We start from the raw sequence: 56183 nt of genomic DNA, 5'->3' as shown, positions 1-56183 counted from the left end.
CATTATTCGCTATAGTTATATCCTCTATATCGTAGCTGTTTTCATAAGATTCACTTGAGTCAGAATAGTATTTTGAAGGAAAAACAGTTTTAGAGATTTTATCTAGTCTATAGATGTTATTATTATCCTTTAATAAGATAATAACATCTCGATTACCGTTAAAGTTTACTTTTCTTTTTACAACTATCGCAATATCATTTATTTTATCGCCATTTAAATCTCCTTCTGTCTTATATTCTACTTCATAATCTGAAGAGATGAGATTTAAGAAGTCTTTACCAATTATTTCAAACTCTTTTCTATTTGCTAAAAAACCACCAAAAACATATTTAACATTTGATTGATTTTTTGTTAGTACGCCTAACCATTCTCCTTTTATCTGTTTATTTTCATCAGTAATACTTTCGAATATATTAGTTTTTTTTACTACTTCTACTTTTTCTCCAAATTCAAATTTTCCAATGATTTTACCTTTAGGTTTTTTTCTGAAATTAAGTCCTGACTTAGCTATAACATATTTAATGTTATTATTTAATTCCTTTATTTCAGTAGATTTTTCATAAGTTGTTGAATCCTCATTTTTTTTTAAATCTACATCGGTTTTACAACTTAATAGTTGAATTAAGATTATAAAATAAAGTGTGTTTTTCATAATTTTAGCTAACGTTTAATATATGTGTCCTAGCTGCTCAAATTGTTACCTAACCGCAGACGTTTTCTGCGTATTGATTAGTGTTTTTTATTTAATAATCATTGCGCCTTTGCAAATATATACGAACCTTTGGATTGATTAAGAATCTACTATTATCGCATATATATTATTATCATACGTTTTAATTTTTTATAATCGGTGGCGGTGGAGGAGGTAGAGGAATATTTTTGAACTCAGAATCTTTTTCGGATTCAGATTTGATTTTTTCCAATCCAGTTTTATCCACTAATCGTATTTCATCTATCAAAACATTATCTCTATTCTTGAAAAGCAGGAATAATTGTCCAAATTCCTCTTTAGTTTCTTTATTAAAAAAATGAAATGTGTACACCGGGCGTTCTTCATTTATAAGAACTAAGTAATAAGTAACTTTAAGAGGAGAGGCATTTATATCAGACTCTAGTTTAGAAATTTTGGAGATTGTTTCTTGTAGTTTTTCACCTTCGTACCATTCAGTGACATCAGAGATACTATTTTTATCAACTATAGTTCGTCCAATTTTTTCACATTGGATGGTGAAAGAAGCAAATTCGGGTTGAAATATTGTTTTTTTTTCCTGAGAAAAGGCACTTACGATAGTCAATATAGCTATTAATGAAATATATCTTTTCATATTTTTGGCAATGTTTAGTGTATGTATCATCTCGCGGTAAAATGTTACCTTACTTTTTCATTTTTATATCTATTGATCAGTTAATTGCAATTTTAAATATTTTATTTTTTTGTAGCAATTAGGACGCATGTTGGATGTAAGTTTTAAGTAATATACATCCTTTATTACATAAGATTCTGCTGTTACCAGATCTTCTATACCTATAGTGTATTGTTTGTTTATTTTTAGATCAGTTATCGTAATTTCTTCCTCGCTATAATAGTTTGAATAAGAAATGGCTGTTTTTCCTTTCGAACTTAATGGTTTGCCTAAGGTATAAAGGGTCTCTTCATTCTCTAAGTCAACCGAAAGATACCCCCAGTGCTCATAACCAGATACTTCTATCAGTACATGATTAAAATAAATACCCTTAAACTGGTAGCCTAATGATTCTTTGGGGACACTACCGTTTATATTACATGCTTTTAGTATTCTTCTGTAATTGGTAGTACTATAAGTAAACTTTTTATTAAAGGTGTAACAAGAATCGTTGAGTTTAAATGTTTTGGGATAGGTGGTTATTATTTTCTGTTCATTGGCAGGAGTGAAATCTATGAACTTTTCTGCAATTTTTTTATGTTTTTCGTAAGCTGCGCTGTCAATAAACTCATACCTACCTTGTAGTTCATCTTCTATTATTCGAGTTTTATACTCACAGTGTTGAGACCACGATAGTCGAAACATAAAAAATAAAAGTATTATGAATAGTCTATGGCTCATTTTTTATTGGTTGATGTTAACTATTTTATTTTTTCTCATTTTCGGTCCATTTTTAAAAAATTTCTCCAAATTCAAAATTAAATACTTTTTATAGCTCTTTTGCTGTATAAAATGTAAAACCATGTCAAAGAAGTGTAAATTTTTAATGTAGTAGCTGGGCTTTTGGTTATTATGGAGGGTGGCTCTCGGCTATGGTTAGTACGGCAATTAAAACTGCTGAATTTCTACCTTTGACTAGATTATCAACAGTACCATACAGCTGTTTTTATTGTTTATTTCGATTTAATATGCATTACTTGTCTGCTCAAATAGACGATTCTTTCATGGTCGTAATTAAATTGTGTTGTGGAATTTTCTTTACGACTTCTTTTCTAATTTTAACACCATCAAGAATTACAGATCTATTCATATTTGATACTCGCATAAGCGACCCAGTGTTTTTGAGTTGCGATAGCTGTAGTTCCCATTCCTAAGTCTTCTACTGTTATAAGCTCATGATCTATACTCGATTGATAATCTAAAAAAGTTCCTTGTAACGGTTTATTATGTAATGCCTGATTTAATTTATTTGCAAAACTCACTCCAAAAGGTACAGAATAACGACCACACCAAACCCATTTGTATTCTTTATAATCATTAGTTTGCACGGTGTATTCTGTAAACGTTTTTATTTTTTCATTACTAATTTCGTTTACTAAACACTTCTCGATAATCTCCATATCTATAGCTCTAGCTTTTTTAGTGCCTTTATCATCAACTCCAAAAGGGGCTAAATCTCTACCCCATTCTTCATTACCATAATGAACGGCATCGTTAGAAATGACAACTGCTACATCTTTTCCATAGGCAAGATTCTTTTCTTTTAAAATTTTTGACACCACAATAGAAAGGTCATTACCTATGACATCAATCAATGAATAATTTATATAGGGTACAAGTATTGGGATAATTTCTAGATTTTTATTTTTCCGATGTAAAAAGGGTACAATTGCTTCTAAAGAATGTTCTAGTTCTTGCATATCGTTATGAACCAGGTATGAATATTTTGGAAGTTGCTCAATAATTTCAGAGTTTATATCAGACACTTTTAAATCACCATAAGGAGATTCCCAATGTGTAAAATCTCCAAAAATGATTTTGTCTTGAAGATTAAAGTTTCGAGCGCGATGAGCAACACCAACGAGAATAATAGTGTTAGCATTAATTCCTTTAAGTGATTCGTAATACAAACGTCCAGCGTATTTGTAATCGTCATGTGGACTTACCGCTGCTTTCCATTGCATACTATTTTTAGAATCCTTAATGCCTAAACGGTTATAAATAGAGTCTAATTGCCAATTATATTTTGTGAAACCAATTGTATCATGCACAGGTCTAACTCTTTTTTCTAATGCTTGGTCTTGTACTTCGTTTTTTACTATTGTTTGGTTTTTACAACTGAAACAACAGATACACACTATAATAACAATGATTAGTCGCATATAAAGTTTTATTTTAAATAACGTATACTAAAAAATAATTTTTTATAGAGTTCACGATTTTTGGATATGTTGTCGATTTTTCGATTACTGCTAACGTCTCGGCTATGTTTAGTACGGGAATTAAAAGTAATTAACTTTCGATTAAGCACTTAGCCAAAACTTTTTATTTTGTTTTATTTTTTCATTTTTAAAGCCAAATCAAAAGATTTGGCGGACTTGGTTAAAAGCTCTAAACTTTGGATTAAGTACCAAAACCCGTATTAACTATAGCCATTGTTGGCAAATCGTATTTTTTTATTCAAAAAGTTTATTTTCGTTTTCGATTTCTCTTTTTCCATCCTCAGTGAAATACATTGTTTTACAAGAAGGACAAAATAGATAGTATTCAAAATAATATGATTGATTTGCTTTAACTTTTTTCTTTTTCGGTGATTTCTTAATTACAGGTTCTCCACATTTTCGACATTCATCTCCTACGTTTTCTATTTTTACCTTGCTTTTTTGGGTAAATGTTGTATTGGCAGATGAACTTTGGTCAGTATCGACTTCATTAGGTTCATATCCAACGTCCTCGATAAGTTCGTTTGAATTTATTCCATTATTTGCGAGCGTATCACATCGTTCATTTTCTGTGTGTCCTGAATGACCTTTAACCCAATTAAATTCAACATTATGTTTGGATATTGCATTTAATAATCTGTCCCATAAATCACTATTTATTGCAGGAACATTCTTTTTTCTTTTCCACCCGTTTTTTTTCCACTTTTCAGCCCAACCTTTTGTTATTCCATTAATCACATATTTGGAATCTGTAAAAACTTGAACATTAGATTTGGTCTTTAATTGTTCAAGTCCGAAAATCACTCCCATTAATTCCATTCGGTTATTGGTAGTTAATTCATAACCTTTAAAAAATTCTTTTTGTTTTCCTTTATATGATAATATTACTCCAAAACCACCTTTTCCTGGGTTTGGTTCAGCACCTCCATCAGAAAAGAGTTCAATATCTGGAATTTCAGTCCATTCTTTCATCGGTTTTGGTATATGTTTGCCAACATGCGAGTATAGTTATTACGTATAGTACTGTTTGTAATTAATTACACGCATTTGTAATTATTTGTTTTTCGTTTCTAAAATAAAGTAAAAATTCCCCAAATTCAAAATTCTAATTCAGATAATTTTATAGATATTTTGCTGTATAAAATGTAAAGCTATGTCAAAGAAGTTTAATTTTAAATATAGTAGCTCGTCTTTTGATTATAATGAAGACTAAAGGGTTTGTGTATTGTTATTCTCTAACTTGTGTATCCAGTTTTTCGTTTTATTAGTTATTGGTGTTTTATCTGATTTATTGATCATCTCCAACATCAGTTTTTTGAATCCTTCAGTCCATTCAATTCCTTCTTGTTTACTAAACAATTCAACTTGATATGACCACCCTATTGCTCGTCCTTCAATTTTATATTCGATTAAGATAAATTCATTTAGTAATTTGGTCCAATGTGGTTCGCTACATTTTCCGAAATCGGCTCCGTGCATAAAGGAAACGATATTGTCTCTAGACACATTACTGACATACATGGACATCCGATAGAGAAAGTGGATCATCCTTTCGGTTTCAAGTGGTTTCATTTTTTTTAGGATAAGTTAGCGCCAAATTTATGAATCGGAGCAAGGTAAACATACCCGGGCCAATTGATCTATCTGCGCATTTTTATTTCTTATTCAATTTATAAAAATCTAGCGCCATTGCAAAAAAGAAATGACCTTTAGATCTAGCACTAAACTTTGCTATGATTTCATATATAATGTTAGTAGCTGACTTTTTTATAATCGGTTTTAATTGACTTATGATTTTTATTTAAGTCTTTATTTAAGATATACATAGACTTGAACATTTTATATGTTTTATGATCCACTCGCACTAATTTTCTCTTTTTTTTAATTAGAGTATCTCCTTTAATTTTAAATTCAACGGAAGCTTTGTAAGGTCTAACGGGAGGTCCTCCCAAAGCCCAAAAAGGAGTATTTCGAACTGATCCTTCATATCTCTTAATTGTCACCCTAGATTTATTAGCTATATAATAAAACTCAGCTTTACTATCTAGCCAATCAGTTAAGTTATCATTAGTGATTTTTTCACTAGATTCATAATTACTATGACTTCTTGATAGTTGAACTGTATTGTTTTTATTAAACTTTATAAGATCAGTTGTGATTTCGTCCTTGTAATTTTCGTCAATTGATATGAGAGTATCTTTTGATACATATGTTCCAATAATATTTATAGAACTGTTTCTATTTGAGATTCTGGAATATTCACTATTACTTAATTCATAAGCACTTTTTTTCGATCTACAAGAAGTTAAACTTATAGAGATATAAACTATTATCATTAAAGTAATGATTTGGCGAATAAAAAGCATTCTGCAAGTTTTGTTTGCACCTAACGTTTAATATATGGCAAGTTGGGCAGGAAACAAGCGATTAATTTCGGTTAAGCCACAAGCCAAATCTTTTGCGTTTTGTTTTAATTTTTCTCTTTTAATACCAAATCAAAAGATTTGGCGACTTTGCAAACAGACAAAACCTTTCGGTTAAACACTAATCTCCCAATTTGCTATATATAATGTTAGCTGCTGGTTATTTTATCCAAGTTCCGAAGTTTTCATATCCTTTGTCTTTATTCCATTTATACGTTTTTCGTACATCTGATAACTGGACAAATTCATTTTTTTTCGATGGTTTGGCTTTAGTTAATTTAAATTTCGATTTATTTTCCACTGCGCTATATTCAACCCATTTTCCGTTTAAGTATTCAAAAAAGGTAATGTGTGTTCCTGAATCATTGTATCTATATCCTAAATATTTAAATGGGTTTTTACCAAGATTTTTAGTCTCCTTATTTTTATCTTTTATTCCATTTATATGAACACCAAATATATGATTGCCTCGAACAAATGATTTGAATATCTCGTACCTGACCCAAGGTCTTTTATAAGTTTCTGTTCCAATTAATACGCAAGTATTCGAAGTATTTTTCAAAGCAGAATTAATCATACGTTTTAAGGCTGCAAAACCTTCTTTCTTTGCTTTTTCCCAAATTGAAGCATCAAAAAATCCAGCAACTTCTCTATTTGGCTTTGTAACCCAATGTTGTCTAACTACATTGGCTCTAAATGATTTTACATCATCGTGGTGGAAACTGAAAAATACTCTTTTAGCCATATTAGTTGATTACATACATTATTATTAAGGTTATGGCTGTCAAACCACCATAGAAAAACAATTGAGTTACAGAAAAAATTGATGATAGCCAAGAGTCTTTTCCTTTATCGAACGGTTTTGCGTTCATATCAAAATCTATGTCCTTTTCCTCTTTATTTTTCACAGAGTTGTAAAGTCCTCTGTATTGTCTTTCAAGGCTTAAATAATATGCGTCCAATAACCAAAATATTGGTGTAGATATATAGGTGATTATTACATAACTTATATCTGAATCCTTGGCTGCAAAAGCAAATAAAGCGGCAACTAATGTAACCGACCAACCTTTAAGTAAGAATGAATTTACATTCATTCTTGTTATTACTAATTGTATAAATTCTAAATGTTTTCTTTTATTCTCCATTGTTTATTCTTTTAGCCAATCGCTTAACCATTTCTGTGAACCGTCTGGGTATTTAATTCTAAAAATGTTGTCATAAATACCATCATTTCCTTGAGTTACTGATTCGATACGTGGATAAATTTGAAGATATTCATTACCATACCAAGAACCACTATTTTCTGCAAGAGGTAATATAGCTAGATTATCTTTTGAAAATTTAAAAGTGTCTCCTATTCCTAATTCCCAATTACACCATTTTGAAATTACGGCATCATTTGTTGCAAGTAAAATGAATTTATCATTCGAAATAATTTTGGATTTAATTTTTACTGCAGTAACACCGCTTGTTTTTTCAGGCATACTTTCGTCCATCCAATCAACATATACAGATACATTTATTGCTTTAAAAAAAGCGATTGCCTCCTTAATAAGGCTTTTGTCTTTATGTGAATGAGATAAAAAAACACCAATTTTAGATGATGTTTTTAATTCAACTCTGGCTTCATTCAAAACGGTATAAAGATTCTTACCTCGAGAAGTCGTTCGTCTTTCTGTCAGTGATGAAAAAGCTTGTTTTGTAAATATTGGCATAGTGTTGTTTTAACTTGCAGCTAACATGCGAGTATAGTTATTACGTATAGTACCGTTTGTAATTAATTACACGCATTTGTAATTATTTGTTTTCCGCTTCTAAAATAAAGTAAAAATTCCCCAAATTCAAAATTCTAATTCAGATAGTTCGTATAGCTGTTTTGCTGTGCCAAATTAAGAGATGCTATTAACGGTTCTAGTTCTTACCATAAACTACCTTTCTAAAACCTGATAAATGTCATTTTTTAAGAAAACATGCACCCATACTTTTGGAGCCTAATAAGAATCTTATGGGTGTTATTTATGTTTTATTAACCATTAGTATTGTCGTTGCCATCGTGTTTTTTGTGGCTTTTATTCTCTCTGTAAAAAAAGGACAATACGATGATACCTATACACCTGCGATCAGAATGCTTTTTGATGATGAGGTGATTACAGAATCCAAAGAAAAATCTTCAGTAACAACTAATAACAATCACGTATAATATGAACATAGAACAATTCTATTACGATAATAAAATCGTAAAAAAATTCTTATACGCCACCATGCTTTGGGGTATTGTAGGGATGTCGGTCGGATTGCTGCTGGCATTTCTGTTTTTATTTCCTAACCTTACCGATGGGATTCCTTGGTTAAGCTTTGGGCGTTTACGACCACTACATACCAATGCAGTGATTTTTGCCTTTGTGGGTAATGCCATCTTTGCCGGAGTGTATTATTCTACCCAGCGATTGCTAAAAACCAGAATGTTTAATGATACGCTTAGTAACATTAATTTTTGGTGTTGGCAATTGATCATCGTTGGCGCTGCAATTACATTACCGTTAGGATATACAACTTCTAAGGAATATGCAGAATTAGAATGGCCTTTTGATATCGCTATCGCTATTGTTTGGGTAGTTTTTGGTTGGAATTTGATTGGTACCATTCTAAAACGGAGACAACGACACTTATATGTAGCCATATGGTTTTATCTAGCCACCGTAGTTACTGTGGCAGTACTTCATATTTTCAATAGTTTAGAATTACCCGTAAGTGCATTAAAAAGTTATTCGGTCTATGCAGGTGTACAGGATGCGCTGGTACAATGGTGGTATGGACATAATGCGGTAGCCTTCTTTCTTACCACTCCTTTTTTAGGATTGATGTATTATTTTGTGCCAAAAGCGGCGAATAGGCCGGTATATTCCTATCGATTATCGATTGTGCACTTTTGGTCATTGATATTTATTTATATCTGGGCAGGACCACACCATTTATTATACTCTTCATTACCGGATTGGGCGCAGAATTTAGGTGTTGCTTTTTCTATAATGCTAATCGCGCCATCTTGGGGTGGTATGATTAATGGCTTATTAACCTTGCGTGGTGCCTGGGATAAAGTACGTACAGATCCAGTATTAAAATTTATGGTGGTCGCGATCACAGGATATGGGATGGCAACGTTCGAGGGACCTATGCTTTCTTTAAAAAATGTAAACGCGATAGCACATTTTAGTGATTGGGTGATTGCCCACGTACACGTAGGTGCATTAGCGTGGAATGGTTTCTTCACCTTTGGGATGGCATATTGGTTAATTCCTAAAATATTTAAAACCAAATTGTGGTCTACTGCATTGGCCAATGCACATTTCTGGATTGGTACTTTGGGTATTATTATGTATGCATTGCCGATGTATGTGGCAGGGTTTGTTCAGGCTTCTATGTGGAAACAGTTTAATCCAGACGGTAGTTTGGTATACGGTAACTTTTTAGAAACCGTAAACGAAATTATACCGATGTATTGGATGCGAGCAATTGGTGGTAGTATGTTCATCTTAGGGATGTTTATCATGCTGTATAATGTGATTAAAACAATAAAAGCTGGTAATACAGTTACAGATGAATTGGCAGAAGCTGCTCCATTAACGAAAGTAACTAACAAAAGAACTGCAAAAGAAGGATACCATACTTGGTTAGAAAGAAGACCGGTAAAGCTTACGATTTTTGCTACAATTGCGATACTTATTGGAGGAGCCGTACAGATTGTACCCACCCTAATGATCGATTCTAATATTCCTACCATCACGAGTGTAAAACCGTATACACCGCTAGAGTTAGAAGGTAGAGATCTATATATAAGAGAGAGTTGTGTATCGTGTCATTCGCAGATGATTCGTCCTTTCCGTAGTGAGGTAGAACGATATGGAGAATATTCTAAGGCTGGCGAGTATGTCTATGATCACCCATTTCTTTGGGGGAGTAAGCGAACCGGACCTGATCTAATGCGTATCGGAGGCAAATACTCGGATAATTGGCACCTTAATCATTTCTATGATCCGCAGAGTACATCGTCGGGTTCTATTATGCCAAGTTATAAATGGTTGCTAAAAAATGAACTCGATCGATCGGATACAGAAACCAAAATGGAAGCCATGGTTACTCTTGGGGTTCCTTACACTCCAGAAGAGATTACTAAAGCCCAACAATGGATGGATGAACAGGCAACACAGATCGAGAAAAACCTGTATGATGATCCGGATTTTGCCAAAACTTATGAAGCGGATAAAAAATACGCCAAGGAGAATGGATTGGATTTTATCGAGATGCGGGATAGAGAAGTCATCGCCTTAATTGCCTACATACAGCGATTAGGAACCGATATCAAAGTTAAAAACGAAACTGCAAGTTCAAACTAAAGAAATAAACCATGTTTAAATTTATCAAAGGACATATGGAAAGTATCGAAGGCGTAGAGATATATCCTATCATATCACTACTGATATTTTTCATCTTTTTTACTGCCTTATTCTGGTGGGTAATTTCAGCAAAAAAGGAACATATAAAAGAAGTAAGCGAGATTCCATTCGAATCAGAAAATGAAAACGAATTAATACTATGAGAAGTACAGTATCCTATATCAGAGTCATTGCATTACTATTGATCACTTATTTTTTAATAGAATGGGCAGTGGATTCTGGAGAAGAATCGGCATTTATTGCAGTACCAATTAGTTGGGCAGTGTTAGGCATCGTATTGTTATTTGCGATCGCTATAGAGATTTGTGTAGAGGCATTACGAAGTGTGTTGTTTAAATCTCTGAAACCCGAAGCCCAAGAACGTTATGTACTAAGCCAGAAGATTAAAAAAGACAAACAGTTTGGATGGATCAAAGCTACCTATCTAAAATTAGTGGATAGTACGCCAGTAGCAGAAGAAGATGAAATTATTCTGGATCACAATTATGATGGCATTAAGGAGCTGGATAACAACCTTCCGCCTTGGTGGGTGTATGGTTTTTATGCGACCATTCTATTCGGAGTGATCTATTTGGTGCGTTTTCATGTATTTAATGATTACAACCAAACGGAAGAGTATGAAACAGAAGTAGCTGAGGCCTTGGTCGCTATCGAAGCGTATAAAAAAACAGCCAAAGATCTTGTGGATATAAATACAGTTGTATTGCTAACGGATGCTGCTGATATTAGTGCTGGTAAAGCAATTTTCACGACCAATTGTGTGGCTTGCCACAAAGCAGATGGAGGAGGAGGAATCGGTCCGAATCTAACAGATCCAAATTGGATTTTGGGAGGAGGCATTAAAAATGTATTCAAAACTATTTCTGAAGGTGGACGTGATGGGAAAGGTATGGTTGCCTGGAAGCAAACCCTAAAACCAGCAGAAATGGCGCAAGTAGCAAGTTATGTGATTACATTAGGAGGTACAACTCCTGCAGAACCTAAAGAGGCGCAAGGTGAGATCTGGATTGATCCAGATGCTGTAAAAGAAGATGTTTTGGAAGAAGAAGTTCCAGAAACTGTTACAGACTCAACGTCTGTAGTAAGCAATTAGTATAACAAAGTTAGCATAGTATATATCGTATAATTAATAATTATTGTCCATTGGAAACGCCAGAAAACGAAACATTTAGAGATTCTATCGGTACGATTAATGAAGAAGGAAAACGTGCCTGGTTATATCCTAAAAAACCTAGTGGTATATTTTATGAATATCGCAAATGGGTGAGTTATGGGTTATTGATTTTTTTGTTTTCTGCTCCTTTTATTAAAATCAATGGCAACCAATTTTTATTATTTAATGTGTTAGAGCGACGTTTCAACATTTTCGGAGCTCCTTTCTGGCCACAGGATTTTCATCTGTTCGTAATATCAATGATTATTGGGGTAGTCTTTGTAATATTATTTACAGTAGCTTTTGGAAGATTATTCTGTGGTTGGATATGCCCGCAAACCATATTTATGGAAATGGTTTTTCGACGAATAGAATATTGGATCGAAGGAGATAGAGGAAAACAAATACGATTGGATAAACAACCTTGGAACGCCGAAAAAATCAAAAAACGCCTTCTTAAATGGGTGGTGTTTTTTATCATTTCATTTTTAATAGCGAATGTGTTTTTGGCTTACTTGATCGGTAGTGATGTGTTAATCCAATATATATTTATTGATGGCCCTTTTCAGCATGTGGGGACTTTAATTTCCTTATTAATATTTACCGCAGTATTTTATTTTGTCTTTGCCTGGTTTAGAGAACAGGTTTGTGTAATTGCTTGTCCATATGGTCGATTACAAGGCGTATTGTTGGATGCTAAATCCATTGTGGTTGCATACGATTATAAACGAGGAGAAAAAGAAGATGGCAGGGCGAAGTTTAAGAAGAATGAAGACAGATCTAAAAGTGGAAAAGGCGATTGTATAGATTGTTTTCAATGTGTACATGTATGTCCAACAGGAATCGATATCCGCAATGGAACACAGTTAGAATGTGTGAATTGTACTGCCTGTATTGATGCCTGTGATCATATGATGGAAAGTGTAAACCTTCCGAAAGGATTGATCCGATATGCCAGTGAAGATGATATCGCTAAAAAGGAGAAATTTAAGTTTACACCAAGACTAAAAGGATATACAGCCGTATTGGTGATATTGATTGGTGTTTTTCTGGGAATGTCTTTTTTGAGAAATGATGTCGAAGCGAATATTTTAAGGTTACCAGGGCAATTGTATGAGCGAAAAGAAAATAATATGATTAGTAATGTATATACATTTAAACTAGTAAATAAAACGATTAATGATATCGAAAACGTTCATTTCGAATTATTATCTCATACTGGTACCATAGAAATAGTAACTCATAAAAACTTTGTGGTGCCTAAACAAGGATTGGCAGAGGGGACATTATTTATAGAAATTAATGCTTTTGCGTTAAGCGGTGATAAGGATAAAGTAAAAATTGGAGTATACGCGAATGATAATGAATTGATCGAAACAACCACCACAGCGTTTTTAGGACCTAGAAGTTATAGGTAACGAAGGTGAGTCTATGAGTTGCTGAGTAGTGGAGAAAAGAAAATTCTAAAAAATGTGTTTTGGATTCCGGCCTAAACTGGAATCCTAAACAGGAATAAAAAAATGAGTTATGAAAATAAACTGGGGTACTGCAATTGTATTGGTATTTATAGGATTTATAAGTTTTATACTATTCTTTGTAATACGAATGAATACGGATAAAAAGTTTGAACACGATTTAGTAACAGAAGATTACTACAAACAAGAGTTGGCTTTTCAGGAAGAGATCAATGCTGAAAAAAATGCAAAGGCACTAAAAAGTAATATTACGATTAAAAAGGTATCCGAAGGATTACTGATTACATTTCCGGAGGATATAAACTCCAAAAAACTGACCGGAACTATTTCCTTGTATCGTCCTTCTAACAAAAAGTTGGATTTCCAAGTCCCGATCAAGCTACACAGTTCAGAATTATTGGTTCTGAAAAATAAGTTGATAGAAGGGCGATGGAACATTACGGTGAATTGGGAACATGAGAATACTTCTTATTTATTTAAAGAATCATTTACATATTAAATGTTAGTTTCTGCATTCATATTAGGTCTTTTAGGAAGTTTTCACTGTGTTGGGATGTGTGGCCCCATTGCGTTTATGTTGCCATTAGATCATAAGAATCAGTTTAAGAAAGTTTTTCAAATCTCTTTATATCATTTGGGCCGCTTGCTGGCATACGGTATTATAGGATTATTTTTTGGATTGATAGGAAATAGTCTGAACATTTTTGGAATGCAACAAGGACTTTCTATTAGCATTGGGATTGTAATGATCCTAGTGGTTTTGATACCTTCATCAGTACTTATGAAATATAATTTTTCTAAACCGATATATCGGATAATTTCTAAGATCAAGAGTGCATTAGGAAAAGAACTTAAAAAGAAAACACCAGATACATTTTTAACTATTGGTTTTTTAAACGGATTTCTTCCTTGTGGATTGGTATATATGGCAGTTTTTGCTGCGGTAGCTTTAGGTAATATTATGAATAGTACACTGTATGTGCTTTTATTTGGTTTAGGTACGATTCCACTAATGACTTTAGTGGTGTATGCAGGTAATATGTTTAAAGGAAAGTGGATACGAAAACATATTCAAAAAGCTATTCCTATGTTTATTGTGATGATGGGTTTGTTATTTATTTTAAGAGGAATGGGATTAGGAATTCCATATGTTTCGCCAAAACAATCTACAGAAATTGTTTCTTCCAATTTCGAATGTCATTAGTAGTAATTATACAGTATTTAAAAACCTTAAAACAGCTATTTTATACAGTCATTGAGAAAAGTTGTGTTCCAGGTTTATTTTGTTGTAATCGTAAGTCAAAAGCCATGCAGATGTTACGCACAAATGGTTTCCCTTTTTCGGTAACTTCAATACTATGATCGGTCATAATTACCAATCCGTCTTGTTCCATTTCTTTTAAGCGTATAGATACATCTATTAATTCATCAAAATAAAGTTGGTTATTACTCCATTCGGTCCTAAAATTACACATAAGGTTTAGTATATGTTGTCTTATGATTTCATCTTTTTTTGTTAGTATATGACCTCTGTATACTGGTATTATTCCTTGGTTGACTAAATTTTGATAGGATTCTATGCCTTTTACATTTTGAGCAAACCCATACCAGCTATCACTAATAGAAGATACTCCTAAACCGATCATCATTTTGGTTTTTGATACCGTGTACCCCATAAAATTACGATGTAGGTTTTGATCTTCCATAGCTAGGAATAGTGTATCGCTTTTAAGTGCAAAATGATCCATTCCTATTTCTACATAACCGACTTTGGATAATAATTTTTTACCAGTTTCGTATTGTCGTCGTTTTTGTTCTCCAGTAGGAAGGTCTTTTTCATTATACCCGCGTTGTCCATTTCCTTTTTGCCATGGAATATGCGCGTAACTGTAGAAAGCTAATCGATCAGGTAATAATTCTTTGGTTTTCTGAATAGTATGAACTACAGCTTCTTCAGTCTGGAATGGTAATCCAAAAATGATATCATGACCAATCGAAGTATATCCAATTTCTCTTGCTATTTCGGTAACATATTTTACTTTTTCAAATGGTTGTACACGATGAATTGCTTTTTGGACCTTTTCATTATAGTCCTGAACACCAAAACTTACTCTTCTAAAACCTACATCGTATAATGTTTGTAGATGTTCACGAGTAGTGTTATTTGGATGCCCTTCAAAACTAAATTCACAAGCTTCAGCTGATTTTGTAGAAGAAAACAATCCCTTGATTAAGTATTCTAAGTTTTCTGATGAAAAGAATGTGGGGGTTCCTCCACCCAAATGCAATTCTTTAATTTTTGGTTTTGTTTCTAGCATATTTAGATATAACTGCCATTCTTTTAAAACCGAATTGATATATGGTATTTCTACAGTATGTCGTTTAGTAATCCGTTTGTTACATCCACAGAAAGTACACATGCTTTCACAAAAAGGTAAATGAATATATATACTGATTCCTTGTGAGTCATTACTTTCTTTAAAGGATGTTATCACTGAGTTTTTCCACTTATTTAATGAAAATATTTCTTGATCCCAATAGGGTACTGTAGGATAACTGGTGTATCTAGGTCCTGGAACATTATATTTGTCCACTAAATTAGTATGCATTGTATTATTTTTTAGGTAATTCTTATTCGTGTAATACGAGAAATGGGATATTGATATGATAACTTATTTTTTCTACTGTTGGATGAAATAGAATCCTTTGAAAAAAGTTGAGGTTCTTAGCAACCATGGTGATCATACTGATATCTCGGCTTTCTACAAAGCATTGAACAGCTTGTTCTATATTAGTATTAGATAAAGAGTGAAAACTATGATCTATATCTTCTTCTAAAAAATCATTAAGAATATTTTTGTTTCTTTTTTGTAACTCTGTAAGTTCTTTTTCTTTTTTAGCAATATGTAACACTCGTAGTGCTGCATTATTGATAGTAAGAGTTTCTGTTATGGTTTGTAGTATTTTACTTTTATAGAATATATTATAATCTGTAGGGAAAGCAATTTCATTAATTTTAGAATATTTGGCTTTTTCAGGAATTACTAGAACTGGACATTTTACCTTGGTTATGACATCACCGGTATTACTACCTACTGTTTTTTCTTTTAATCCAGAAGCTCCTTTAGTTCCCATTACGATAAAATCAATACCCTTTTCTTCAACCTGTTTTCGAATGGTATCTATAAAAAAGATATACTCATTGATAGTAAAGAAGTGATGTTTTGGATTAAGAGGTAATTTTTGAACCCTTTTTAATAGTAATTGCATTTGTTCCTGATCATTACGAGTAACGTTTTCTACAACTTGATGAGTTGACTCAAAAAATGATTCATTCCCGATAACTTGTTTATATGGGGAAATATGTAGAAAATAGAAATTACATCTTACTTTTTCAAAAAATGACAAAGCATAGGTAATAGCATTCCATGAATTTTCCGAAAAATCTGTTGGAATAAGAATATTCTTCATTTTTAATACGTTCTAATACAACAAATGTATTAGGATGTGTCTATGAAAAATATGACAAAAATCAGCTTAGCTGTTTTTTATTCTATAAGTTGAAGTTTTGGTAGATCTAAGATTTTAATATTACGACCTTCAATTTCGATAAGTCCATCTTTTTTAAAACTGGATAATGTACGTATTAAACTTTCTGTGGCAATACCCGCCACACTAGCTAAATCGTTTCGGGATATTTTAATACTTTCTTCAGGTTTTTTATTTAATACTTGAGTGAATTGTAAAATGGTTTGAGCAGTTTTTTTACGGACCGAACTATACGCCATCTGTAATAATTGCTCTTTTATTTCGGAAAGATTATCACTAAGCAATTCCATTAATTCTAAAGAAATGTTTTTACTTTTTTCTAATATATCTTTTAGATCTGTTTTAGATACACCGGCCAACTCTGCATCTTCTACTGCAGTTGCTGATTCTTGATATGGAGTATGATCGGTAAATGATGTAAAACCTAAAAAATCATCTTCTTTAAACAATGCCGTAATCAATTCTTTACCACTTTCATCCATTTTATGCGTTTTGACCACACCTTTCAGAATCAAGTATATTTTATTAGAATGATCTCCTTCTTTAAAAATAGCGTCTCCTTTGGTGTGACTTGAAATATCTCCGTGATCATCAAAAAAGTTTTTGAGTTCGTGTAAGCTTCTCAACCCATCTCCTGAATCTTCTTCTGGTTTTTGAGGTTGTTCTTTTAATCTTTTAGAAATAATATGGGCTTTTGCCAAACGGCTCTCTATAGCACTTAATAAATCGTCTTCATCAAAAGGTTTTGTAAGATAATCATCCGCTCCTAAATCCATTCCTTTACGGATCTCTTTATGTTCTGTTTTAGCAGATAAAAAGATAAAAGGTATTTGATCAGTAATAGTATCACGAGATAATGCTTCCAGAACACCATAACCATCGATCTCTGGCATCATAATATCACAAACAATGATATCAGGTTTTTCTTCTTTCGCTTTAGTAATACCTATTTTACCATTTGGAGATGTGATCACATTATAATCGGATAATTCTAAAAGTTCTGCGGTATTTTCTCTTAGAGCAGTATCGTCTTCTATTAATAGAATAGTTTTCATGATTATGATAATTTTGATATAGGTATGTTTACTGTAAAAGTAGATCCTTGATTTTCTTTACTTTTAAAAGTAATGCTTCCTCCAAGGTTTTCTAAATGACTTTTTACGATGTTCAATCCGATTCCTGTTCCTTGATCCAATAGCGCATTTTCTGCTCTAAAATATCTTTTAAAAATAAATTCTTGTTCTTTTTCAGGGATACCAATTCCTTGATCTATAATATAAAAGGTGAGCAGGTCGTTTTCTAATAAAACCTGTAAATCTATAGTAGTGTTCTCTCCAGAATACTTTATCGCATTTCTGATGAGGTTTGTTAATACTAGTTCTAATATTTTTTCATCAAAATCTATGACATACTCATCTATATCCTTTGGGTATTTTATACGCTGACCATCTTTTAGTAACATATTAGCGTCATATATTACTTCATTGATTACTTTGCTAAGTGGAAATGTGGTGAATTTATACTTCACTTTACCACTTTCTAAACGTTCTACCGATAGAAAGTCATTAAGGATATTATCCAAGTATTTCACTTTGTTTTTAATAGTATCAAGATGCTTATCTCTTTTTTCTTGTTGTTCAGCTTTAGTATATTTTCCTATTAAAGTTGCAGAAGTAAGAATTCCACTTAATGGTGTTTTAAATTCATGAGAAACCAAGGAAAGAAACTTTGTTTTTAATTCATTTAGCTGTCTCTCTTTTTTTAAAGATTCTTGGGTGATTGCTTCTGCCTCTTTACGTAGTTTTATTTCTTCTTCTAATTCTTTTATAGTAATAGAAAGCTCTTGCGTTCTTTTTCTTATTTTTTCTTCAAGTTCAGTATTTAATTCCTGTATTCTAACTTCTTGTTCTTTACGCAATGTGATATCACTGACTAAAGCCATTACATAAGAATTCTCATAGATTTCAAATGGGTTAAGTCCAACTTCAACTGGGAATTTACTGTCATCTTTTCTTACTCCATAAAGATCTCTACCAATACCCATACTTCTTTTTCCACTATCATCTATGAATTTTTCCACATATTTAGGATGTGCGTGATGATGTTTTTTAGGAATAAGAATGGTCAATTTTTCACCTACTAACTCGTCTTTTTCGTAGCCGAATATATCATTCGCAGATTCATTGGTAGCAACAATTATTTGATCTTTATTGACAACTACAATTCCTTCTGAAATTGCTTCAGAAAGAATCTTAAAAATATTATTGTTTTTCTCAAAGACCCTCATTTCTCAAAAATAGTCAATTTGCCTCATTTTGAGAACTGATTTTTGTCATAAAAAAGGTGAATGTGAGATGTTACTTTTGTTAAATAAACAAAAAAAAATAGTAAAATGAATGCAGCTCAAAACATAGGAATTAGTTTTTATCAAAATTTAGGCAAATTGTTTTATGCTATTGCCGCTTCTGATAAAGTAGTACGTGAATCTGAATATACAACCTTAAAAAAAATAGTGAAATCAGCTTGGTTAGATATTGATGATTTAGAAGATGAGTTTGGAGCAGATGCTGCTTTCCAGATTGAAATTGTCTTTGATTGGTTAGATTATAAAGAACTTGTTGCAGAAGACAGCTTTTACGAATTCGAAGATTTTTATTTAGAAAATAAATCACTTTTTACGGATAACGTAAAGAAATTGGTTTGGAATACATCTAATAGTATTGCAAGTGCTTTTTCTGGTAAAAATAAATCAGAATTAATGATGCTAGGAAAGCTTCGGTTAATTTTTGAGAACTGATTTTTATCATATTTTAATATGTAAAACACCTTTAGTTTTACTCTGAATTTAAAAATTAATTATTATGACATTTTACGCGAAAATTAATGCTGATTTTTCTGAGAATTATATAGGATATTCCGCTTTAGCAATTATTGCATCTACTTGTTTAGGCTCCATTGCAATTATGACCACCTTATTAGGAGGTAATGGTTTTATACAAATGCTTCTAGTATTTTTAACGGTATCCGTTTGTAGTGCTCATAATGCTGCGATATTAACAGTTCAGAAGCCTAAATTAGTATTAGATCTATTGATCGTAAGTCTACTAGTTAATAGTTTACTAATTATTGGAAATAGTTTGTTTTGATATTTTTACATATAACACTTAATTAGAAACGGGTTTCATATGATGATGCCCGTTTTTTTATGTCCATATAACTGATGGATATCATATTTTTTAAGAAGTAGCCCTATTACATTTATATAAAATAAAAAGTATCCTATGAGAACGCTAATTACCAGTTTTATGATGTTAAGCTTAATAGCTTGTAACAATAAAACTCAGATCAAAGAAAAACCTGAAACCTACACTACACAGATAGAAAAAGATAATACTCTAAGTGAAGATAGTATACAGTATGTATTAGAAGAGCAACAAGAGCTACATCAGGAAAAAACAAAATCAACAAAAGTAGAGCGTCTTATCTCTACAAAAGATGATGAACATAAATTACAGGAACTGGTTATAGATAAGCAATTCTATAAAGCTGAAGACGTGTATATTTTGGATTATAAATATCCTTACCTAAATGAGAATATGGATGAGAATAATGCCGTATTTAATGATTTTCTGACAGAAAACTATTTAAATATTGAAGCTACGGAAAATGAAATTTTAGAAGATAAGGTCCTATTCTGTGATTCTCTAGCAATTGGCAGGTGCATGGATAAACGAATTATTGATTATAAAATATACACGGTAAAACAACAGCTTATCAGTGTGCTACTCTATAAAGAGAATTATTATTCTGGGATGAAACATTCCACCTATATGTTCGAGTGTCTTAATTACGATTTAGAGAATCATGGATTTCTATATTATGACGATTTTTTTATTGATGATTCCGAAAGTGAATTACTAAGTACTATTAATACTGTGATATCTGACGGAATAAATTCTGGAGACTTATATTATGAATGCTGGGAATTATCTAAGGAAGACTTTAAGGTTTATAAAAACAATTTTGTTATTACGGAAGATGTTATTAAATTTTATTTTGACGACTGTATTATCTGTCCTTCATATACCGGAACATATGCTATAGAAGTTCCAATAAATGATGTTATTCATCTTATAAAAAAGTATAATAATAAGCCATTAATAGGATGAAAGGTTATAGAAAAAAGCAGTATAAGGATCACCCTTTTTTATGTGGGTTGTATATTACCCTGATAGTAATAGCATTTATATTGCCTTTTTTTTCTGATCCTGAATATTCGATATCAAAACACACTTTATATGAACTAGGAGCACAAAAAACTCCGTATAACTGGATCATGAACTTTGTTCTTATTTTACTTGGTTTGATAAGCTTTGTTAATGGTTTCAGGATATTACAAAAGCAACGTGTTCAGTTATTGATATTACTTGTTTTTTGTCTCTCTCTTGTATTATCTGCAATATTTTTATCTGCTCCCATAGATCGAAAGCTCGTTTTTGATTCTTTTCAAAATGAAATACATTCTGTATTTTCTATTATTACTGGTATTTCATTTTGTGCATATTCTTTAGTCATTAGTTTCGCTGCAAGATGGAGGAGTCAAAAGTTGATGGCTTTATTCGTGGGTATAATTACTTTAATAGGGTCTTTTTTGATGTTTATTCATTCTGATTATAGAGGAATATATCAACGAGGGATATTTATGATCACTTTTGGGTGGATATTATATTCTTTTAAATATTATGAATATGTTTATGCAAAAAAAGAGTATTTTAAATTAATAAAAGAAAATCAAAAATGAAAGATAGCTTTAGTAATATTATAGATTCTAATACGCCTGTACTAGTAGATTTTTATGCCGATTGGTGTGGTCCGTGTAAAACATTAGCTCCTATTTTGAAAGAGGTGAAAGAGGAATTAGGAACGGCTATAAAAATTGTAAAAATTGATGTGGATAAAAATCAACCATTAGCAGCTAGATATCAAGTTAGAGGAGTACCTACGATGTTACTTTTTAAAGAAGGAAAACAACTTTGGCGACAATCGGGAGTTTTGCAAAAATCCGATATCATTCATATTATAAATACAAATAAGTAAGCAATGGAACTTAATCGGTATATAGATCATACTTTTTTAAAAGCAACAGCTACTGTAGATGACATAAAGAAATTATGTGCAGAAGCGAGAGAATATGATTTTTATTCGGTATGTGTAAATGGTGCTTATGTAGGTTTAGCCTGTAGTGAATTAATGAAATCAGATATAAAAATTGCAGCCGTAGTTGGATTTCCTTTAGGTGCCATGACTACTAAAGCTAAGGTCTTCGAGGCTAAACAGTGTATTGATGATGGTGCAAATGAAATCGATATGGTGCTGAATATAGGATTACTTAAGTCGGGCTATCATAAAATTGTTCAGGATGAAATTGCTTTGATCAAAAAAGCCATTGGAGATAATATACTAAAAGTAATTTTGGAGAATAGTTATCTTACCGAAGAGGAAAAGAAAATCGCTTGCCAATTATCTATTGATGCAGGTGCGGATTTTATAAAAACATCTACCGGTTTTGGAGGAGGAGGAGCAACATTAGGAGATATAAAGTTAATGAAGGAGATTGCGATGGATGCAATCCAGATAAAAGCTTCAGGTGGAATTAGAGATGCCAAAACCGCAGTGCAATATATCAATATGGGAGTTTCTCGATTAGGTACTTCTTCTGGAGTAGCTTTGGTAGCTTCAAAATAATCGCTTATGAGTACACATATCGCAGCAAAGAGAGGTGAGGTAGCAGAAACTGTTTTGTTGCCAGGAGATCCTATGAGGGCAAAATGGATTGCAGAAACATTTTTAGATAATTCAGTATGTTATAATGAAGTGCGTGGTATGTTTGGATATACAGGAACTTATAAAGGAAAAAAGGTTTCTATACAAGGAACTGGAATGGGTATTCCGTCTTCATTAATCTATTGTCACGAATTGATAAATGATTTTGGAGTAAAAAACTTAATTAGAGTAGGATCCTCAGGATCTTATCAGAAGGAAGTTAAACTAAGAGATATTGTGATAGCCATGGCAGCTTCTTCTACCTCTGGAATTAATAATTCTAGATTTATCAACTCAGATTATTCTCCAACAGCAGATTTCGATTTGTTAATGAAAGCTGTCAAGTATGCTGGCGAACATAGTATTCCCATAAAAGCAGGAAATGTATTATCTGCAGATGAATTCTATGAAGATGACTTTGATTCCTATAAAAAATGGGCAGAATATGGGGTGCTTTGTGTCGAAATGGAAGCGGCAGGTTTGTATACAATTGCAGCAAAATTTAATGTAAAAGCACTAGCAATTTTAACTATTTCTGATTCTTTAGTTACCGGAGAAAGAACTTCCTCTGAAGAAAGAGAAACTACTTTTAGCAAAATGGTTGAAATAGCTTTAGGTATCTTATAAAAAAAACAAGCCTTCTGAAGATACCTTTTTTCAGAAGACTTTATATTCACATTACATTTAATATTTACGTATTCCTAAATCTTAAACGTAATAACGGGTTCATTAGCGTGATTTGCTATATCTTCTCCAATACTTCCATTAAAAAAGTGTGATATTCCTTGTCTTCCATGAGTTGGTATTCCAATAATATCAGCGTGTACTTTTTTACAATAGTTAAAAATTCCACTTTCGACAGAATAATCATTTTGGACATATACATTTTCAAAATTCTCTAAATTTCCAGAATCCGCCTTAAAAAGAAAGTCTTTAATTCGTTTTTCAATTTGATTAGAATTCCTAAATCGATCACCTGGTAAGTTTACATAAACTAAGTGTAATGTAGCATCTAATAATTCAAACAATCTTTTTGCTTTATTATAAGCTTTGATGTTTTCTATTTTAAAATCACAAGCAAAGACAGCTTCCTTAATTATAAATTCATCAATCTTATGTTTAATTACTAACACAGGAACATCAGAAGTACGAACCACTTTTTCGGTATTCGATCCAACGAATACTTCACTTAATCCGCTGCTTCCATGAGAGCCCATAACGATAAGATCTACATTGTTTTCCTTTGCGACTTCATTTAGTTCGCTAAATATCTTATAGTTTTGTACTGTTTCTGTTACTTTAATTCCATTTAGGAAATCTTTATTTAAAAATGTACTAAATCTTTTTTCGGCAAGTTTTAAATAATAAATGGCTTCAGCAGTTTCTTGTGCTTCGTCTTTAGTTAAGATTGCTTCGGATAAACCAAGCATGTGTAGCACGATAATTTCAGCTTTTTGTTGCTTTGCGATTGAAGCTGCAACACGTAATGCATATTCTGAATTCTCAGAAAAGTCTATTGGAACAAGAATTTTTTTCATATCTAATTGTTTTACAAAATCAAAAGTAGAAGATGTTTAGATTAATTAATATGATAATTCTCATACTTACAATTCATGATAGTTTTAGTATCATGAATATTTAGTAAGATTAGTTAAATGTTTTATAGTTGCTTTAAACTTTAGGTATATTGTATAATATTGAAGTTTTAATGACAAAGTAATATGGTCAAACATTATAATATAGTTGTAAAAGGAAAAGTGCAAGGAGTTTGGTACAGAAAAAGCACCTTAGAAAAAGCATGGAAATTAGATGTAAGAGGAATTGTAAAGAATATGTCAGATGGTAATGTTTATATAGAGGTTGAAGGGAATAAGACACAACTAAAAACATTCTTAGATTGGTGTGGTAAAGGACCAGAATTGGCTGAAGTTACTGATGTTTCTATAGAAGAAGGTGATGTTTTACCTTATACAATGTTTGAAATTCGTTATTAGTTTTTATAAAGATGGTTTTTCTGTATTTATATATTGTAACATAAGTTACTGAAAGAAGTATTCACTTTTTATACTTTTAAGCTGTGAAATTATTTCGTTGATTAGATGAGGTAGGAAAAGAAATGTTTTAATGTTTTAGACGACAGAATAGTATCCGTTATTCTATAAAATTTTATGCTATGGAGAAGTATATCAATGCCTTTATTGATGCTTTTATCAATAATATCCAGTGGACCTGGAATTCAATACTATTAGAAGTACCGTGGTATACAAATTATTTCTGGGGTCTGATAGGAATTTCATTGCTGGTTTGGAGTTTGGAAGTACTATTTCCTTGGAGAAAAGAACAATCTGTTTTTAGAAAAGACTTTTGGTTAGATGGGGTTTATATGTTCTTCAATTTTTTCGTTTTTGCGATTGTAATTAGTGGGTTCTATCAACTTATTGCTGTGTTTTTCGCGGATGTTGGAATATCAGCTAAAAGTTTGACACTTTTAGATATTTCTGATTTACCAATGTGGGGACAATTAATAGTCTTCTTTATCATCTTGGATTTTGTACAGTGGTTTACCCATGTACTACTTCATAAATATCCATTTCTTTGGAGATTTCATAAGATTCATCATTCAGTCAAGGAAATGGGTTTTGCGGCTCATCTTAGATATCATTGGATGGAAAATATATTTTATAAGCCTTTGAAAACTATTGGAGTAATGATTCTAGGAGGTTTTGAACCGGAGCAAGCCTATATTGTACATTTCGTAGCTATTACTATAGGGCATTTTAACCACGCAAATATTAAGGTTACTTGGGGGCCTATGAAGTATATTTTAAATAATCCAGTTATGCATTTATACCATCACTCTTATGCACTACCGAAAGATTCTTATGGTGTTAATTTCGGTATTAGTTTAAGTATCTGGGATTATATTTTTAAAACGAATTATATACCAGAAAATAGTGGTACTATCGAAATAGGTTTTCCTGGAGATGAGAAAGTGCCTAAAAACTTTTTTGGACAGCTTTTCTATGGGTTTAGAAAATCAAAATCAAAAAAATAGTGCCGAAAAACACATCCAATTTCTGAGTTTTAATTTTAATGATTTTATTTCATTTAATTGAAAAAAAAATATGTTTAGGTATGTTTTTTTGTAGAAATTTTTAGAGCATATTAAAGATGTCTCCAATATGCTCTAAAAATTTCTACTATATATTTAAATGATTATTGTTTAAATATATGGTTTCATTTCTTGCTTCCTTTTTTTGAGTTGTTTTTCTAGATCACTAATAGTTTCTTTAACAGCTAACTCAAAATTTTTCTCATTAGAGGTAGCATATATTTTAGGGCCTGGTAAACTTAATTCTACATCACAGATTTTTCCATTTCCTTTAGGGTCGTTTTCTTTTTTGAAAAATACATCTGATTTAATGATCCAATCATATTTTTTATATAATTTTTCTAATTTTTCTTGCACATAACCTTCCATATATTCACTTGTTGGCATTTGTACGAATTGAATGTTTGCTTTCATAAGTAAGTAATTTTAATTTTTAATTTTTTTAGCAATTTCTTTTCCAAAAGTATTTGCCATCTCTACAGCAATCTTAATATTAGATCTTTTGGTTTTTGATTTGTTATTAGGTTTCATTAACCAATATTCTCTAGAATCTATTAATCTTCCTCCTTTTTCTTTTATTAATTCTTCAAGTATTCGTTGTGATCTTTTTGTAGCTCCACTTCCTAAAGTAATTGCAACTACTTTTTTTTCTTTTAGATGGTTGTCGTTGTTAACGTAATCTCTTATTGCTTTATCAGGAGCCCAATTATAAGTGTTCGCACAAAATACATAAAGATCAAATTGTTCTTTTTCTCTTATCTCTTTAGCAGCAGCTACAGTTGATAGTATTGATAACCATTCATTTTCAGCTAACCCTTTGGCAAATGACCGACTAATCTTTTCGTCTAGGTTGTAAATTGGATCAGGATCATAAATAATTAGTGCTTTATATTCATTAATCGACGAACCTATAATTGCTATTCTTTCTGCTCCTTTCTTTCTTACAACAATGGAAAGAGTTATCCAAATTGCTAAAATCAATCCTATCACTAATAATAAGCTATTCATTTTTTTTCTTTTCATTAATAAGAAACTTTAGTTGGCAATCAAAGTATAAGATTTGTAATACGCCATAATTTTTCTTTATCTCTTGATTTCTTCAGGTTTTTTTGTAAACATAGTTGTGTTTTTGTACCATTAATATGGCACTAATTGATAGGATATGTTGAGCAATAAAATTCCAGTTAAGAATAATAAGATATATAGTACTTGCACTAGTTTTATGTTAATGAGTTCTAACCATTTTGTTGTCGCTACAGGAAAAATAAATAGAGCTAATCCTTTACTCAATGCAACCCAACCTATAGCGGTAATAATAAATTTCCAGCTTGGTTCCCATATATTATGGAAAAGGATATTGAGTAATCCAATAATGATAGCTACAAAAGAGGTAATTATTAAGAATTTCTGATCTTTTAAATTCTCGAAAATTTGTTTTATGCGGTTAGTGTTAAAACTAAGTATAAGAAAGAATATGAGAAGATACCATCCCCAGAATTTAGCTAAAAAAATAGATATGTCCATGATTATAATGATCTTTTAAATCTATATCAAAAATAGTAGCTCTCTTTGTTTTTAAATATGATAAATATCATTCTAAAATATTGTGTTTTCTATGAAATTTGGATAGTTATAATTCGGATAATGGGTTCAATATTTTAAAATAATTAAGTGAGGAGCAGTGATTATCCTTATTGGTAGTTATGCACGATTTCGATTTTGCAAATAATGGATCGAATTATCGAAATGAGGGATGATCATAAAATAGAATATGATAATATTTAAAAAAATAAGAAAAATGGTTTTATGGATAGTTGGTGGGTTTATTATATTATTAATATTAGCAGGTACAATTGGTTTTTTATCATTTAATAATAATGTAGAGCAAGAAAAAGTAATTCTCTTCGGTCTTAATAAGAAGTCTGATGCTAAGGTTTCATTAGAGGATATGCATAGACTTCCTGATTTGGTAAAAAACTATTTGATCAAAGTTGGTGTATTAGGAAAATCAAGATATTGCAATGTTGTATTCAGTCAAAATGGTGAAATCAGAGCTGATCTAGATAATAAATGGGAGGGATTTACAGCTGTTCAGCATATGTCTTCGGTTAATCCTGGGTTTATTTGGAAAGCAAAAAGCTTGCCGATACTCATAAGAGATAAGAGCATAAATAATAAGGGGGAAGTGAAAGTTAGTTTTTTAGGTTTGAAAAATATTGTTCAATTTACTGGTCGAGAAGTAGATCAGAGTTCTTTAGCAAGATACCTAGGAGAATTGATATGGTTTCCTGTTGGATTTTTGGATCCTGATATTTCGTGGGAAATTATAAATGCTAAGAGTGTAAAAGCAATTATGGTAAAGGGAAATCTTACCATCGAAGGGTTTTTCTTTTTTGATGAGAAGGGTTTAATAGATCATTTTGAAACTAAAAGATATAGAGATACTATTCTAGAAAATTTTATAGGAAAAATAGGGGCGTATAAAAGTTATGATGGATTCTTACTTCCTGATTCGATGATAGGAATTTGGGACCTTAACGGACAGAAATTAGAATATTTTAAAGCAACAATTACAAGTTATAAGATCTTAAAATAAGATTAATTGCTAAATTGTTTTAACCCGCTTTATTTCATAGCTTTTACTGAATTATTATATCACCCTCTTTTTATAAGATATCAATAACCAACCTTGCTTTTAACGGAAGGTACTTCCCAACGTATCATTTCCTTCAGAAATTCATCAACCTTTTCGATAATCAGTTTTTCGGATATTGTTTCTGGAGTATATGTGCCTAATTCTACTACATTGTTTTCTTTGGGTAGGTTTTCAATTTCGGGAAATAACATGAAAATATAAATGTCACCGTTATATGATTGAGAAAAAATCAATGCTCCACCTGGTAAGAATTGATATGCAGGAATCAAATTAGTACAATCTATTAATTCAGTAGGGAAGGAGTCAAAAGTAATGTTGACAGCTTCATTATTATGAATCCAACTTAATTCTTGTACTTTCCATCCAATATCATATAGTTTTACTATGGTTTTTAGTGTTTTAATGAGTAAATTTTTGGTCTTTGTTTTCCAAAGTAACCTTTTGTCTACAACAGTCTTAATTGAGCTTCTATAGTCATTTACGTGTTCTTCAAGATGTTCAATTTTCATGATACAAGTGTTTTTGTTTAATTGTCTTTTTTCTTTTCTTCCTTTTCGAGTTTTTTGAAATATCCTCTGAAAAAGAAATTGTGTTTTAATGCCTCCATATTTTTGTTAAAAAGATCTGTACCCTCTTTTATATTATTAATTGTAGTATCTATCTTTTTGACTAAAGATTCGTCTTCTGTTAAATAATGCAAAGCTCCTTTTCCGGAAACTACATTCGTTAAAGCAGAATCAAGATTTTTGGTAATCTTATTAATGTCAAAACTTGATTGTTCTAAATTAGAAACAATTGTTTTCATCTTTTTTCCGGATATACTATCAGATAATAGAACGCCAGCAACACTTTCATTTTTGTTAATAGAAGAAATTATTTTATTAAGCTCGTTAATTACATTTGAAGCTCCAGAACTGGTTTTTTTTAATTGAAAAATTGTTTGTTTAAGGTCTTGAGCCATTGTCGAATCATTTATTAATAAGCCAAGAGTACCTTTACCATCGATAACCTTAGTAGTTATTTTTAGTAAATCTGCAGTTAACAAAGCTGCATTTTCGTTAGTTACATTTAATGTTGTAAGCATATCATCAGAACCAATTCTACTATATGATTGTATTGTGTCTCCAGAAATAATTGAAGATAATTTACTTTCTCTTGGAATAATGTTTATAATCATATTACCCACTAAACCGTCAGAGCCAATGGTAGCTACAGCGTCTTTTTTAATATGTTTTATAATACTTTCTTGTATCATCATTTCTACCATAATCCTATAATCACCAATCATTTCAATGCTACTTACTGTACCGACATTTATACCCGAGTACCTAACATTATTTCCTATCTCTAAACCATTGACATTGGCAAATTGAGATTTGATCCTAATATTACTACTAAAAAGGTGCTGTTTATTTCCTACAAAATATAGTGCGGCTACAAGTAATAAAGTTCCTAGAACTGTAAAAACACCTAGTTTTAATTTTTGTGAAACGGATTTTTCCATAATGCGTGGTTTTATTTGAGCTTAATGTTTAAAAAAAGCTTTTACTTGAGGGTCATTTGATTGTACTAATTCTTGATATGTTCCTTCAGCATAATTGATTCCATCTACTAATAAAATGATCCTGTTGGAGATCACTCGGGCACAGTCTACATCATGTGTTATTATCAGAGATGATGTTCCATATTTTTTCTGAATACTTCTCATTAATTCAATGATTTCTTTCGCTGTAATCGGATCTAATCCAGTTGTAGGTTCATCATATAAAATGATTTTTGGTTTTAAAATCAGAGCTCTTGCCAGAGCGATACGTCTTTGCATACCACCAGAAAGTTCAGAAGGTATAAGATCAATAGTATCTACTAGACCTACATTTTCTAATGCTTCTATAATGAGATCTTCTGTGGTTTCTTTCATATTTAATTTTTCTTTATGCCTACGCAATGGAAACTCCAAGTTTTCTCGTACAGTCATGGAATCATATAAGGCGCTCCCTTGAAATAAAAAACCTATTTCTGTTCGTAGTAGGTCTAGTTCATTTTGACCCAATACAGTAATGTCTTGACCTTTAATTTTAATACTTCCTTTATCAGCTTGTATTAAACCTACCAGACATTTAATCATGACTGATTTTCCAGAACCAGATTTACCCATAACTACTAGGTTTTCTTCTTCAAATAATTGTAAACTGAATCCATTTAATACGTTATTATTTCCAAAACTTTTTTGTAATTCCTTCAGTTCTAAAATTGGTGATTTTTCTATCTGTTTTTTCATCATATTAGATTTCAAAAAATATATCAGAAACAAATACCGCTATAAAGTCAATAATAAATAACAGCATAGAAGTGTATACCACTGCAGAATTAGATGCCTCTCCAACACCCGCAGTTCCTTTTTTGCAATGATACCCTTTATAACATCCGACAAGTCCTATCACAAAACCAAAAAAGAAAGATTTTATCGTAGCTGGGATGATATCACTGAACTTTATAGCGTCAAAAACTTGATTAAAATATAATTGATAGGAAACGGCTCCTTTAATATTTTCAATAATAGCAGATCCAAATAAAGCAATAGCATCTCCAAAAATAATCAGTAATGGAAGCATTAAAGTTGTTGCTGTTATACGTGTAACTACTAAATATTTAAAAGGATTCGTGCCAGATACTTCCATTGCATCAATCTGTTCAGTGACTTTCATAGATCCTAGTTCAGCACCTATCCCAGAACCAATACGTCCTGCACAAATTAAAGCAGTGATTACTGGGCCAATTTCTCGCACAATAGAGATGCCTACCATAGAAGGCATCCAGGACTCTGCTCCAAATTCCATTAATGTTGGCCTAGATTGTAGTGTGAAAACTAGCCCTAGAATGAAACCTGTTACACCTACCAATAGTATAGATCGATTTCCTATAAGATAGCATTGACGTAATAATTCTTGAAATTCAAAAGGTCTGGTCAATACTTCTTTAAAAAATCGAAATGAAAAATATGATAAGTCACCAATTTCTATAAAAAAAGCTTTTACTCTTTCTACTATTCTAAGGGATTGTGTCATAGAGTTAGTACTAAAATTTTTATAAAGATAGATTCGCTGCTTTTGATTAAAAATGATATTAGTCAGATTTATTTGGCTTAAAGACTGATAATTATCATAGTAAAAAAATAGCTGTGTTTTTATTTTTATGCTTTTAAAATTTGATTATGAAAACAACTGTAGAAGTTCAAAATTTAAAGTGTAGTGGTTGTGAAAGTACAATTGCAAAAAAACTACACACCCTTGACGGAATTAGAGAAATATCCGTAAACACTAATAATTGTACGGTGTCATTTAATTATGATACTAATGATGGTATAGAAACTGTACAGAAAGAACTAACTAAACTTGGATATCCACTGGTTAATGATAGCAACAATTTAGGTAGAAAAGCTAAATCTTATGTGAGTTGTGCTATTGGGAGAATGCGAAAAAGTTAAAATTATAAAACACATTATAATGAAAGAAAGAGCACAAAAAAATGTTTCATCTAATACTGTTTATGGTTTAGGAATTATTGGTGCATTAATATATTATATAAGTCATGCTACAAGCTTTTGGATAGGAATACTTGGAGTTCTTAAGGCTATTGTTTGGCTTGCCTTTCTTGTATATGAATTGCTTAAGTATATGAAGGTTTCTTAAAAAGCATTAGTTATAAAATTTGAGGTATGGATACACAAATCACAAAGAAAAGGAATACTACTTATTTTCAGAAACTAACATCCATTGAAATTGATGGTCAAATCTGGTTTGTTATACAGGATGTCGGGATTGTTATGGGACTTAGTAATCCAATAGATACATGGAACTCTTTGGATCCTGAAGAGCGTTTTGCTACTGAGATTTATAAAGATGGGCGGATACAAATGGTAAATTTGATATCAGAAAGTGGTCTTTACGGATTGATTTTTAATAGTGATACTAAGAATGCAAAAAGATTTAAGAAATGGGTAACTAATGAGGTGTTGCCACTTATTAGAGTTAAAGGGTACTATCATACTAAAAGATTAGAAATCCCCAATTTTGTGATTAGATTCAATGACAATTGGGATCGAGTGTCATCGGGTTATTTTTCTGTTTTAAGCGAACTTTTTATACGATTATATGGACGTTTCGAACAGGAAGGATATATTTTGCCAAATTACGCTTTAGATGGAAAAGAGATACGACCAGATATTAGTGTGGCGATTCATTTTGATAAATATCTAGAACGAAAATTTCCACAATATAATCGCGAATATGGAATGTATCAGCACAGACTTCCTAGTGGTCAGGAAATAGAGGTAAAACAATATAAGAATCATTTGCTACCAATATTTATAAATTTTATTGATAATTATTGGTTAAAAGAATATGCTAGTGAATATTTCGAAAAACGTGATAGTAAAGCATTAGAATATCTTCCTAAACTTTTAAAATCATAAATTAACAACGATACTTACTATTCCTATTGACAAAATAAGGAATAACACGAATTTTCGGAATTGTTCTTGGGAAATTTTATTCAATATTTTTTTTCCAATCCAAGTACCTAATATACTAACGACGATCAGAAAGGGGGTTAAATATAAAACTTCTCTATTCATATAACCATTAAAATAATAGACTATAGTTCTACTAAAGTCTACTCCTAAGTCAATCATTGCGGAAGTAGCAATAAATTTATCTTTGTTCATTTTAAATGCCGCCATGGTAATACCTCTGATCGCTCCTCCTGTGCCTAAAAGCCCAGCACTTAATCCTGATAATGTACCTCCAATTATAGCATTTTTTGTGGTAGATTTCACTTTAAGCTGTGTAAAAATCAAGAATAGTAAACTCAAACTAATTAAGAAGAAACCAAGAAACCAAGTCAAGATTTTTGGATCAACATATTTACTTAATAATGCACCAATAGAAACAAAAAGAACTGCCGGAATACCTAGTGATATAACTAGCTTTTTATCCAATCCTTTTTTAAATAAAGCAATCTTGGTTACATTACTTGATAGGTGGAATAAAGCAGTTAATCCAAGTACAGATTGAAAGTCTAAGAAAAAATTAGCTACCGGAACAAAAAAAACAGAGGAACCGAATCCTCCTACAGTGCCCAAAATTTCCGAAATGATGGCAAGTGTAATAAAAATAGGTAAGTATCTATTAAGCATATAGGAGGTAATAAATTCAAAATAAAAGTATGATGAATTATATTAGATTTTTATGATAAATGTCATTGAGACCAAAATAGCACTGCTTAGAAAAGTTCCAATTTGCCTATATAAATAAAAGACTATTATGCGGTATTTTTAATTAATCATACCTTTGAAAAATTATTTGATATTTTATTACTAGGAAAAATGAGAATTGAACAAATGTATACTGGTTGCCTTGCGCAAGGAGCATATTATATTGAGAGTAATGGCGAAGCAGCTATTATAGATCCAATAAGAGAGATAAAACCTTATATAGAGAAATCCAAAGAAGACAATGCGAACATAAAGTATATTTTCGAAACTCATTTTCATGCAGATTTTGTGAGTGGCCATGTGACACTTTCCAAAGAATCTGGAGCACCTATTGTATATGGTCCTGAAGCTAAAACCTCTTTTGATTCAATTATAGCAACTGATGGACAGGAATTTAAAGTAGGAGACGTGACGATTACAGTATTACATACTCCAGGTCATACGCTAGAAAGCACAACATTTTTATTAAAAGATGAAAAGGGAAAGGATCATGCTATTTTTAGTGGAGATACTTTGTTTTTAGGAGATGTAGGAAGACCAGATCTTGCTCAAAAAGGAGCGAATATGACTCAAGAACAATTGGCAGAGATGTTATTTGATAGTTTGCGAACTAAGATTATGCCTTTATCTGATGATGTCATTGTTTATCCAGCTCACGGAGCGGGATCAGCTTGTGGGAAAAACATGAGTAAAGAGACAGTAGGGACTCTTGGTGTTCAAAAACAAACGAATTACGCTTTGAGATCTGATATGACTAAAGAAGAGTTTGTAAAAGAGGTTACAGATGGTTTGCTTCCTCCGCCTTCGTATTTTCCTTTAAATGTAAAAATGAATAAAGAAGGATATGAAGATATCCAGGAAGTTTTGGAGCGTGGTACACGCGAGTTGACTCCAGAAATTTTTGAATTACTAGCAAATGAGACAGGTGCGGTTATTCTAGATGTTCGTCATCAAAGTGATTATGTAGAAGGTCACATACCAAGATCTATTTTTATAGGCTTGGATGGAGGTTTTGCGCCTTGGGTTGGAGCTTTGATTGGAGATGTAAAGCAACCTATATTATTGATAACACCTAAAGGAAGAGAAGAGGAGACAGTAACCAGACTTTCTAGAGTAGGATTTGATAATACTTTAGGGTATTTAAAAGGAAGTTTTGAAGCTTGGCAAGAAGAAGGGAGAGAAATAGATACTTTAGATTCTATCCCTGCAGATGCTTTTAAGAACCTACTAACAGATACTACTCCTGTTTTTGATGTTAGAAAACGGAATGAATTTTCTGTCGCTCATATAGAGGGAGCTCACAATACTCCGCTTGATTTGATAAATAACCACTTTAATGAATTTCCAAGGGATACAACTTTTTATATTCATTGTGCTGGCGGATATCGTTCTGTAATTGCTGCTTCTATTCTAAAAAGTAGGGGGCTGCACAACGTAGTGGATGTTGCTGGTGGTTTTAAATCAATCAAAGAGGTAGGAATACCAATTATAAATTAGAATTTTCTAATTAGATATTAAGCATTGTTTCTGAACAGGCTTTAATACTATGTAGGCGGTATTCACGTTTTAGTAATTGATTTAACAGAGTTTTTATTTCAAAACCACTATTTTGTAACCTTATAAACCTACTTATCCTTTTTTTGAACTTTTACTTATTATATATAATATTCCCTCAGGAGGTGCCTCAACCAGGGATTCCAAAATTTTTGGGAGTCCTATTGACAATTGGTATTGTCTCTATATGTGTTTATTATATCTCTCGATATTTGGAAACAGTTTATGCTAAGAGGTATAAGAAGCCTTTTTTTGTTCATTTTTATTTAAATTATAAAAAATTACCTTCAAATCTAGTATCTTTTTTAATTACTAATGCGTTTTATAACCAATTAGATAAACGAAGAAAAAAGTATTTTGAGCATCGTGTAATGAGGTTTTTGGAAACAACCAAGTTTGTTGGAAGAGAGGGACTGATTGTCGATGATGATAAGCGTATGCAAATTGCGATAATGGTTATTCAATTAACCTTTGGGATGCGTAATTATTTATTAGAATATGTGGAGACCATTATCTTATATCCATCTAGTTATTATTCGATACTTAATAAAACAGAAAACAATGGTGAGTTTAATCCAAGATCTAAGGCATTGGCATTATCTTGGGAACATTTTACTATTGGAAACTTACATCAAGAAGATGGAATTAATCTTGGAATACACGAAATTACACATGCGATTCATTATTGTTCATTAAAGAGTAACAATATTAGCTCAGAGATATTTCATGATACTTTTTTAGAACTAGAAAAACACTTGTCTTCTGTAGAATTACGTAATAAAATTATTGATTCTAAGATATTAAGAGAGTATGCATTTACCGATAAATTCGAATTTATTGCAGTACTAGTAGAAGTTTTTATGGAATCTCCAGAAAAGCTAAAGAAGCAATTTCCTGATATTTATACGTATGTAAGTCGGATGCTAAATTTTAAATATTTTAAAGTTTAAATGTTGGTGTTTAATTAGTATAATCACCTATGGATATGTTTGGAATTATTTGGTTTTAAGGTGTCTATTCGCTTTTATTGAAAAAACACAGAAAATGAAGGTAACATTTTACGACACTATGATACTTATATTAAATGATAAAACTATATTTATCTAACTAAACAGTTAAATCTAAAATGAATAATATGGAAGAGTTTCAGCAAGTAGCACCTGTAGTAAGTTCACTTACTGATGAAAAAAGAGTTGCTTTTTATAAAAAGACGTATACGCATTTGGCAATGGCAGTATTGTTATTTGTGATAGTAGAATGGGTGTTTTTTCAGATTGAACCTTTGGTAAATTTTGCATTTTCAATGACACAAGGATGGAGATGGATGGTGATGTTAGGAGGTTTTATGTTGGCAACAAATTATGCCGAGAAAATGGCTCACAAAACACATGATATCAATAAGCAGTATTTAGGACTGCTTCTTTATGTAGTAGCAGAGGCTTTTATTTTTATTCCTTTAATAGGAATAGCAATGATGATTGCTGAGAATGGAGGAGCTAATATATTAAATCAAGCTGCGATATTAACGTTAGCATTGTTTACAGGACTCTCTGGAGTGGTATTATTAACAAAAAAAGATTTTTCGTTCTTAAAATCTATATTAACTATTGGTTTCTTTATTGCATTAGGACTTATTATTGCTGGATTACTATTTGGTTTTAATCTTGGTTTATGGTTTAGTGTGGGGATGGTAGTGTTAGCATCTGGTTCTATTTTGTATCAGACGTCTAATATGGTACATAAATACTCAGAAGACCAATATGTTGGAGCCTCTCTTGGGTTGTTTGCTTCGCTAATGCTTTTATTTTGGTATATCTTAAGTATTTTATCTAATGATTAATTTTTGATGTAAAAATTAAAACATAATAATAAAAAAGCTCTCTGATTTAGAGAGTTTTTTTATTTGTTATTAATTCTAATCGCTTCTTTTGGCGTTCATGATGTCTCATATGTATTTCTATAAGAGAAAACCATTCTGCAGCATTGATCATTCCAAAGAATGGGTGGTGATGTTTTAAAGCTTTATCAGAATGTTTGATTAACGTTTCTTTAGATAACGTTTCTGTGATGAATTCTTTGAATTTGTTTTCTAAAGCTTCTCTTTCTAAAACTTCAGGAGTGAAATCTGATACAATTTTAGCAGGAAAAGACTCCATTTTTATAGAGCGAGAAGGAACAATATTTAAATCAAATATGAGGTAGGCAATACTGTTTTTTCCTTTTCCTTTTTTAATATCACCCTCAATACATTTTTGAAAATTTGGGAGCTGATATGTTTTTGCTACGCGAATAATATGATCATATAATTCTGCAAGGCACCATTGATTAGTTAATGGTTTGTGATACAATTTTTCTGTGCTATAACTTTGAAGGTCATAATACCATTTTTCAGACCTTCTTTTAAAAGTGATTGTTGGATCTTTATGAAACACTTGGTCGATTAGAAGTGATATGTTTTATAATAGTTTTTGCGTGTATTCTGGAGTTCTCTATAAACCATACGTGAGTATCCATTCCTCCACAAATAACGCCTGCTAAATATAACCCAGGAATGTTTGATTCCATAGTTTGGTCATTATATTTAGGATGTTTTTTCTCATCATCAGAAAGCTGGATTCCAATTTTTTGTAGAAAATCAAAATTTGGAGTATATCCCGTTAATGCTAAAACATAATCATTTCTTATACTTACTTCTCCTTCTGGTGTATCTATAATAATATGTTGAGGTAATATTTCTTTAACCGTACTATTAAAGAATACTTTAATACTTCCTTCCGAAATTCTATTTTCTATATCAGGTTTTACCCAGTATTTTACCCTTTTTCCAATTTCTGGAGACCTAACTATCATGGTAACGTCCGCTCCTTTACGATAACATTCTAGTGCGGCATCAACCGAAGAGTTACTGGCTCCAATGACAACTAATTTTTGTTTTGCAAAAAAGTGAGGATCCTTATAATAGTGTGATACTTTTGATAATTCTTCTCCTGGTACATTGATCATATTTGGAATGTCATAAAAACCTGTTGCAACAATGACATTAGAAGCAGCGTAACTTTGTTTAGAGGTTTCAATAAAAAAAGTAGTATTTTCTTTTTTTATAGTATTTACCTTTTCAAAAAGATTAATATTAATGTTATTAGAGGTGACAATTCTTCGATAATATTCTAAAGCCTCATTTCTTTTAGGTTTAGCTTCGTTACTGATAAAAGGAATTTCATCGATCTCTAGCTTTTCCGAAGAAGAAAAAAACTGCATATTAACTGGATAGTTAAAAAGTGAATTAACTATAGGGCCTTTTTCAATAATGAGATAGTCTATTCCATTCTTTTTAGCCTCTAATCCACAGGCAATACCTATGGGACCACCACCAATTATTATGAGATCAAAATGTTTCATTAAGATATCATCTCTTTCAAACCAGCAATAGTTTGGATAGGATCTTCACTTTTAAAAACATAACTACCGGCAACTAATACATCTGCTCCTGCTTCTACCAATTGTTTAGCATTTTTATTCGTAACACCTCCATCTATTTCAATTACTGTATTCGCACTATTGCGATCAATAATTTCTTTAAGTTGTTTTATCTTTTTGTATGTATTTTCAATAAATGATTGTCCACCAAAACCAGGGTTTACGCTCATGATACATACCAAATCAATATCTTTGATAGTGTCTTCTAGTAGACTTACATTCGTATGTGGATTTATTGCGACACCTGCTTTCATTCCTTCAGCTTTTATAGCTTGTAACGTTCTGTGAAGATGTGTGCAAGCTTCATAATGAACGGTAAGTATATTACTTCCTAAATCCGCAAAAGTCTTTATGTATCTGTCAGGATCAACAATCATTAAATGAACGTCAATAGTCTTTGTTGCATGTTTTGCAATATCTCTTAATACAGGCATCCCGAAAGAGATGTTAGGAACAAAAACTCCATCCATAATATCAATATGAAACCAATCGGCATCACTGTTGTTGATCATTTCTACATCACGCTGTAAATTAGCGAAATCAGCAGCTAGTACGGAAGGGGCAATTAATTTTGAAGACATAAAATTGTGTTGTTTTCCGCAAAAATACTATTAAAGTTTTGAAATCCAGACTAAGAAAGCTGCATAAATTTATTTGTTAAATAAGATATGCTTTTAAAAGTTTCGGGATTATTAGATTTTTCTTTTTCTAAGAACTGCTGTAATTCTGAATGTTCTGACCTTTTATTAATTGTCGAAAAGTTGGAGTTGTATTTTGAGAATGAGGGTTTAGTCATTTCATGATCAAAAATTTTGATGACATCATAATGTCGAGAATCGAGTAGTATTTTTTTAAACAAATCGTGTATAAGTTTTTTTTCTCCTTCAAGAATTTGAAAAAAATTACCATCAGAATACATCAGAATTCCAGTGATTTTTAAACTGTTATTGTTAACCTTTACGTACTCGAATAGTTCATTGATATCAGAGTTGGTTAAGAATCGATTCGCGGTACTAACATAACTAATGGTTTGCCACATAATTGAAATAGTGTTTCTTAAATTTAACATTAATTAGAGGAGTTATCTCTAATTTTTAAAATAAAATATTAAATACTTCAATGGGGTGAAGTTGATTACCAAAGTGTATTATCAGGTAAGCTTCATAAATTTATTGACTAGATATGATATGTTTTTGAAGTTTTTGGGGTTGTAAACTTTTTCTATTTCTAAAAATTGCTGTAAATCCGAATAATCTTTTTCTCGATTTACTATAGTATATGTACTTTGAAAATTGGTAAATGATGGAATGTTAATGGATCTATCTAATATTTTAATTAGATTGAAGTGACGTATATCTTTTTCTATTTTTTGATAAAGACTTTTGATGACTTTTTTTTGTCCTTCAATAATTTGGAAAAAATTTTGATCAGAATGCATTAAAATACCTGTAATACCAAGGTCTTCATTTTTTAATTTGGTTATATACAATAACTCATTGATTTGAAAATCAGAAAGCTCTGCAGAGGTGCTTACATATGAAATGGTATGTAACATAAAGATTTGGTTATATCTTAAAGTTACATTTTTTTAAGGGAATTTTTCTGTTAAATTTGTTTTTTAACTTTTGTTTAAATCACTAGTTGTTTTGCTCGTACGATCTATAGTAAAGCATTAGGAGACGAAAATTGTTTAAGAAAGTTTCATGAATTTGTTCGCTAGATATGAAATACTTTTGTAATTATCAGGGTTAAAGGATTTCTCTTCTCTAAGAAAAGTCTGAAGTTCACTATGATCATAGGATTCTCCTACAACTGTGAAATTAGAATGGTATTTAGAAAAACAAGGGTTAACGATAGCTCGATCAAAGATTTTTATGATATTATAATGTCTAGAATCTTGTTTTATTTTATTAAATAAAGAGTCGATAATATCCTTTTTGCCTTCTAAAACTTGTAAGAAATTCCCATCCGAATACATCAGTATTCCAGTAATTTTAAGTTCGTTGTTTTTCAATTTAACAAACTCAAATAGTTTTTCCATGTCACCATCATTTAATGAAGGATCAACGGTACTTACATAACTAATAGTTTGCCACATTTGATATGAATCTTTCTTAAAGATACTCTTTTTTTAATTTTAAAAAAGAGGGGAAATATTTTTTTAAAATTTTAAGAAGATGTTTACATGAAAAAACCTCCGGTAATCAGCCGGAGGTCATTCATCAATCAAAAAACGAACAGTTATGTTATAAACTGTTTGTAATCGCAATTTAGGAAATTAAAAGTTATCCTAAATAAGTTTTTAATATTTTACTACGAGATGTATGTTTTAATCTACGAATAGCTTTTTCTTTAATTTGACGAACACGCTCACGTGTTAAGTCAAAAGTTTCTCCAATTTCTTCTAATGTCATAGGATGTTGATCTCCTAGACCAAAATATAAACGGATTACATCAGCTTCTCTTGGTGTAAGTGTTTCTAAAGCTCTTTCGATTTCTGTACGAAGTGATTCGTGCAATAATGATCTATCAGGATTTGGAGATTCTCCAGAATTTAATACATCATAAAGATTAGAATCTTCTCCTTCTACTAAAGGAGCATCCATACTGACATGACGACCAGAGTTTTTCATAGACTCTTTTACGTCGTTAATTGTCATATCAAGTTCTTTTGCAATCTCTTCGGCACTTGGTGGACGCTCGTGAGATTGTTCTAAGAATGCATATGTTTTATTAATCTTATTAATTGAACCAATCTTGTTCAATGGCAAACGGACAATACGTGATTGTTCTGCTAATGCTTGCAAGATAGATTGACGAATCCACCATACAGCATATGAAATGAATTTAAAACCTCTTGTCTCGTCAAAACGCTTAGCCGCTTTAATCAATCCTAAATTACCCTCATTTATTAAATCAGGTAAAGTAAGTCCTTGATTTTGATATTGTTTTGCAACAGATACCACAAATCGTAAATTCGCTTTAGTTAATTTTTCAAGGGCTCTCTCATCTCCAGCTTTTATTCGCTGAGCTAATTCCACCTCTTCATCCGCAGTAATAAGATCTACTTTACCTATTTCTTGCAAATACTTGTCCAGCGATGCAGTCTCACGATTCGTTACCTGCTTCGTAATCTTAAGTTGTCTCATCTATGTTATCCTTGAAATTTTATTTGTGAATATTTATTTAGGGCTTTGCTTTTATTTATTATACGTATGTTGTTACGAAAATGTTACAAAAAAGTAAATTTATTTTTTTTAAAGTACTTTTTAGATGGTTTTAAAACCTATTTATTCTGTCGTATCTGACGCTCAAAAATTACAACCTTATTCGAATTCAAGTACGTTTTTAGCAATGATAAGAGATCTAAGTGCGTCAATTTTTTTATATATTTTATTAAAAAATAAATTTCTTTCTTTTTCACCAGCTGTGCTCAATAGTTTGGACCCATCCATCTGGATATTCAAAAAATGCTCTGCCTGATTACAAGTGGTTACATCATTTGTTCTATAATAAGAGAGAATAGTGAAAGGTACATATAATGATGTCTCTGAAGGAGTTTTTACTAATACACGGTTATTCATAAGTAATAACTCATTATAATAGAATTTGAAATTATCTTTTTGATCAATTATTTTTTTAGAAATTTGTTGAATCAATTTCTGAAGATCTTCGCATATCTCTAGAGCATCTTTAGAAGTAAGGGAATTAGATTCAAAATAAAAGTGTATTTGTTTTAGTGTACTATTTATAGTGGTGATATCCCATATTTCTATAGAATTCAGGTCATTATACATATTACCTAAACGTTTTGCAGCTTCTAAAAGAGATAAAGATGGATTAAATCCTGTAAATCTAACATCACCAAGATCAGAATCCATTATTTTTAACCAAACGTACATTTTAAATTTAGAGAGTAAGTTGTCATCTGATGTATAAAAAATAGGTAAATCTTTAGCAGAATAAATCATTTCTACATCTTTATTATTGATCAGCGGTGATAATGAATTATAAGAGTTTTCATAATATGCAAGCAGACTTTCCATATCCTGAACAGGAGCTGTCTTTTTTACAGCTACGATATGTTCATCTTCACTAGAAAATAACTGATCAATAGAGAGACTAAAGTATTTAGCTAATGTAACTCCTTCTTCTAATGAGAGTTTACTTTTTTTGCTAATTCTTCTATGTGCAGCGTCGTAACTAATATCTAATGCTGTGGCCACTTCATCTATTAAAGAATTTTTAGAATTTATTTGTTTTTTGATAAGTTCTAAGAAATTTTCCTGTATCATTTTTTGCTTTTAATAAGATTGATGATGTTTTGAATTGGAAAAGTAAAGTAGAAAAATAAGTTAATTTTGCGTTTTTCACAAAAAAATAAACCTTCTATTGTGATTATTATGATTTTCGCAAATAGGAAAATAAACTCTTTGTGTTTTGTGATAATCGCAAAAAAATATATTTCTATTCGCATTTATCACTTTTGGTCTCGTAATTATCACAATAATTTTGACCTGTTGAATTTTTTAAAACAGGAAAAATGAAAAATAGAATTTTAATAACATTAGTACTACTGATTTCTCTAGCATCCTTTAGTCAGCAACGTAAAAAGCATATAGGAGCTTGGACATATCATTCTAAAAACACTGATATAGTTGGCCTTTCGGTAGGATTGGCACCGAAAGATTTGTTAGGTGATACGACTTTAACTAGAACATATGGTCTGAAATTGGAAGCGCCTGGTTTGGGAATTCTTTATCCGATTGCACCAAAATCATATCTTTCTGGAGGAGCTAATGATGATCTTTTAGAAAAAGTATATGGAATTAATTTGTCTGGAGGTAGTCTAGGAGAAATTGCGGTACACGGTATATCAGGTGCTTTTATAGGACAATATTTACAAAAAATGAATGGAATAGCAATTGGCGGAATTGCAAATTCTATAGAAGAACAAAATGGAATATCTATTGCATTATTAGGAAATGAAGTTTATCACGGATTTGGAGCATCGATAGCTCTTTCTGGTAACGTCGCTCATAGTTATTTAGGTATTCAGATAGGAGCGTTCAATGATATAGAACGTTATGGTCGAGGAGTACAGTTTGGAGTTTTTAATACCTCCAATAATTATAAAGGAATACAGGTAGGTTTATCAAATCATAGTACTACTACACACTCTAAATATGAAGGAATTCAAATAGGGATTCTAAATAAGGCAGATAAGCTTAGAGGAATACAAATAGGATTGTGGAACAAAAACGAAAGACGTTCTCTACCTTTTATCAATTGGCAGTTTTCTAAGAAAAAAGTAAAGTCAAAAACATCTTAATTATGAATATCACTAGCAACTTAAGCATCGAAGGGGATTATGGATTCGAAGCTTTTTATGTACTTACTGGAGACTTGGTTGGTCTTATCCCAGTAAAAGAAAAATTATATACACGTATTAAATTTTTGGATGATAAAACATTGATGATTAGTTTAATGAAGTCAGAAACTCAAAAGATTAATAAGTATATAAAAGGAACGCTTATAGATGGGATTTTTAGTATTTCATCTTGTAATAGAGTTACTTCAATATTGTCATTTATTAAGCATTGGCGAACTCAAAAAATAAATGTACGTTCTAGTAAACAACAGTTATTGATTTTTTTATCAAAAACGGGGAAAGTACAATTAGGAGTTTTTAAAGACATCACTTCGAGGAAGAAAAAGTAAGGTTTGGAACTAAAACATTAACTCAAAACGGAACTTTAGTTTTGAGTTTTATCTGAATTCTAAGTAATTAATTATGTCATGTACCATAGTGAAATTGTGATGACAAAGAAATGGTCATTGGTTGTCACGCTGCAATTGGTGTGTCAAATTTTAAAAGAATAATTATGAGAAAAATAAAATTTTCTAAAGACGAAGGCTCGGAGTTTTATAAAGAGCTAAATGAACAAATTAGAAATTATTTTGATAGTAATCAAATGGACAAAACCGGAAATAAAAAGATGATTTTTAAGATAGTCCTGTATTTCACCTTAGTATTTTTGTTTTATTTTTTGATGCTTACTTCATCTAATTTAGGAGCATTCTTTGTCTTTTACATTGGTTTAGGAATATCGGTGTTATTAAATGCATTTAATGTTTCTCACGATGCAGCACATGGTGTTGCTGTAAAAAGTAAGTTCTGGAACAAACTTCTATTCCAATTAAGCTTTAATCTACAAGGTAACAATGCATATGTATGGGGTAAGAATCATAACGAATCTCATCATTTGTATACAAATATAGAGGGGAGTGATATAGATGTTTTAAATAACCCACTTGTAAGAATGACTCCCAATCAGGATTTACAATGGTATCATAGGTTTCAATACTTATATGTTCCATTTTTGTATTTGTTTTATTCCTTGAACTGGTTTTTGTTTAGAGAATTCTTAATGATTTTTAATAGGTCAAGTAGAACAATAAAGATTATGATTCCAGCATGGGAGGTTATCAAACTCATCTTTTTTAAGATCGCTTATATTACTTATATGATTATTATTCCGAGCATTATATTGCCATTTGAATGGGAGTATGTTTTAATAGCCTTTTTACTAAATCATTTCTTGGTATCCTTAATATTTACTGGAGTGTTGGGAGTTTCACATTTGTCAGATTATGTAGCACATCCTCAGCCTGATTCAAAAGGGAAACTTACTATGAGTTGGCCTAAGTTGCAGATGTGTACTTCTGTTGATTATAACGTGACTAGTACTTTTTTAAATTGGACATTAGGTGGTTTTAATGCACATGCGTTACATCATTTATTACCTAATATTTGCCATATACATTATATAAAATTACTACCAATATTTAGAGCGGTGGCAAAGAAGTATGGTGTCACATATATGGAGATGTCATATACTCAGGCATTACGATCACATTTTAGGTTTCTAAAAAAAATGGGAACACAAGTAGAATTTAAACCTGCTACTTATGAAATCTAAACATGTTTATAATAAATATCATACAGAGCTATTCGGTTCTATTCAAAAAGAGATTAATGATAAACTTAATTTCTGTCCAGATCGATTTAAAAGAAGAGTTATCTTTAAAGGGTTTGTTTATTCAGTTTTAACAAGTATAGCATATATAAGTCTTTATACGATAAGTAATCCATTTCTGTTGGTTATAACTTATGTGTTATTTGGTTTGATTGCATTGTTATTTGCTTTTAATTTCGCACATGATTTTTCGCATAATACAATTTTTAGAAGTAAGAAATTGAATCATAATTGTTTTGTGATACTTTATACGATAGTTGGAGCTCATGCAGAAGCTTGGAAGGAAAGACATGTGCAGTCACATCATCATGCACCAAATGTAGAAGGTTATGATACAGATTTAGAAATAACTGATCTTATTAGAGTAGTTCCCGGAAGTTCTTTACGATGGTTTCATAAGTATCAGCATTGGTATGCTCCGATCTTATATACTACCTATTCGTTATTCTGGATATTTATAAAAGATTTTAAAGTATTTTTTGGGAAAATAATTACAGGAAAGAAAAAATCTCTACGTTATAAAATTTCTTTTTGGTGTCAAAAGCTTTTCTATGTAATGTATTTAATTGTACTACCATTGCTATTAATTGATCAAGAATGGTATGTGATTCTGTTGGGATTTGTGATGATGCATTTGGTACAGTCTATATTTCTATTATTTACTTTTTTTATGACGCATCATATCGAAGGTGTTTTTTATCCAAAAACAGATGATCTTGGTTTTATAAAAACCTCTTGGTTGATGAATCAGATAAAAAGTTCTAATGATTTTTATCCTTCTAGTACAATTGCAAATTTTATTTTTGGAGGATTTAATAATCATATTGCGCATCATCTTTTTCCTCATATTCATCATATCTATTATCCAGAGCTTAATAGGATATTATATAAGATTTTAAGAAGTAATTTAATAGAACCTAATCAAACCACATATATAGGTGGAATTGTATCACATTTATCTCATTTAAGAATGTTAGGCAGAGTGTTGTAGCCAATTAGTTTTAAAATATCATGGTTAGAAACACCTTCAAAATTTGAAGGTGTTTTTTTTGTTATAATTTCTTGATTGTGATTATCACAAAGAGATATACTTTTTTAAGATTATAAGATATTGAATCGTATTTATAGGATGATAGATTCGAAATGTTTGATATTATTTAGAACGAAAAACTCATTTTACTATGCAAGATTGAACAAGGTTTTATTACTAAACCCTTCGTAGAATAACATTGATCCACAAAATAAGGTTATATCTCCTCAAGAGGACATAACCTCTGTCTTTGGAACCTTACTTGTGTTTTGAATACATACGATTTATGAGTTGCGATTATCACAAAGGCAAAGTTCTGTCCTTGCATTTTTAGCAATTGTAGCTAGAGTATAGCTAGTATGTTTGAATCACTAAACAATAAAAATTTTACAATGAAAAGATTAATTAAACTATTCGTTTTATTACTGTGTTTGTCCAAATATTGTTATGGTCAAGATATAAGAACTGATAAAAAACCAATTGCTTTCACAAGTGGATTTAGTACGATTGTAAGTGATGAGAGTAATGAATTAGATATTTATGCAGGTGTATTGTTGGAAAGAAAAAATGGATGGGGTTATGGTTTTGATTTTACAAGATCGGCTTATACATCAGAAAGTGCTAAAGGAATTCCGCCAATTACTGAAATAGAAAACTTTGAAGGCGCTGAGTTACCTTCCGGAATTGAAAAAAGATTTCCTTATAGTGGTAAAAGAGATAATAGATTATATTCTTTATCGCCCAACGTATTTAAATCTTTCGCGCTTAATAAGAAGAGATCTCTTAGTATATTTATAATGGGAGGTCCTTCTATAATATATAGTGAAGATTATGAATATACTGCTAAATACTCTCCAGCTTCATCTTGCGAATTTGGTGGATTTTGCTTTCCTGATTCTTCTGGGCCATCATTAGATTATATGAGAAGTAAGGAGAACAAGAAAATAGTTTTTGGTGGATTTTCTAAAATATCTTTAAGGTATACTTTTACTAGAGTAGTAGGTGTAGAGCTCTCTGCCTATGGTAATCTAAATGGGGTAAAAAGTGTATATGGATTACAGTTTGGAGTTGTTTTGGGAAGACTCTTTTGAATTAATATATTCAATTAGTATAAAACCTTTTAATAATTTTTAGAAGGTTTTTTTATGATGTAATGTTTTGGTTGTGTTAATCACAAAGATATGTTTTTACCCTTGCGTTTTTGACAATTGTAGTAGATAAATAGCTTTTATGTTTGAATAACTAAACAAATTTAAAGTAATATTATGATGAACAGATTAGTAACACTTGGTATGATTCTTTTATTAACTATGAATTATGTATTTGGGCAAGAAAGCCTTGAAAAAGAGCATAAATTAAAGGTTAAGTCTATAACTGCTGGTTTTGGGGTTTACCATGCAGATCTTAGAGGTACTGATGATCCTTTTGGATCGAATCAAAATGGTCCCACTTTGTCAGTTGGGTTATCTCTGGCGTATAAAAAACATATTTTTTCGCTAGATGTAGATTTAGGGCTTGACCTGTATCCTGATATCATATTTGAAGCTATTGGTGGAGGCGATAATGAAGAGACTTTTTTTAATAGTTATGATATACTATATGGTAGAGAGTTTTCTGTCTTTAAATGGTTTAGAATAGAAGCTCATACCGGTTTAGGGGTGTATCTATATAAGGATTGGTTAGCTTCTGATGGAAGATATGATACAAAAGAGATCATTGGAATCCCCGTAGATCTAAGGTTAATGATTGATTCTTCCAGAGGATTTTCGTTCGGGATCAATCCAGAGGTGAATTTTAATACTATAAATACTACATATATGGGAAGTATGGTGTTTCAGTATCGGTTTAATTAAACCTAACTTTATTAATCAAAAAAAACGCTTATAGTAACATTAGTTATAAGCGTTTTTTTCTAATATTTTGTAGTTTACTGGACTATAAAACGACCATAAGCTCCTCGTATTTTTGCAATGTAAGTCCCTGAACTAAGATTGCTAATTTCTAATTGACCAATACTATTATCAATTTCTTTTTTCAACATTAATCTTCCGTGCAAGTCATATACTTCTACTTTTCCAATTATCGTTTTAGATTCGATAATAATAGGTTGATTTTTTGCCGGAATAGGGTATAATAAAATATCTTTAGATGAAAGACGGTTATCATCTACTCCTAAGGTAGCATCGCAGGTTGTATCACCATAGATGTTAACCTCTACAATGCTAGCAAAACCAGAACCAGTGCTATTTCCGTTAGAAGTAAATTTCACATATCTCCCTGTTGCATTATTAAGGTTAAAAAGTTGTTCTGTGTTTTCCGCACCTGTTTCAATCATACTATCTTGACCCGTTAATATGCTGGTAAATGGACCTGTTTGATCATCCGATACTGCAATGTCAAAATTAATAATTCTTTCATCAGCTTTTAACACATGAATTCCTATTTCACTTAGAACTCTGATACAAGACAGGTCGAAAGTTATAGAAACCTCTGGTTCTGTATTGGCATCTCCCGTCCAATATTCTGCGTCGGTTACATTATCATCCCAAGCAAATTGAGGTCCTACATTAGGCTTTCCTGGTTCGGTTCCTATAGCAGTCGCATCAATAATTGTAATTTCTTCAGAAAATATATTAGATTGTGTTATGGTCAACATAGTAGTTAAATCACTTCCTCCAGCAACCTCACTAATAGTTATAGTAGCCGTACGTTGAGCAGACGAAGTGTTTTCTGTGAAATCAGCTATAATTACTGCAGAGTTGCTTCCAGAAGTTATATCAAGAGTTAACCAATCTGCATTATCTGTAATTGTCCAATCTACATTAGTATCAATGTCAAATAAAGTATTTCCTGCACTTCGAGCTACATTTATAGCCGTAGTATTTGTAGTTAATCTTGGAGTGTCAATACCGGTTCCACCAAAACCAATAGAAACACCTACATCAGCAGTAGTATATGGAATACGAGAACCACTAGAATTGAATTCTTCAGCACCCGCATCAAGGTTCCCGGAACGATTTCCTCCTAAGATATCGGTAGTTACAAAAGGATAGCTTCCAACAGCAGCGTCAATAGCTGGACTATTACTTCCTAATTCATAATACAAAGTCCCATTTTCTAAGAGTCCATTAGTAACAACTTGATTGTTATTAGTTCCTGTAGTAAGATCCCAAACTCCATTTTGAGTAATATTTCCTTGATAGATAGAAGTGCCTATTGGAGCTGTTTGTTCATCAACAGCACTTTCTTCTGTGTTAATCATAATGTTGTTAGCAATAACCAAATTTTCTGGTGCCAAGGTTAACACTGGATTGTTACTTACGCTAGTCCCAATTCTAAATCCATAATCACAATTAACAAAAGTATTATTTACAATAATTGCATCTTTAACCTGGAAATAACGATTAAGAGGAGAGTTTTCTTGTCCATTACTGACATTGATCGCTCCTGCGGTTTTGGTATTCCCTCCTTCGGGTTTTTCAGAATTTACTCCTTCAATATAGTTATTGTATACTTTATGTCCTTCTCCGATCACACGAATTCCACCTGAGAAAAGATTGTTTTCGGCAAAAAAGAAATTGTTATAAACTTCACAATCATCACCGTGTCGTAGTGTTAATGTTCCCTGGTAATCTCTAAAAGTATTGTTGTAATACTTATTCTCACCACTTTTATTAGAAATGATTTCGACTTCTCCTGACCAATTGTAAAATAGATTATCATACACTTCAGTATTTGATGGGTGCAATGAGGTACTGCTATTTCCAATTCTAATAGCATCTTGATCATTTAGGTCATTTACGACACCAACAGGCGTTCGATCGGCAAAATAATTATGATGTATTTTTGTAAAATCTGGTTCTGCAAATTCGGTAGATGTGGCATTTCTGTTGTCATTAATAATACTTCCTATACCATATTTTCCTTCGAAGGAGCTGAAACTTATTTCATTATATTGTCCATAAACAATGATCCATTTAAATGTGAGTAGTTCTTGTGCGGCAGTACCATTATAACTATCTATTTTAATGTTTGTAATGGTGCAATGATCACATTCGTTGTTGCTAGAATCTCTCAATTCTATTACGGGTTCTATGATACTTCCACTTACATCTAAGTTTGATGGATTCTGAAAAATAACACCATCGAAAATGATGTAAGAACCACCCATACTTACTCTTGAATTACCTTCAAAAAACACTGATCCTGGAGTTTGTGCTTTGATAGTTACAGGATTTGTTCCGGTACCGTTCTTATTAATGTTAATTTGTACATCAGTCCAGGTGCCGTTTGCTAATGTGATGGTAGTTCCGGCAGTAGCATTGGTAATAGCTGTTTGTAATTCTGAATTGTTGTTTACAATCTGAGAGTAGGTGTGACTGTAAGAAGTTATCAATACTAATAAGAAGGTAAACACCTTCAAATAATTCTTTTTCATAATCTAGGGCTTTACTTTTTTTGTTTTAAATTGGTTAACCAATTTGGTCAACCAATACAAATATACTGTTCATTTTCGTAAAACCAATATATTTTATAAAAAAACAAAAGCGCCTTCAAAATATGAAGGCGCTTTTTAAGTATCATAACGAGAGTATATTAATTCTCTTTTTTGTCATTGTTTCTTGGTTTTCTATCACCTCGTGGTTTGTCATCTCTAGACTTGCTACCTTCAGGTCTTGGAGGTCTTGGTAATAATGCTTTTCTAGAAACTTTTTCCTTACGAGTTCTAGAATCAATACCAAAATACTTCACATCCATAACGTCACCCATATTCACAACGTCGCTAACATTTTCAGTGCGTTCCCAAGCTAATTCGGAAACATGAAGTAATACTTCGTTACCAGGAGCATCCATATATTCTACTACAGCACCAAAATCTAACATTTTAACTACTTTAACTTCGTATACGCTACCTACAACAGGTTTAAACAATATCGCATCTATTTTTGCTGTTACGGCATCAATACCTTCATTTCCAACACCTAGTATTTCTACAATACCTTCTTCTGTTACTGGATCTTCATTGATTACAATAGTAGTTCCAGTCTCTTTTTGCATTTCTTGTATTACTTTTCCACCAGGTCCAATTAGGGCACCGATAAACTCATTAGGAATACGTCTCGTAATCATTTTTGGAGAATGCGGCTTCACATCTTCGGCAGGAGCAGAAATAGTGTCCGTTAATTTCTCTAAAATGTGTAAACGACCATCACGCGCTTGTTTTAGTGCATTTACTAAAATTTCGTATGATAAACCTTTTACTTTAATATCCATTTGACAAGCAGTGATACCATCTGCGGTACCAGTAACTTTAAAATCCATATCTCCTAAATGATCTTCATCACCTAAAATATCAGATAATACAGCATACTTTCCAGATTCTGCGTCAGAAATTAATCCCATTGCAATACCTGAAACAGGTTTTGTCATTTGCACACCAGCGTCCATCAACGCCATCGTACCAGAACAAACAGTTGCCATAGAAGAAGAACCATTAGATTCTAATACTTCAGAAACAACCCTAACCGTATAAGGACAATCCTCAGGAATCATTCCTTTTAATGCACGTTGTGCTAAATTACCGTGTCCAACTTCTCTACGAGAAGTACCTCTAATTGGGCGCGCCTCACCAGTACAAAAAGGAGGGAAGTTATAATGTAAATAAAAACGTTCTTCACCTTCGTAAGATGGCATATCTACTTGATTTGCATCTCTAGATGTTCCTAAAGTTACTGTAGCTAATGCCTGAGTTTCGCCTCTTGTGAAAATAGAAGACCCATGAGTTGATGGTAAATAATCTACCTCACACCATATTGGTCTGATTTCACTTGTCTTTCTTCCATCAAGACGTAATCCTTCATTTAATGTTAAATCACGAACAGCAGCTTTTTCTGCTTTCGCATAATATTTAGATACTAGATCTCCAAAATCTTCTAATTCTTCTTCAGAGAATGTAGCTTTTATTTCTTCTTTGATTTCAGAAAAAGCCATTCCACGTTCTTTTTTAGAAGAACCTTGTTTTGCTACAGCATATACTTTATCATATGCCATATCATATATTTTCTTAGCTAAATCTTCATCACTTCTTTCTGGCTCATACTCACGTACTTCTTTTTTTCCGAAAGCTTCAGCTAATCTTTCCTGAGCAGCACACTGAACTTTTATAGCTTCGTGAGCAAATTTAATAGCCTCAGTCATTTCTTCTTCAGAGATCTCATCCATCTCTCCTTCAACCATCATTACTGAGTCAGCAGAAGCACCTATCATCATATCGATATCAGATTCTTCTAATTGAGCTCTTGTAGGGTTGATAATAAATTCACCATTAACACGTCCTACTCTTGCTTCAGAAATAGCACATTCAAAAGGGAAATCCGATAATTGTATTGCAGCAGAAGCAGCTAATCCAGCCATAGCATCTGGCATAACGTCTTCATCGTGAGACATTAATTGAATCATTACTTGAGTCTCTGAATGGTAATCTTTTGGGAAAAGTGGACGTAATACACGATCTACTAATCTCATAGTTAATACTTCTCCATCACTTGGTCTTGCTTCTCTTTTGAAAAAGCCACCTGGATAGCGACCTGCAGCAGCAAACTTTTCTCTATAATCTACTGTTAACGGAAGAAAATCTACATCACTTTGTTTGTAGTTAGATACTACTGTACATAATAACATACATTTTCCTGATTGAACAACAACAGATCCATGTGCCTGTTTTGCTAATTTTCCGGTCTCTAGGCTAATTTCTCTTCCATCTCCTAGATCAATGACCTCTCTATAAACTTTTGGAATCATATTTTTTTTGATTCTAACCTTGTATATTTTTAGTTAATTCTATACTTCCAATATAAAAGGTTTTATTAAACATTGGTTTCCGTCTTACTCGGACGGACAAGGTTGTGTTGTTGTTGTAGTAGTTGTGCGACCAATGAAAAACTAAGGCATCATTTTGATCATTCCTAGATCAAAACGTTTTTTAATTAAACTTTATTCTATTTATAGTAATGAGTATAATTAAAAAGAGAGGCGTACGGCCTCTCTTTTTCGATTATTTTCTTAATCCTAATTCTTTTACAATTGCACGATATCTCATAATATCTTTCTTAACAAGATAGTCTAAAAGATCTCTACGCTTACCTACTAACTTTACTAACGAACGTTCAGTATTATAATCTTTACGATTGTTTTTTAAGTGCTCAGTTAAATGGGTAATTCTGTGCGTAAATAATGCAATTTGTCCTTCTGCAGAACCGGTGTCGTTTTTACCTTTTCCGTGTTTTGAGAAGATTTCTTCTTTCGTTTCTTTTGTTAAATACATTCCAATATTATTTAAATGATTTTTATGTATAGATAGCATTCTGCTATCAGCGTGCAAATATAGTATTTTTTATATTAGAAATACTTCTTACTAAAAAAACATTTTTAATTAAACCTTTTGTAAATAATTAAGTCTTAGAGAGGTAACGTTAAAAATTAATATAATGAAGAACAACATTTTTAAATTTGGTTTTATTGCATTCTTTATGACGGTTTTAGTTGGATGTGATAGTGGAGATACAGTGGGTCAATTACCTATTGAAGATATTAACAGCGAAGAAGCTGCTTTATCGGTAACAATTGATGATGGTTCGGAAGTACTTAGTGATCTTACATTACAAGGTTTTGAGGACGAAGAGAGTTTGGCAAAAAGTGGTGCAAATCGTTTTTTGCCAGATTGTGCTACCGTGACTATAGAATTGACGGATACTACAAAAAATGTAATAATTGATTTTGGAGTAGAAGGTTGTGAGGTAAGAAGTGGACATATTGTGAAAGGAAGGATTTTGATGTCTTATGAACGGAATATAGATGAAATGTCCTTATTGATTAATTATAGTTTAGAAGATTTCTTCATTGACGATATACAATTTGCAGGATCTAGAACAATTACTAGACTTAAGGAAAATGAAAATGGTAATCCAGAGTATTCAATGAATTTTGATTTTACAGTAACACTTATCGATGGTACTCAGGTATCTAGGGCAGGTTCTAAGACTCGTGAATGGATTGAAGGTGCTTTTAATGGTAATTGGGGCGATAATGTTTTTTTAATCAATGGAGATTGGCAGACTAACTTTTCGAATGGTGGTATTCATAGTACTACTATTTCTACATCATTAAGACGAGAAGCCAGTTGTAGGTTTTTTGTTAGTGGGGTCGTGGAATTGGTAAGAACTAATTACAGTGGATCTTTGAGTTATGGTGATGGGTCTTGTGATAATAAAGCAATATTTACAAACTCTGAAGGAGAAGAAATAGAAATAGTATTGTAATTTTTTGGTTTTCAATAGTCGAAAGCATCTTCTACTTTGGAGATGCTTTTTTTATTGTACTATTTAAAGAAAAGAGTGTTGAATAAAAATATCAACTACAATACCTTTTTAAAGATAAAACCCGGTTTCTACCGGGTTTTATAATATGCTATTTAAATATATAGTCTCTAATTAGAAGATAATGGTCTATTAAGAATTAGATCTAAATATAAATTAATTTTGTCTTTTAGGTTTTGTCTTGGACTAATAAAATCTAAGAATCCATGTTCTTTTAAGAACTCCGCAGTTTGGAAACCTTCAGGAAGTTCTTTTCCTGTCGTATCTCTAACGACTCTAGGTCCAGCAAATCCAATAAGTGCTCCTGGTTCTGCGATATTAATATCTCCGAGCATTGCGAAAGATGCGGTAGTACCTCCAGTAGTTGGATCAGTACATAATGAGATATAAGGAATTCCAGCATCGGCTAATTGAGCAAGTCTTGCAGAAGTTTTTGCTAACTGCATTAATGATAATGCAGCTTCCATCATACGAGCTCCTCCAGATTTAGAGATAATCATAAATGGAATCTTATTCTTAAGCGCATAGTCAGCTGCTCTTGCTATTTTTTCTCCTACCACACTACCCATAGAACCACCTATGAATGAAAAATCCATACAAGCAATTACTAAATCATTACCGTTAGATTTTCCAACAGCAGTTCTTACAGCATCTTTTAAGTTTGTTTTTTCTTGAGCATCTTTAAGACGATCAGTATACTTCTTTTTGTCTTCGAATTTAAGAGGATCTTTAGAGGTTAGGTTTTTATCTAATTCTTTAAACTTGTTATCATCAAATAGAATTTCGAAATATTCTTTACTACCTATCCTTACATGATATCCGTCTTCCGGACTTACATAAAAGTTTTTCTCTAGTTGTTCTGCATCAACTATTTTTCCTGTAGGAGATTTATACCAGAGTCCCTTTGGAACATCTTTTTTATCCTCAGTAGCAGTCTGTATACCTTTTTGAGTTCTCTTAAACCAAGCCATAAATTATTTGTATTAAAAAAGCTGAAACTCTTTATTGTTTAGAGTTTCAGCTTGGTTTTATATCTTATTATAATGTATTTACATTATTTAAATCTTCAAAAGCCTTTTTAAGACGGCTTTTAAAGGTGATTTCACCTTCTCTTAGCCATTTTCTAGGGTCGTAATGTTTTTTGTTAGGTTCATCTGCTCCATCA

66 protein-coding genes (2 of these 66 cut by a window edge) are annotated in these 56183 nt (G+C 31.7%); 30 read left to right on the top strand and 36 right to left on the bottom strand.

The window, feature by feature from the left end:
• From BMY33_RS08160 to BMY33_RS08115, 10 genes are all read right to left on the bottom strand, one after another.
• On the bottom strand, positions 1–652 hold the 5' portion of the coding sequence (locus BMY33_RS08160) for an SH3 domain-containing protein (RefSeq protein ID WP_091407413.1). 275 nt of this gene lie to the left of the window's left edge; 652 of the gene's 927 nt are visible here — the first part of the coding sequence; its start codon is at positions 650–652; its stop codon lies off the left edge, out of view.
• A 181-nt stretch (positions 653–833) separates the two neighbouring features.
• Complete coding sequence (locus tag BMY33_RS08155) at positions 834–1325, bottom strand: hypothetical protein (protein WP_091407411.1); 492 nt, start codon at positions 1323–1325, stop codon at positions 834–836.
• 69 nt (positions 1326–1394) lie between these two features.
• Positions 1395–2048 (bottom strand): hypothetical protein, encoded by a 654-nt coding sequence (locus tag BMY33_RS08150; protein ID WP_139195614.1) that lies wholly within the window; start codon positions 2046–2048, stop codon positions 1395–1397.
• Positions 2049–2485: 437 nt separating this feature from the next.
• Positions 2486–3565: an AmmeMemoRadiSam system protein B gene (gene amrB, locus BMY33_RS08145; RefSeq protein WP_091407407.1), complete on the bottom strand. Its 1080-nt coding sequence runs from the start codon at positions 3563–3565 to the stop codon at positions 2486–2488.
• A 294-nt stretch (positions 3566–3859) separates the two neighbouring features.
• A complete protein-coding gene (rnhA, locus tag BMY33_RS08140) occupies positions 3860–4597 on the bottom strand; it encodes a ribonuclease HI (protein WP_170837039.1) in 738 nt (245 codons plus the stop codon).
• Between the two features lie 237 nt (positions 4598–4834).
• Positions 4835–5197 carry a hypothetical protein gene (locus BMY33_RS08135; protein ID WP_091407406.1) on the bottom strand — a complete coding sequence of 121 codons (363 nt, stop codon included), beginning with the start codon at positions 5195–5197 and terminating at the stop codon, positions 4835–4837.
• A gap of 179 nt (positions 5198–5376) precedes the next feature.
• Positions 5377–5961: a hypothetical protein gene (locus tag BMY33_RS08130; RefSeq protein WP_139195613.1), complete on the bottom strand. Its 585-nt coding sequence runs from the start codon at positions 5959–5961 to the stop codon at positions 5377–5379.
• A 247-nt stretch (positions 5962–6208) separates the two neighbouring features.
• Complete coding sequence (locus BMY33_RS08125; RefSeq protein ID WP_091407403.1) at positions 6209–6793, bottom strand: TIR domain-containing protein; 585 nt, start codon at positions 6791–6793, stop codon at positions 6209–6211.
• A 1-nt stretch (position 6794) separates the two neighbouring features.
• Positions 6795–7193, bottom strand: a complete 399-nt coding sequence (locus BMY33_RS08120; protein WP_091407401.1) for a hypothetical protein — start codon at positions 7191–7193, stop codon at positions 6795–6797.
• Between the two features lie 3 nt (positions 7194–7196).
• Positions 7197–7763, bottom strand: a complete 567-nt coding sequence (locus BMY33_RS08115; protein WP_091407399.1) for a TIR domain-containing protein — start codon at positions 7761–7763, stop codon at positions 7197–7199.
• Positions 7764–8053: 290 nt separating this feature from the next.
• Here BMY33_RS08115 and ccoS point away from each other — a divergent pair, with 290 nt between their 5' ends.
• The 7 genes from ccoS (at position 8054) to BMY33_RS08080 (ending at position 14334) form a co-directional block, all read left to right on the top strand.
• Positions 8054–8248: a cbb3-type cytochrome oxidase assembly protein CcoS gene (gene ccoS, locus BMY33_RS08110; RefSeq protein ID WP_027395788.1), complete on the top strand. Its 195-nt coding sequence runs from the start codon at positions 8054–8056 to the stop codon at positions 8246–8248.
• Position 8249: 1 nt separating this feature from the next.
• Positions 8250–10442: a cytochrome-c oxidase, cbb3-type subunit I gene (gene ccoN, locus BMY33_RS08105; protein ID WP_091407397.1), complete on the top strand. Its 2193-nt coding sequence runs from the start codon at positions 8250–8252 to the stop codon at positions 10440–10442.
• A gap of 11 nt (positions 10443–10453) precedes the next feature.
• A complete protein-coding gene (locus BMY33_RS08100) occupies positions 10454–10645 on the top strand; it encodes a CcoQ/FixQ family Cbb3-type cytochrome c oxidase assembly chaperone (protein WP_091407395.1) in 192 nt (63 codons plus the stop codon).
• Positions 10642–11595: a cbb3-type cytochrome c oxidase N-terminal domain-containing protein gene (locus BMY33_RS08095; RefSeq protein WP_091407394.1), complete on the top strand. Its 954-nt coding sequence runs from the start codon at positions 10642–10644 to the stop codon at positions 11593–11595. Before BMY33_RS08100 ends, BMY33_RS08095 begins: the two co-directional genes overlap by 4 nt.
• A gap of 50 nt (positions 11596–11645) precedes the next feature.
• Entirely contained in the window at positions 11646–13073 is a 1428-nt protein-coding gene (ccoG, locus tag BMY33_RS08090) for a cytochrome c oxidase accessory protein CcoG (protein ID WP_091407392.1), read from the top strand.
• Positions 13074–13182: 109 nt separating this feature from the next.
• On the top strand, positions 13183–13629 hold the full coding sequence (locus BMY33_RS08085) for a FixH family protein (RefSeq protein ID WP_091407390.1): 447 nt from the start codon (positions 13183–13185) through the stop codon (positions 13627–13629).
• Complete coding sequence (locus tag BMY33_RS08080) at positions 13630–14334, top strand: sulfite exporter TauE/SafE family protein (protein ID WP_091407389.1); 705 nt, start codon at positions 13630–13632, stop codon at positions 14332–14334.
• 40 nt (positions 14335–14374) lie between these two features.
• On the opposite strand, the gene hemN is transcribed toward BMY33_RS08080, so the two are convergent.
• The 4 genes from hemN to BMY33_RS08060 all read right to left on the bottom strand — a co-directional run bounded on the left by hemN (position 14375) and on the right by BMY33_RS08060 (position 18966).
• Positions 14375–15739, bottom strand: a complete 1365-nt coding sequence (gene hemN / locus BMY33_RS08075; protein WP_091407387.1) for an oxygen-independent coproporphyrinogen III oxidase — start codon at positions 15737–15739, stop codon at positions 14375–14377.
• Positions 15740–15761: 22 nt separating this feature from the next.
• Positions 15762–16601: a universal stress protein gene (locus BMY33_RS08070; protein WP_091407385.1), complete on the bottom strand. Its 840-nt coding sequence runs from the start codon at positions 16599–16601 to the stop codon at positions 15762–15764.
• A 77-nt stretch (positions 16602–16678) separates the two neighbouring features.
• On the bottom strand, positions 16679–17734 hold the full coding sequence (locus BMY33_RS08065) for a response regulator (RefSeq protein WP_091407383.1): 1056 nt from the start codon (positions 17732–17734) through the stop codon (positions 16679–16681).
• 2 nt (positions 17735–17736) lie between these two features.
• The gene (locus BMY33_RS08060) at positions 17737–18966 is read right to left on the bottom strand and encodes a sensor histidine kinase (RefSeq protein ID WP_091407382.1); all 1230 of its coding nucleotides are present in this window, start codon (positions 18964–18966) and stop codon (positions 17737–17739) included.
• 105 nt (positions 18967–19071) lie between these two features.
• Between BMY33_RS08060 and BMY33_RS08055 the strand changes: the two genes are divergently transcribed.
• From BMY33_RS08055 to deoD, 7 genes are all read left to right on the top strand, one after another.
• On the top strand, positions 19072–19476 hold the full coding sequence (locus BMY33_RS08055; protein WP_091407380.1) for a hypothetical protein: 405 nt from the start codon (positions 19072–19074) through the stop codon (positions 19474–19476).
• 64 nt (positions 19477–19540) lie between these two features.
• The gene (locus BMY33_RS08050) at positions 19541–19825 is read left to right on the top strand and encodes a hypothetical protein (RefSeq protein ID WP_091407379.1); all 285 of its coding nucleotides are present in this window, start codon (positions 19541–19543) and stop codon (positions 19823–19825) included.
• Between the two features lie 135 nt (positions 19826–19960).
• Positions 19961–20848 carry an RsiV family protein gene (locus tag BMY33_RS08045; RefSeq protein ID WP_091407377.1) on the top strand — a complete coding sequence of 296 codons (888 nt, stop codon included), beginning with the start codon at positions 19961–19963 and terminating at the stop codon, positions 20846–20848.
• A complete protein-coding gene (locus BMY33_RS08040; protein WP_091407376.1) occupies positions 20845–21480 on the top strand; it encodes a DUF998 domain-containing protein in 636 nt (211 codons plus the stop codon). Before BMY33_RS08045 ends, BMY33_RS08040 begins: the two co-directional genes overlap by 4 nt.
• Positions 21477–21776, top strand: a complete 300-nt coding sequence (gene trxA / locus BMY33_RS08035) for a thioredoxin (protein WP_091407374.1) — start codon at positions 21477–21479, stop codon at positions 21774–21776. The genes BMY33_RS08040 and trxA overlap by 4 nt, the downstream gene beginning before the upstream one ends.
• A gap of 3 nt (positions 21777–21779) precedes the next feature.
• Positions 21780–22424, top strand: a complete 645-nt coding sequence (deoC, locus tag BMY33_RS08030) for a deoxyribose-phosphate aldolase (protein WP_091407372.1) — start codon at positions 21780–21782, stop codon at positions 22422–22424.
• 6 nt (positions 22425–22430) lie between these two features.
• Positions 22431–23129: a purine-nucleoside phosphorylase gene (gene deoD / locus BMY33_RS08025; RefSeq protein WP_091407371.1), complete on the top strand. Its 699-nt coding sequence runs from the start codon at positions 22431–22433 to the stop codon at positions 23127–23129.
• Positions 23130–23203: 74 nt separating this feature from the next.
• On the opposite strand, the gene BMY33_RS08020 is transcribed toward deoD, so the two are convergent.
• The gene (locus tag BMY33_RS08020) at positions 23204–24040 is read right to left on the bottom strand and encodes a universal stress protein (protein WP_091407369.1); all 837 of its coding nucleotides are present in this window, start codon (positions 24038–24040) and stop codon (positions 23204–23206) included.
• A 183-nt stretch (positions 24041–24223) separates the two neighbouring features.
• On the opposite strand from BMY33_RS08020, the gene BMY33_RS08015 reads away from it, so the two are divergent.
• Positions 24224–24496, top strand: a complete 273-nt coding sequence (locus BMY33_RS08015) for an acylphosphatase (RefSeq protein WP_091407367.1) — start codon at positions 24224–24226, stop codon at positions 24494–24496.
• A 179-nt stretch (positions 24497–24675) separates the two neighbouring features.
• Positions 24676–25557, top strand: coding sequence for a sterol desaturase family protein (locus BMY33_RS08010; protein ID WP_091407366.1), 882 nt, complete (start codon positions 24676–24678; stop codon positions 25555–25557).
• Positions 25558–25725: 168 nt separating this feature from the next.
• Here the strand turns inward: BMY33_RS08010 and hpf are convergent, their stop codons facing one another.
• The 3 genes from hpf to BMY33_RS07995 all read right to left on the bottom strand — a co-directional run bounded on the left by hpf (position 25726) and on the right by BMY33_RS07995 (position 27138).
• Complete coding sequence (hpf, locus tag BMY33_RS08005) at positions 25726–26028, bottom strand: ribosome hibernation-promoting factor, HPF/YfiA family (RefSeq protein WP_091407364.1); 303 nt, start codon at positions 26026–26028, stop codon at positions 25726–25728.
• Between the two features lie 12 nt (positions 26029–26040).
• A complete protein-coding gene (locus tag BMY33_RS08000; protein WP_091407363.1) occupies positions 26041–26637 on the bottom strand; it encodes a flavodoxin family protein in 597 nt (198 codons plus the stop codon).
• 114 nt (positions 26638–26751) lie between these two features.
• On the bottom strand, positions 26752–27138 hold the full coding sequence (locus BMY33_RS07995; protein ID WP_091407361.1) for a hypothetical protein: 387 nt from the start codon (positions 27136–27138) through the stop codon (positions 26752–26754).
• Positions 27139–27412: 274 nt separating this feature from the next.
• Between BMY33_RS07995 and BMY33_RS07990 the strand changes: the two genes are divergently transcribed.
• Positions 27413–28210: a DUF6544 family protein gene (locus BMY33_RS07990; protein ID WP_091407359.1), complete on the top strand. Its 798-nt coding sequence runs from the start codon at positions 27413–27415 to the stop codon at positions 28208–28210.
• Between the two features lie 80 nt (positions 28211–28290).
• On the opposite strand, the gene BMY33_RS07985 is transcribed toward BMY33_RS07990, so the two are convergent.
• The 4 genes from BMY33_RS07985 to BMY33_RS07970 are packed head-to-tail and all read right to left on the bottom strand — an operon-like array spanning position 28291 to position 31335.
• Complete coding sequence (locus BMY33_RS07985) at positions 28291–28779, bottom strand: hypothetical protein (protein WP_091407358.1); 489 nt, start codon at positions 28777–28779, stop codon at positions 28291–28293.
• A 17-nt stretch (positions 28780–28796) separates the two neighbouring features.
• Positions 28797–29774, bottom strand: coding sequence for an MlaD family protein (locus BMY33_RS07980; RefSeq protein WP_091407356.1), 978 nt, complete (start codon positions 29772–29774; stop codon positions 28797–28799).
• A gap of 21 nt (positions 29775–29795) precedes the next feature.
• Positions 29796–30548 carry an ABC transporter ATP-binding protein gene (locus BMY33_RS07975; RefSeq protein WP_091408165.1) on the bottom strand — a complete coding sequence of 251 codons (753 nt, stop codon included), beginning with the start codon at positions 30546–30548 and terminating at the stop codon, positions 29796–29798.
• 4 nt (positions 30549–30552) lie between these two features.
• Positions 30553–31335 (bottom strand): MlaE family ABC transporter permease, encoded by a 783-nt coding sequence (locus BMY33_RS07970; protein ID WP_091407355.1) that lies wholly within the window; start codon positions 31333–31335, stop codon positions 30553–30555.
• A 146-nt stretch (positions 31336–31481) separates the two neighbouring features.
• On the opposite strand from BMY33_RS07970, the gene BMY33_RS07965 reads away from it, so the two are divergent.
• The 3 genes from BMY33_RS07965 to BMY33_RS07955 are packed head-to-tail and all read left to right on the top strand — an operon-like array spanning position 31482 to position 32741.
• Positions 31482–31754 carry a heavy-metal-associated domain-containing protein gene (locus tag BMY33_RS07965; protein WP_091407353.1) on the top strand — a complete coding sequence of 91 codons (273 nt, stop codon included), beginning with the start codon at positions 31482–31484 and terminating at the stop codon, positions 31752–31754.
• Between the two features lie 19 nt (positions 31755–31773).
• Positions 31774–31959: a hypothetical protein gene (locus BMY33_RS07960; RefSeq protein WP_091407351.1), complete on the top strand. Its 186-nt coding sequence runs from the start codon at positions 31774–31776 to the stop codon at positions 31957–31959.
• A 26-nt stretch (positions 31960–31985) separates the two neighbouring features.
• The gene (locus BMY33_RS07955; RefSeq protein ID WP_091407350.1) at positions 31986–32741 is read left to right on the top strand and encodes a BRO-N domain-containing protein; all 756 of its coding nucleotides are present in this window, start codon (positions 31986–31988) and stop codon (positions 32739–32741) included.
• Here BMY33_RS07955 and BMY33_RS07950 read toward each other — a convergent pair.
• Positions 32736–33464: a sulfite exporter TauE/SafE family protein gene (locus tag BMY33_RS07950; RefSeq protein ID WP_091407348.1), complete on the bottom strand. Its 729-nt coding sequence runs from the start codon at positions 33462–33464 to the stop codon at positions 32736–32738. The genes BMY33_RS07955 and BMY33_RS07950 overlap by 6 nt on opposite strands.
• A 189-nt stretch (positions 33465–33653) precedes the next feature.
• On the opposite strand from BMY33_RS07950, the gene BMY33_RS07945 reads away from it, so the two are divergent.
• The 3 genes from BMY33_RS07945 to BMY33_RS07935 all read left to right on the top strand — a co-directional run bounded on the left by BMY33_RS07945 (position 33654) and on the right by BMY33_RS07935 (position 36936).
• Positions 33654–35039: an MBL fold metallo-hydrolase gene (locus BMY33_RS07945; RefSeq protein WP_091407347.1), complete on the top strand. Its 1386-nt coding sequence runs from the start codon at positions 33654–33656 to the stop codon at positions 35037–35039.
• 143 nt (positions 35040–35182) lie between these two features.
• The gene (locus tag BMY33_RS07940; RefSeq protein WP_170837038.1) at positions 35183–36046 is read left to right on the top strand and encodes a zinc-dependent peptidase; all 864 of its coding nucleotides are present in this window, start codon (positions 35183–35185) and stop codon (positions 36044–36046) included.
• A 185-nt stretch (positions 36047–36231) separates the two neighbouring features.
• Entirely contained in the window at positions 36232–36936 is a 705-nt protein-coding gene (locus BMY33_RS07935; protein WP_091407344.1) for a Bax inhibitor-1/YccA family protein, read from the top strand.
• A gap of 46 nt (positions 36937–36982) precedes the next feature.
• On the opposite strand, the gene BMY33_RS07930 is transcribed toward BMY33_RS07935, so the two are convergent.
• The 8 genes from BMY33_RS07930 to BMY33_RS07895 all read right to left on the bottom strand — a co-directional run bounded on the left by BMY33_RS07930 (position 36983) and on the right by BMY33_RS07895 (position 42868).
• Positions 36983–37528 carry a hypothetical protein gene (locus BMY33_RS07930; protein ID WP_091407342.1) on the bottom strand — a complete coding sequence of 182 codons (546 nt, stop codon included), beginning with the start codon at positions 37526–37528 and terminating at the stop codon, positions 36983–36985.
• Positions 37518–38495, bottom strand: a complete 978-nt coding sequence (locus BMY33_RS07925; protein WP_091407341.1) for a YpdA family putative bacillithiol disulfide reductase — start codon at positions 38493–38495, stop codon at positions 37518–37520. The genes BMY33_RS07930 and BMY33_RS07925 overlap by 11 nt, the downstream gene beginning before the upstream one ends.
• Positions 38495–39154, bottom strand: coding sequence for a ribulose-phosphate 3-epimerase (rpe, locus tag BMY33_RS07920; protein ID WP_091407339.1), 660 nt, complete (start codon positions 39152–39154; stop codon positions 38495–38497). The genes BMY33_RS07925 and rpe overlap by 1 nt, the downstream gene beginning before the upstream one ends.
• 50 nt (positions 39155–39204) lie before the next feature.
• A complete protein-coding gene (locus BMY33_RS07915) occupies positions 39205–39642 on the bottom strand; it encodes a BLUF domain-containing protein (protein WP_091407338.1) in 438 nt (145 codons plus the stop codon).
• A gap of 81 nt (positions 39643–39723) precedes the next feature.
• On the bottom strand, positions 39724–40128 hold the full coding sequence (locus tag BMY33_RS07910) for a BLUF domain-containing protein (RefSeq protein ID WP_091407336.1): 405 nt from the start codon (positions 40126–40128) through the stop codon (positions 39724–39726).
• Positions 40129–40263: 135 nt separating this feature from the next.
• Complete coding sequence (locus BMY33_RS07905) at positions 40264–40671, bottom strand: BLUF domain-containing protein (RefSeq protein WP_091407335.1); 408 nt, start codon at positions 40669–40671, stop codon at positions 40264–40266.
• A gap of 187 nt (positions 40672–40858) precedes the next feature.
• The gene (locus tag BMY33_RS07900) at positions 40859–41722 is read right to left on the bottom strand and encodes a sigma-70 family RNA polymerase sigma factor (RefSeq protein ID WP_027395748.1); all 864 of its coding nucleotides are present in this window, start codon (positions 41720–41722) and stop codon (positions 40859–40861) included.
• Between the two features lie 177 nt (positions 41723–41899).
• The gene (locus tag BMY33_RS07895) at positions 41900–42868 is read right to left on the bottom strand and encodes a hypothetical protein (RefSeq protein ID WP_091407333.1); all 969 of its coding nucleotides are present in this window, start codon (positions 42866–42868) and stop codon (positions 41900–41902) included.
• A gap of 248 nt (positions 42869–43116) precedes the next feature.
• Between BMY33_RS07895 and BMY33_RS07890 the strand changes: the two genes are divergently transcribed.
• From BMY33_RS07890 to BMY33_RS07865, 6 genes are all read left to right on the top strand, one after another.
• Complete coding sequence (locus tag BMY33_RS07890; protein WP_091407332.1) at positions 43117–43905, top strand: LA_2272 family surface repeat-containing protein; 789 nt, start codon at positions 43117–43119, stop codon at positions 43903–43905.
• A gap of 2 nt (positions 43906–43907) precedes the next feature.
• A complete protein-coding gene (locus BMY33_RS07885; RefSeq protein WP_091407330.1) occupies positions 43908–44294 on the top strand; it encodes a hypothetical protein in 387 nt (128 codons plus the stop codon).
• A 164-nt stretch (positions 44295–44458) separates the two neighbouring features.
• The gene (locus BMY33_RS07880; protein ID WP_170837037.1) at positions 44459–45556 is read left to right on the top strand and encodes a fatty acid desaturase family protein; all 1098 of its coding nucleotides are present in this window, start codon (positions 44459–44461) and stop codon (positions 45554–45556) included.
• Entirely contained in the window at positions 45546–46604 is a 1059-nt protein-coding gene (locus tag BMY33_RS07875) for a fatty acid desaturase family protein (RefSeq protein WP_091407326.1), read from the top strand. Before BMY33_RS07880 ends, BMY33_RS07875 begins: the two co-directional genes overlap by 11 nt.
• Before the next feature lie 431 nt (positions 46605–47035).
• Entirely contained in the window at positions 47036–47734 is a 699-nt protein-coding gene (locus BMY33_RS07870) for a hypothetical protein (RefSeq protein ID WP_091407325.1), read from the top strand.
• Between the two features lie 177 nt (positions 47735–47911).
• Positions 47912–48496 carry a hypothetical protein gene (locus BMY33_RS07865; protein ID WP_091407323.1) on the top strand — a complete coding sequence of 195 codons (585 nt, stop codon included), beginning with the start codon at positions 47912–47914 and terminating at the stop codon, positions 48494–48496.
• A gap of 74 nt (positions 48497–48570) precedes the next feature.
• On the opposite strand, the gene BMY33_RS07860 is transcribed toward BMY33_RS07865, so the two are convergent.
• The 3 genes from BMY33_RS07860 to rpsO form a co-directional block, all read right to left on the bottom strand.
• Positions 48571–51081 carry a chondroitinase-B domain-containing protein gene (locus tag BMY33_RS07860; protein ID WP_091407322.1) on the bottom strand — a complete coding sequence of 837 codons (2511 nt, stop codon included), beginning with the start codon at positions 51079–51081 and terminating at the stop codon, positions 48571–48573.
• 158 nt (positions 51082–51239) lie between these two features.
• Positions 51240–53444 carry a polyribonucleotide nucleotidyltransferase gene (locus BMY33_RS07855; protein WP_091407320.1) on the bottom strand — a complete coding sequence of 735 codons (2205 nt, stop codon included), beginning with the start codon at positions 53442–53444 and terminating at the stop codon, positions 51240–51242.
• A gap of 253 nt (positions 53445–53697) precedes the next feature.
• Entirely contained in the window at positions 53698–53967 is a 270-nt protein-coding gene (rpsO, locus tag BMY33_RS07850) for a 30S ribosomal protein S15 (protein ID WP_091408164.1), read from the bottom strand.
• Between the two features lie 163 nt (positions 53968–54130).
• Between rpsO and BMY33_RS07845 the strand changes: the two genes are divergently transcribed.
• A complete protein-coding gene (locus tag BMY33_RS07845; protein ID WP_091407319.1) occupies positions 54131–54961 on the top strand; it encodes a hypothetical protein in 831 nt (276 codons plus the stop codon).
• 167 nt (positions 54962–55128) lie between these two features.
• Here the strand turns inward: BMY33_RS07845 and accD are convergent, their stop codons facing one another.
• Both accD and fbaA read right to left on the bottom strand, forming a co-directional pair.
• Positions 55129–55989: an acetyl-CoA carboxylase, carboxyltransferase subunit beta gene (gene accD, locus BMY33_RS07840; protein WP_091407317.1), complete on the bottom strand. Its 861-nt coding sequence runs from the start codon at positions 55987–55989 to the stop codon at positions 55129–55131.
• A gap of 67 nt (positions 55990–56056) precedes the next feature.
• A protein-coding gene (gene fbaA / locus BMY33_RS07835; protein WP_091407315.1) for a class II fructose-bisphosphate aldolase crosses the window boundary here: on the bottom strand, positions 56057–56183 show its 3' end. Its footprint extends 941 nt past the window's final position; only the last 127 of its 1068 coding nucleotides appear in the window; its start codon lies beyond the right edge, outside the window; the stop codon is at positions 56057–56059.

Source organism: Aquimarina amphilecti (genome assembly GCF_900109375.1).
Taxonomy (GTDB): domain Bacteria; phylum Bacteroidota; class Bacteroidia; order Flavobacteriales; family Flavobacteriaceae; genus Aquimarina; species Aquimarina amphilecti.
Note: the sequence above shows the minus strand (reverse complement) of the source record. Positions and strands in the feature narration are given on the sequence as shown.

What these genes read in the sequence shown, in the direction of transcription:
- BMY33_RS08155 (WP_091407411.1), bottom strand. Translation starts at nt 1,325, where the DNA reads ATGAAAAGATATATTTCATTAATAGCTATATTGACTATCGTAAGTGCC.
- BMY33_RS08150 (WP_139195614.1), bottom strand. Translation starts at nt 2,048, where the DNA reads ATGTTTCGACTATCGTGGTCTCAACACTGTGAGTATAAAACTCGAATA.
- amrB (WP_091407407.1), bottom strand. Translation starts at nt 3,565, where the DNA reads ATGCGACTAATCATTGTTATTATAGTGTGTATCTGTTGTTTCAGTTGT.
- rnhA (WP_170837039.1), bottom strand. Translation starts at nt 4,597, where the DNA reads ATGAAAGAATGGACTGAAATTCCAGATATTGAACTCTTTTCTGATGGA.
- BMY33_RS08135 (WP_091407406.1), bottom strand. Translation starts at nt 5,197, where the DNA reads ATGAAACCACTTGAAACCGAAAGGATGATCCACTTTCTCTATCGGATG.
- BMY33_RS08130 (WP_139195613.1), bottom strand. Translation starts at nt 5,961, where the DNA reads ATGATAATAGTTTATATCTCTATAAGTTTAACTTCTTGTAGATCGAAA.
- BMY33_RS08125 (WP_091407403.1), bottom strand. Translation starts at nt 6,793, where the DNA reads ATGGCTAAAAGAGTATTTTTCAGTTTCCACCACGATGATGTAAAATCA.
- BMY33_RS08120 (WP_091407401.1), bottom strand. Translation starts at nt 7,193, where the DNA reads ATGGAGAATAAAAGAAAACATTTAGAATTTATACAATTAGTAATAACA.
- BMY33_RS08115 (WP_091407399.1), bottom strand. Translation starts at nt 7,763, where the DNA reads ATGCCAATATTTACAAAACAAGCTTTTTCATCACTGACAGAAAGACGA.
- ccoS (WP_027395788.1), top strand. Translation starts at nt 8,054, where the DNA reads ATGGGTGTTATTTATGTTTTATTAACCATTAGTATTGTCGTTGCCATC.
- ccoN (WP_091407397.1), top strand. Translation starts at nt 8,250, where the DNA reads ATGAACATAGAACAATTCTATTACGATAATAAAATCGTAAAAAAATTC.
- BMY33_RS08100 (WP_091407395.1), top strand. Translation starts at nt 10,454, where the DNA reads ATGTTTAAATTTATCAAAGGACATATGGAAAGTATCGAAGGCGTAGAG.
- BMY33_RS08095 (WP_091407394.1), top strand. Translation starts at nt 10,642, where the DNA reads ATGAGAAGTACAGTATCCTATATCAGAGTCATTGCATTACTATTGATC.
- BMY33_RS08085 (WP_091407390.1), top strand. Translation starts at nt 13,183, where the DNA reads ATGAAAATAAACTGGGGTACTGCAATTGTATTGGTATTTATAGGATTT.
- BMY33_RS08080 (WP_091407389.1), top strand. Translation starts at nt 13,630, where the DNA reads ATGTTAGTTTCTGCATTCATATTAGGTCTTTTAGGAAGTTTTCACTGT.
- hemN (WP_091407387.1), bottom strand. Translation starts at nt 15,739, where the DNA reads ATGCATACTAATTTAGTGGACAAATATAATGTTCCAGGACCTAGATAC.
- BMY33_RS08070 (WP_091407385.1), bottom strand. Translation starts at nt 16,601, where the DNA reads ATGAAGAATATTCTTATTCCAACAGATTTTTCGGAAAATTCATGGAAT.
- BMY33_RS08065 (WP_091407383.1), bottom strand. Translation starts at nt 17,734, where the DNA reads ATGAAAACTATTCTATTAATAGAAGACGATACTGCTCTAAGAGAAAAT.
- BMY33_RS08060 (WP_091407382.1), bottom strand. Translation starts at nt 18,966, where the DNA reads ATGAGGGTCTTTGAGAAAAACAATAATATTTTTAAGATTCTTTCTGAA.
- BMY33_RS08055 (WP_091407380.1), top strand. Translation starts at nt 19,072, where the DNA reads ATGAATGCAGCTCAAAACATAGGAATTAGTTTTTATCAAAATTTAGGC.
- BMY33_RS08050 (WP_091407379.1), top strand. Translation starts at nt 19,541, where the DNA reads ATGACATTTTACGCGAAAATTAATGCTGATTTTTCTGAGAATTATATA.
- BMY33_RS08045 (WP_091407377.1), top strand. Translation starts at nt 19,961, where the DNA reads ATGAGAACGCTAATTACCAGTTTTATGATGTTAAGCTTAATAGCTTGT.
- BMY33_RS08040 (WP_091407376.1), top strand. Translation starts at nt 20,845, where the DNA reads ATGAAAGGTTATAGAAAAAAGCAGTATAAGGATCACCCTTTTTTATGT.
- trxA (WP_091407374.1), top strand. Translation starts at nt 21,477, where the DNA reads ATGAAAGATAGCTTTAGTAATATTATAGATTCTAATACGCCTGTACTA.
- deoC (WP_091407372.1), top strand. Translation starts at nt 21,780, where the DNA reads ATGGAACTTAATCGGTATATAGATCATACTTTTTTAAAAGCAACAGCT.
- deoD (WP_091407371.1), top strand. Translation starts at nt 22,431, where the DNA reads ATGAGTACACATATCGCAGCAAAGAGAGGTGAGGTAGCAGAAACTGTT.
- BMY33_RS08020 (WP_091407369.1), bottom strand. Translation starts at nt 24,040, where the DNA reads ATGAAAAAAATTCTTGTTCCAATAGACTTTTCTGAGAATTCAGAATAT.
- BMY33_RS08015 (WP_091407367.1), top strand. Translation starts at nt 24,224, where the DNA reads ATGGTCAAACATTATAATATAGTTGTAAAAGGAAAAGTGCAAGGAGTT.
- BMY33_RS08010 (WP_091407366.1), top strand. Translation starts at nt 24,676, where the DNA reads ATGGAGAAGTATATCAATGCCTTTATTGATGCTTTTATCAATAATATC.
- hpf (WP_091407364.1), bottom strand. Translation starts at nt 26,028, where the DNA reads ATGAAAGCAAACATTCAATTCGTACAAATGCCAACAAGTGAATATATG.
- BMY33_RS08000 (WP_091407363.1), bottom strand. Translation starts at nt 26,637, where the DNA reads ATGAAAAGAAAAAAAATGAATAGCTTATTATTAGTGATAGGATTGATT.
- BMY33_RS07995 (WP_091407361.1), bottom strand. Translation starts at nt 27,138, where the DNA reads ATGGACATATCTATTTTTTTAGCTAAATTCTGGGGATGGTATCTTCTC.
- BMY33_RS07990 (WP_091407359.1), top strand. Translation starts at nt 27,413, where the DNA reads ATGGTTTTATGGATAGTTGGTGGGTTTATTATATTATTAATATTAGCA.
- BMY33_RS07985 (WP_091407358.1), bottom strand. Translation starts at nt 28,779, where the DNA reads ATGAAAATTGAACATCTTGAAGAACACGTAAATGACTATAGAAGCTCA.
- BMY33_RS07980 (WP_091407356.1), bottom strand. Translation starts at nt 29,774, where the DNA reads ATGGAAAAATCCGTTTCACAAAAATTAAAACTAGGTGTTTTTACAGTT.
- BMY33_RS07975 (WP_091408165.1), bottom strand. Translation starts at nt 30,548, where the DNA reads ATGAAAAAACAGATAGAAAAATCACCAATTTTAGAACTGAAGGAATTA.
- BMY33_RS07970 (WP_091407355.1), bottom strand. Translation starts at nt 31,335, where the DNA reads ATGACACAATCCCTTAGAATAGTAGAAAGAGTAAAAGCTTTTTTTATA.
- BMY33_RS07965 (WP_091407353.1), top strand. Translation starts at nt 31,482, where the DNA reads ATGAAAACAACTGTAGAAGTTCAAAATTTAAAGTGTAGTGGTTGTGAA.
- BMY33_RS07960 (WP_091407351.1), top strand. Translation starts at nt 31,774, where the DNA reads ATGAAAGAAAGAGCACAAAAAAATGTTTCATCTAATACTGTTTATGGT.
- BMY33_RS07955 (WP_091407350.1), top strand. Translation starts at nt 31,986, where the DNA reads ATGGATACACAAATCACAAAGAAAAGGAATACTACTTATTTTCAGAAA.
- BMY33_RS07950 (WP_091407348.1), bottom strand. Translation starts at nt 33,464, where the DNA reads ATGCTTAATAGATACTTACCTATTTTTATTACACTTGCCATCATTTCG.
- BMY33_RS07945 (WP_091407347.1), top strand. Translation starts at nt 33,654, where the DNA reads ATGAGAATTGAACAAATGTATACTGGTTGCCTTGCGCAAGGAGCATAT.
- BMY33_RS07935 (WP_091407344.1), top strand. Translation starts at nt 36,232, where the DNA reads ATGGAAGAGTTTCAGCAAGTAGCACCTGTAGTAAGTTCACTTACTGAT.
- BMY33_RS07925 (WP_091407341.1), bottom strand. Translation starts at nt 38,495, where the DNA reads ATGAAACATTTTGATCTCATAATAATTGGTGGTGGTCCCATAGGTATT.
- rpe (WP_091407339.1), bottom strand. Translation starts at nt 39,154, where the DNA reads ATGTCTTCAAAATTAATTGCCCCTTCCGTACTAGCTGCTGATTTCGCT.
- BMY33_RS07915 (WP_091407338.1), bottom strand. Translation starts at nt 39,642, where the DNA reads ATGTTAAATTTAAGAAACACTATTTCAATTATGTGGCAAACCATTAGT.
- BMY33_RS07910 (WP_091407336.1), bottom strand. Translation starts at nt 40,128, where the DNA reads ATGTTACATACCATTTCATATGTAAGCACCTCTGCAGAGCTTTCTGAT.
- BMY33_RS07905 (WP_091407335.1), bottom strand. Translation starts at nt 40,671, where the DNA reads ATGTGGCAAACTATTAGTTATGTAAGTACCGTTGATCCTTCATTAAAT.
- BMY33_RS07900 (WP_027395748.1), bottom strand. Translation starts at nt 41,722, where the DNA reads ATGAGACAACTTAAGATTACGAAGCAGGTAACGAATCGTGAGACTGCA.
- BMY33_RS07895 (WP_091407333.1), bottom strand. Translation starts at nt 42,868, where the DNA reads ATGATACAGGAAAATTTCTTAGAACTTATCAAAAAACAAATAAATTCT.
- BMY33_RS07890 (WP_091407332.1), top strand. Translation starts at nt 43,117, where the DNA reads ATGAAAAATAGAATTTTAATAACATTAGTACTACTGATTTCTCTAGCA.
- BMY33_RS07885 (WP_091407330.1), top strand. Translation starts at nt 43,908, where the DNA reads ATGAATATCACTAGCAACTTAAGCATCGAAGGGGATTATGGATTCGAA.
- BMY33_RS07880 (WP_170837037.1), top strand. Translation starts at nt 44,459, where the DNA reads ATGAGAAAAATAAAATTTTCTAAAGACGAAGGCTCGGAGTTTTATAAA.
- BMY33_RS07875 (WP_091407326.1), top strand. Translation starts at nt 45,546, where the DNA reads ATGAAATCTAAACATGTTTATAATAAATATCATACAGAGCTATTCGGT.
- BMY33_RS07870 (WP_091407325.1), top strand. Translation starts at nt 47,036, where the DNA reads ATGAAAAGATTAATTAAACTATTCGTTTTATTACTGTGTTTGTCCAAA.
- BMY33_RS07865 (WP_091407323.1), top strand. Translation starts at nt 47,912, where the DNA reads ATGAACAGATTAGTAACACTTGGTATGATTCTTTTATTAACTATGAAT.
- BMY33_RS07860 (WP_091407322.1), bottom strand. Translation starts at nt 51,081, where the DNA reads ATGAAAAAGAATTATTTGAAGGTGTTTACCTTCTTATTAGTATTGATA.
- BMY33_RS07855 (WP_091407320.1), bottom strand. Translation starts at nt 53,444, where the DNA reads ATGATTCCAAAAGTTTATAGAGAGGTCATTGATCTAGGAGATGGAAGA.
- rpsO (WP_091408164.1), bottom strand. Translation starts at nt 53,967, where the DNA reads ATGTATTTAACAAAAGAAACGAAAGAAGAAATCTTCTCAAAACACGGA.
- BMY33_RS07845 (WP_091407319.1), top strand. Translation starts at nt 54,131, where the DNA reads ATGAAGAACAACATTTTTAAATTTGGTTTTATTGCATTCTTTATGACG.
- accD (WP_091407317.1), bottom strand. Translation starts at nt 55,989, where the DNA reads ATGGCTTGGTTTAAGAGAACTCAAAAAGGTATACAGACTGCTACTGAG.